Origin of the sequence: Brevundimonas sp. (genome assembly GCF_016742135.1) — a bacterium.
GTDB lineage: Bacteria > Pseudomonadota > Alphaproteobacteria > Caulobacterales > Caulobacteraceae > Brevundimonas.
In genome coordinates, this window is the sequence record NZ_JACVCG010000001.1 from 222,366 (window position 1) to 278,784 (window position 56,419).

The 56,419-nt window shown below is 67.2% G+C and carries 55 protein-coding genes (2 of these 55 only partly in view); 38 read left to right on the forward strand and 17 right to left on the reverse strand.

The annotated features are described in order from the left end of the window. The 15 genes from asnB to IBJ06_RS01195 all read left to right on the forward strand — a co-directional run. Window positions 1-1,260 carry the 3' portion of an asparagine synthase (glutamine-hydrolyzing) gene (gene asnB / locus IBJ06_RS01125; protein ID WP_292156677.1) on the forward strand. 507 nt of this gene lie to the left of the window's left edge, so the window shows 1,260 of its 1,767 coding nt (coding positions 508-1,767); its start codon lies beyond the left edge, outside the window; the stop codon is at window positions 1,258-1,260. Continuing rightward, window positions 1,257-2,774 carry an oligosaccharide flippase family protein gene (locus tag IBJ06_RS01130; protein ID WP_292156678.1) on the forward strand — a complete coding sequence of 506 codons (1,518 nt, stop codon included), beginning with the start codon at window positions 1,257-1,259 and terminating at the stop codon, window positions 2,772-2,774. The genes asnB and IBJ06_RS01130 overlap by 4 nt, the downstream gene beginning before the upstream one ends. Next, window positions 2,771-3,988 (forward strand): glycosyltransferase, encoded by a 1,218-nt coding sequence (locus tag IBJ06_RS01135; RefSeq protein ID WP_292156679.1) that lies wholly within the window; start codon window positions 2,771-2,773, stop codon window positions 3,986-3,988. Before IBJ06_RS01130 ends, IBJ06_RS01135 begins: the two co-directional genes overlap by 4 nt. Further along, a complete protein-coding gene (locus IBJ06_RS01140) occupies window positions 3,985-4,929 on the forward strand; it encodes an NAD-dependent epimerase/dehydratase family protein (protein WP_292156680.1) in 945 nt (314 codons plus the stop codon). Before IBJ06_RS01135 ends, IBJ06_RS01140 begins: the two co-directional genes overlap by 4 nt. Window positions 4,930-4,943: 14 nt before the next feature. Then, the gene (locus IBJ06_RS01145; protein ID WP_292156681.1) at window positions 4,944-5,978 is read left to right on the forward strand and encodes a polysaccharide biosynthesis protein; all 1,035 of its coding nucleotides are present in this window, start codon (window positions 4,944-4,946) and stop codon (window positions 5,976-5,978) included. A 1-nt stretch (window position 5,979) separates the two neighbouring features. Next, on the forward strand, window positions 5,980-7,086 hold the full coding sequence (locus IBJ06_RS01150; protein WP_292156682.1) for an NAD-dependent epimerase/dehydratase family protein: 1,107 nt from the start codon (window positions 5,980-5,982) through the stop codon (window positions 7,084-7,086). Continuing rightward, complete coding sequence (gene wecB, locus IBJ06_RS01155) at window positions 7,083-8,210, forward strand: UDP-N-acetylglucosamine 2-epimerase (non-hydrolyzing) (RefSeq protein ID WP_292156683.1); 1,128 nt, start codon at window positions 7,083-7,085, stop codon at window positions 8,208-8,210. Before IBJ06_RS01150 ends, wecB begins: the two co-directional genes overlap by 4 nt. A gap of 24 nt (window positions 8,211-8,234) precedes the next feature. Beyond that, window positions 8,235-9,512 carry a Vi polysaccharide biosynthesis UDP-N-acetylglucosamine C-6 dehydrogenase TviB gene (gene tviB / locus IBJ06_RS01160; RefSeq protein WP_292156684.1) on the forward strand — a complete coding sequence of 426 codons (1,278 nt, stop codon included), beginning with the start codon at window positions 8,235-8,237 and terminating at the stop codon, window positions 9,510-9,512. Between the two features lie 9 nt (window positions 9,513-9,521). Further along, a complete protein-coding gene (locus IBJ06_RS01165) occupies window positions 9,522-11,456 on the forward strand; it encodes an acyltransferase family protein (protein WP_292156685.1) in 1,935 nt (644 codons plus the stop codon). 100 nt (window positions 11,457-11,556) lie between these two features. Then, window positions 11,557-12,213, forward strand: coding sequence for a hypothetical protein (locus IBJ06_RS01170; protein ID WP_292156686.1), 657 nt, complete (start codon window positions 11,557-11,559; stop codon window positions 12,211-12,213). Between the two features lie 39 nt (window positions 12,214-12,252). Continuing rightward, the gene (locus IBJ06_RS01175) at window positions 12,253-13,395 is read left to right on the forward strand and encodes a glycosyltransferase family 4 protein (RefSeq protein WP_292156687.1); all 1,143 of its coding nucleotides are present in this window, start codon (window positions 12,253-12,255) and stop codon (window positions 13,393-13,395) included. Between the two features lie 107 nt (window positions 13,396-13,502). Then, window positions 13,503-14,501 carry an NAD-dependent epimerase/dehydratase family protein gene (locus tag IBJ06_RS01180; protein ID WP_292156688.1) on the forward strand — a complete coding sequence of 333 codons (999 nt, stop codon included), beginning with the start codon at window positions 13,503-13,505 and terminating at the stop codon, window positions 14,499-14,501. Beyond that, a complete protein-coding gene (locus IBJ06_RS01185; protein ID WP_292156689.1) occupies window positions 14,501-15,124 on the forward strand; it encodes a sugar transferase in 624 nt (207 codons plus the stop codon). The genes IBJ06_RS01180 and IBJ06_RS01185 overlap by 1 nt, the downstream gene beginning before the upstream one ends. Continuing rightward, complete coding sequence (locus tag IBJ06_RS01190; protein ID WP_292156690.1) at window positions 15,121-15,750, forward strand: acetyltransferase; 630 nt, start codon at window positions 15,121-15,123, stop codon at window positions 15,748-15,750. Before IBJ06_RS01185 ends, IBJ06_RS01190 begins: the two co-directional genes overlap by 4 nt. After that, window positions 15,750-16,925 carry a DegT/DnrJ/EryC1/StrS aminotransferase family protein gene (locus tag IBJ06_RS01195; RefSeq protein WP_292156691.1) on the forward strand — a complete coding sequence of 392 codons (1,176 nt, stop codon included), beginning with the start codon at window positions 15,750-15,752 and terminating at the stop codon, window positions 16,923-16,925. Before IBJ06_RS01190 ends, IBJ06_RS01195 begins: the two co-directional genes overlap by 1 nt. Here the strand turns inward: IBJ06_RS01195 and IBJ06_RS01200 are convergent. From IBJ06_RS01200 to IBJ06_RS01235, 8 genes are all read right to left on the reverse strand, one after another. Beyond that, window positions 16,922-17,290, reverse strand: a complete 369-nt coding sequence (locus tag IBJ06_RS01200; protein ID WP_292156692.1) for a VanZ family protein — start codon at window positions 17,288-17,290, stop codon at window positions 16,922-16,924. The two genes, IBJ06_RS01195 and IBJ06_RS01200, sit on opposite strands and share 4 nt — an antisense overlap. After that, window positions 17,283-18,293 carry a mannose-1-phosphate guanylyltransferase gene (locus IBJ06_RS01205; RefSeq protein ID WP_292156693.1) on the reverse strand — a complete coding sequence of 337 codons (1,011 nt, stop codon included), beginning with the start codon at window positions 18,291-18,293 and terminating at the stop codon, window positions 17,283-17,285. The genes IBJ06_RS01200 and IBJ06_RS01205 overlap by 8 nt, the downstream gene beginning before the upstream one ends. Continuing rightward, a complete protein-coding gene (acs, locus tag IBJ06_RS01210) occupies window positions 18,290-20,224 on the reverse strand; it encodes an acetate--CoA ligase (protein WP_292156694.1) in 1,935 nt (644 codons plus the stop codon). Before acs ends, IBJ06_RS01205 begins: the two co-directional genes overlap by 4 nt. A 77-nt stretch (window positions 20,225-20,301) precedes the next feature. Further along, complete coding sequence (locus tag IBJ06_RS01215) at window positions 20,302-21,396, reverse strand: sugar kinase (RefSeq protein ID WP_292156695.1); 1,095 nt, start codon at window positions 21,394-21,396, stop codon at window positions 20,302-20,304. After that, window positions 21,393-22,673 carry a TRAP transporter large permease gene (locus IBJ06_RS01220; protein WP_292156696.1) on the reverse strand — a complete coding sequence of 427 codons (1,281 nt, stop codon included), beginning with the start codon at window positions 22,671-22,673 and terminating at the stop codon, window positions 21,393-21,395. The genes IBJ06_RS01215 and IBJ06_RS01220 overlap by 4 nt, the downstream gene beginning before the upstream one ends. Window positions 22,674-22,675: 2 nt before the next feature. Continuing rightward, complete coding sequence (locus IBJ06_RS01225; RefSeq protein WP_292156697.1) at window positions 22,676-23,173, reverse strand: TRAP transporter small permease subunit; 498 nt, start codon at window positions 23,171-23,173, stop codon at window positions 22,676-22,678. A gap of 50 nt (window positions 23,174-23,223) precedes the next feature. Beyond that, window positions 23,224-24,231, reverse strand: coding sequence for a TRAP transporter substrate-binding protein (locus IBJ06_RS01230; protein ID WP_292156698.1), 1,008 nt, complete (start codon window positions 24,229-24,231; stop codon window positions 23,224-23,226). Further along, window positions 24,228-25,067 carry a 2-keto-4-pentenoate hydratase gene (locus IBJ06_RS01235; RefSeq protein ID WP_292156699.1) on the reverse strand — a complete coding sequence of 280 codons (840 nt, stop codon included), beginning with the start codon at window positions 25,065-25,067 and terminating at the stop codon, window positions 24,228-24,230. The genes IBJ06_RS01230 and IBJ06_RS01235 overlap by 4 nt, the downstream gene beginning before the upstream one ends. Before the next feature lie 184 nt (window positions 25,068-25,251). Between IBJ06_RS01235 and IBJ06_RS01240 the strand changes: the two genes are divergently transcribed. The 4 genes from IBJ06_RS01240 (at window position 25,252) to IBJ06_RS01255 (ending at window position 29,483) form a co-directional block, all read left to right on the forward strand. Then, a complete protein-coding gene (locus tag IBJ06_RS01240) occupies window positions 25,252-26,610 on the forward strand; it encodes a pectate lyase (RefSeq protein WP_292156700.1) in 1,359 nt (452 codons plus the stop codon). 75 nt (window positions 26,611-26,685) lie between these two features. Then, window positions 26,686-27,729 (forward strand): LacI family DNA-binding transcriptional regulator, encoded by a 1,044-nt coding sequence (locus IBJ06_RS01245; protein ID WP_292156701.1) that lies wholly within the window; start codon window positions 26,686-26,688, stop codon window positions 27,727-27,729. A 60-nt stretch (window positions 27,730-27,789) separates the two neighbouring features. Then, a complete protein-coding gene (locus IBJ06_RS01250) occupies window positions 27,790-28,491 on the forward strand; it encodes a hypothetical protein (protein ID WP_292156702.1) in 702 nt (233 codons plus the stop codon). Then, complete coding sequence (locus IBJ06_RS01255) at window positions 28,491-29,483, forward strand: hypothetical protein (protein ID WP_292156703.1); 993 nt, start codon at window positions 28,491-28,493, stop codon at window positions 29,481-29,483. The genes IBJ06_RS01250 and IBJ06_RS01255 overlap by 1 nt, the downstream gene beginning before the upstream one ends. An 87-nt stretch (window positions 29,484-29,570) precedes the next feature. Here the strand turns inward: IBJ06_RS01255 and IBJ06_RS01260 are convergent, their stop codons facing one another. Further along, entirely contained in the window at window positions 29,571-30,212 is a 642-nt protein-coding gene (locus IBJ06_RS01260; protein ID WP_292156704.1) for an RpiB/LacA/LacB family sugar-phosphate isomerase, read from the reverse strand. A 192-nt stretch (window positions 30,213-30,404) separates the two neighbouring features. Here IBJ06_RS01260 and kduD point away from each other — a divergent pair, with 192 nt between their 5' ends. Then, entirely contained in the window at window positions 30,405-31,163 is a 759-nt protein-coding gene (gene kduD / locus IBJ06_RS01265) for a 2-dehydro-3-deoxy-D-gluconate 5-dehydrogenase KduD (RefSeq protein ID WP_292156705.1), read from the forward strand. Here kduD and IBJ06_RS01270 read toward each other — a convergent pair. Continuing rightward, a complete protein-coding gene (locus tag IBJ06_RS01270; protein ID WP_292156706.1) occupies window positions 31,160-32,623 on the reverse strand; it encodes a pectate lyase in 1,464 nt (487 codons plus the stop codon). The genes kduD and IBJ06_RS01270 overlap by 4 nt on opposite strands. Before the next feature lie 112 nt (window positions 32,624-32,735). Here IBJ06_RS01270 and IBJ06_RS01275 point away from each other — a divergent pair, with 112 nt between their 5' ends. Then, complete coding sequence (locus IBJ06_RS01275; RefSeq protein ID WP_292156707.1) at window positions 32,736-35,702, forward strand: TonB-dependent receptor; 2,967 nt, start codon at window positions 32,736-32,738, stop codon at window positions 35,700-35,702. An 83-nt stretch (window positions 35,703-35,785) separates the two neighbouring features. Here IBJ06_RS01275 and IBJ06_RS01280 read toward each other — a convergent pair whose 3' ends face one another. From IBJ06_RS01280 to IBJ06_RS01290, 3 genes are read right to left on the reverse strand one after another with little or no spacing between them, the layout of a single operon-like run. Then, window positions 35,786-37,237 (reverse strand): TolC family protein, encoded by a 1,452-nt coding sequence (locus tag IBJ06_RS01280; RefSeq protein ID WP_292156708.1) that lies wholly within the window; start codon window positions 37,235-37,237, stop codon window positions 35,786-35,788. Next, on the reverse strand, window positions 37,234-40,452 hold the full coding sequence (locus tag IBJ06_RS01285; protein ID WP_292156709.1) for a multidrug efflux RND transporter permease subunit: 3,219 nt from the start codon (window positions 40,450-40,452) through the stop codon (window positions 37,234-37,236). Before IBJ06_RS01285 ends, IBJ06_RS01280 begins: the two co-directional genes overlap by 4 nt. Window positions 40,453-40,472: 20 nt before the next feature. Continuing rightward, the gene (locus IBJ06_RS01290) at window positions 40,473-41,675 is read right to left on the reverse strand and encodes an efflux RND transporter periplasmic adaptor subunit (RefSeq protein ID WP_292156710.1); all 1,203 of its coding nucleotides are present in this window, start codon (window positions 41,673-41,675) and stop codon (window positions 40,473-40,475) included. Between the two features lie 176 nt (window positions 41,676-41,851). Between IBJ06_RS01290 and IBJ06_RS01295 the strand changes: the two genes are divergently transcribed. The 12 genes from IBJ06_RS01295 to IBJ06_RS01350 all read left to right on the forward strand — a co-directional run bounded on the left by IBJ06_RS01295 (window position 41,852) and on the right by IBJ06_RS01350 (window position 48,437). Continuing rightward, on the forward strand, window positions 41,852-42,427 hold the full coding sequence (locus IBJ06_RS01295) for a TetR/AcrR family transcriptional regulator (RefSeq protein ID WP_292156711.1): 576 nt from the start codon (window positions 41,852-41,854) through the stop codon (window positions 42,425-42,427). 59 nt (window positions 42,428-42,486) lie between these two features. Then, on the forward strand, window positions 42,487-42,738 hold the full coding sequence (locus tag IBJ06_RS01300) for an aa3-type cytochrome c oxidase subunit IV (protein WP_292156712.1): 252 nt from the start codon (window positions 42,487-42,489) through the stop codon (window positions 42,736-42,738). A 119-nt stretch (window positions 42,739-42,857) separates the two neighbouring features. Continuing rightward, a complete protein-coding gene (locus IBJ06_RS01305; RefSeq protein WP_292156713.1) occupies window positions 42,858-43,991 on the forward strand; it encodes a Re/Si-specific NAD(P)(+) transhydrogenase subunit alpha in 1,134 nt (377 codons plus the stop codon). Then, window positions 43,991-44,329, forward strand: a complete 339-nt coding sequence (locus IBJ06_RS01310) for an NAD(P) transhydrogenase subunit alpha (RefSeq protein ID WP_292156714.1) — start codon at window positions 43,991-43,993, stop codon at window positions 44,327-44,329. The genes IBJ06_RS01305 and IBJ06_RS01310 overlap by 1 nt, the downstream gene beginning before the upstream one ends. A gap of 3 nt (window positions 44,330-44,332) precedes the next feature. Beyond that, window positions 44,333-44,617, forward strand: coding sequence for a hypothetical protein (locus IBJ06_RS01315; protein WP_292156715.1), 285 nt, complete (start codon window positions 44,333-44,335; stop codon window positions 44,615-44,617). Continuing rightward, window positions 44,614-44,949, forward strand: coding sequence for a nucleotidyltransferase domain-containing protein (locus IBJ06_RS01320; RefSeq protein WP_292156716.1), 336 nt, complete (start codon window positions 44,614-44,616; stop codon window positions 44,947-44,949). Before IBJ06_RS01315 ends, IBJ06_RS01320 begins: the two co-directional genes overlap by 4 nt. After that, entirely contained in the window at window positions 44,949-45,293 is a 345-nt protein-coding gene (locus IBJ06_RS01325) for a HepT-like ribonuclease domain-containing protein (protein WP_292156717.1), read from the forward strand. Before IBJ06_RS01320 ends, IBJ06_RS01325 begins: the two co-directional genes overlap by 1 nt. After that, window positions 45,290-46,705, forward strand: coding sequence for an NAD(P)(+) transhydrogenase (Re/Si-specific) subunit beta (locus IBJ06_RS01330; protein WP_292156718.1), 1,416 nt, complete (start codon window positions 45,290-45,292; stop codon window positions 46,703-46,705). Before IBJ06_RS01325 ends, IBJ06_RS01330 begins: the two co-directional genes overlap by 4 nt. A 2-nt stretch (window positions 46,706-46,707) precedes the next feature. Continuing rightward, window positions 46,708-47,154, forward strand: a complete 447-nt coding sequence (locus IBJ06_RS01335; protein ID WP_292156719.1) for a hypothetical protein — start codon at window positions 46,708-46,710, stop codon at window positions 47,152-47,154. 2 nt (window positions 47,155-47,156) lie between these two features. Beyond that, window positions 47,157-47,579 (forward strand): hypothetical protein, encoded by a 423-nt coding sequence (locus IBJ06_RS01340; protein ID WP_292156720.1) that lies wholly within the window; start codon window positions 47,157-47,159, stop codon window positions 47,577-47,579. Window positions 47,580-47,582: 3 nt separating this feature from the next. Continuing rightward, on the forward strand, window positions 47,583-47,996 hold the full coding sequence (locus IBJ06_RS01345) for a cupin domain-containing protein (protein ID WP_292156721.1): 414 nt from the start codon (window positions 47,583-47,585) through the stop codon (window positions 47,994-47,996). Between the two features lie 3 nt (window positions 47,997-47,999). Then, window positions 48,000-48,437, forward strand: a complete 438-nt coding sequence (locus IBJ06_RS01350; protein WP_292156722.1) for a DUF1801 domain-containing protein — start codon at window positions 48,000-48,002, stop codon at window positions 48,435-48,437. Window positions 48,438-48,545: 108 nt separating this feature from the next. Here the strand turns inward: IBJ06_RS01350 and IBJ06_RS01355 are convergent, their stop codons facing one another. Together IBJ06_RS01355 and IBJ06_RS01360 are read right to left on the reverse strand one after the other, a co-directional pair. Further along, window positions 48,546-50,039 carry a tetratricopeptide repeat-containing sulfotransferase family protein gene (locus IBJ06_RS01355; protein ID WP_292156723.1) on the reverse strand — a complete coding sequence of 498 codons (1,494 nt, stop codon included), beginning with the start codon at window positions 50,037-50,039 and terminating at the stop codon, window positions 48,546-48,548. A 69-nt stretch (window positions 50,040-50,108) separates the two neighbouring features. Beyond that, on the reverse strand, window positions 50,109-50,354 hold the full coding sequence (locus tag IBJ06_RS01360) for a hypothetical protein (RefSeq protein ID WP_292156724.1): 246 nt from the start codon (window positions 50,352-50,354) through the stop codon (window positions 50,109-50,111). 105 nt (window positions 50,355-50,459) lie between these two features. Here IBJ06_RS01360 and IBJ06_RS01365 point away from each other — a divergent pair, with 105 nt between their 5' ends. From IBJ06_RS01365 to IBJ06_RS01375, 3 genes are all read left to right on the forward strand, one after another. Continuing rightward, window positions 50,460-51,437 carry a WYL domain-containing protein gene (locus IBJ06_RS01365; protein ID WP_292156725.1) on the forward strand — a complete coding sequence of 326 codons (978 nt, stop codon included), beginning with the start codon at window positions 50,460-50,462 and terminating at the stop codon, window positions 51,435-51,437. Between the two features lie 92 nt (window positions 51,438-51,529). Beyond that, on the forward strand, window positions 51,530-51,907 hold the full coding sequence (locus IBJ06_RS01370; protein ID WP_292156726.1) for a hypothetical protein: 378 nt from the start codon (window positions 51,530-51,532) through the stop codon (window positions 51,905-51,907). Window positions 51,908-52,146: 239 nt separating this feature from the next. Next, window positions 52,147-52,755, forward strand: a complete 609-nt coding sequence (locus IBJ06_RS01375; RefSeq protein ID WP_292156727.1) for a hypothetical protein — start codon at window positions 52,147-52,149, stop codon at window positions 52,753-52,755. A gap of 3 nt (window positions 52,756-52,758) precedes the next feature. Here the strand turns inward: IBJ06_RS01375 and IBJ06_RS01380 are convergent, their stop codons facing one another. Next, window positions 52,759-53,409, reverse strand: coding sequence for a DUF1275 family protein (locus IBJ06_RS01380; protein ID WP_292156728.1), 651 nt, complete (start codon window positions 53,407-53,409; stop codon window positions 52,759-52,761). A 4-nt stretch (window positions 53,410-53,413) separates the two neighbouring features. Then, window positions 53,414-54,835 carry a helix-turn-helix transcriptional regulator gene (locus IBJ06_RS01385; RefSeq protein ID WP_292156729.1) on the reverse strand — a complete coding sequence of 474 codons (1,422 nt, stop codon included), beginning with the start codon at window positions 54,833-54,835 and terminating at the stop codon, window positions 53,414-53,416. 159 nt (window positions 54,836-54,994) lie between these two features. Between IBJ06_RS01385 and aceA the strand changes: the two genes are divergently transcribed. Further along, window positions 54,995-56,275 (forward strand): isocitrate lyase, encoded by a 1,281-nt coding sequence (gene aceA, locus IBJ06_RS01390; protein ID WP_292156730.1) that lies wholly within the window; start codon window positions 54,995-54,997, stop codon window positions 56,273-56,275. Window positions 56,276-56,289: 14 nt separating this feature from the next. Beyond that, window positions 56,290-56,419, forward strand: partial view of a hypothetical protein gene (locus tag IBJ06_RS01395; protein WP_209116798.1) — the 5' portion only. 80 nt of this gene lie beyond the right edge of the window; the window shows 130 of its 210 coding nt (coding positions 1-130); its start codon is at window positions 56,290-56,292; its stop codon lies beyond the right edge, outside the window.

Consider the following 56,419-nt stretch of genomic DNA (forward strand, 5'->3'; position numbering starts at 1 on the left):
GACGGCGGCGGGACGCTGAATGCCGAGGTGATCCGCCAGGTCCAGGCGCAGCGCTATTCCCTCACGGAATCCGACACCTATGTCGCCGAGATCCATAAGGTCATGCCGGGCCATGTCGCCCGTGTCGGCCGGCATCAGGACCTGACCCTCGAGCGCTGGTACCGGTGCAGGCCCGAGCCGACCTTCGAGGGCAGCTATGACGAAGCTGTTGAGCAGACGCGGAGCCTGTTGTTCCGGGCGGTGGAGCGGCGGCTGGAATCCGAGGTGCCGCTGGCCCTGCTGCTGAGCGCCGGCATCGACTCTTCGGCCATCGCCTGTATCGCCAGGGCGCTTGGACACCCGCTCAAGGTGTTCTCCGCCGGGTTCTCGGACCGGTCGACCCACGACGAGTCGTACGAGGCCGAACAGCTGGCCGGGCATCTCGGCCTCGATTTTACCCGCGTCGAGATCGATCAGTCGGACTTCAGAAACGAGCTCCCGACCATACTGTCCTATCTCGACGAGCCCAACGGCGACCCGTCCCAGTTCGCCCAGTGGTACCTCTACAAGGCCGTGCGACAGAGCGGCTACACGGTGCTGCTGAGCGGCATCGGGGGCGATGAAATCTTCTTCGGCTATCCGTCCGCCAATCGCGTGAAGACCGGCGCGGGGGCGGCTCAAGGCGGGCGGCTGCAGCGCCTGGCTGCGACCCTGTCTGCCAGCGATCTCGGAGCGCGGGTGGAGCTGTTGGCCTATCTGCTGCGCAAGACGATCTATCAGCGCTCGATCCGGAACCGGCCGATGCTGACCGAGGTCTCGGCGCTTGTCGAGCAGCAGGGGCGGCCCGCCCTGACCTGGTCCGAGCTTGAGGATCGGGACCTGAAGGACCCGCTGGATCGCAGGTACAGCCGCCTGCTGCGTGCCTATCTGCCGAACAATGGCTATTTCCTCGCCGACAAGCTGGGCATGGCCCATTCGCTGGAGGTGCGCTGTCCCCTCGCGGACCGGGACTTGCGCGCCTTTGTGGCGACCCTGCCGCTCTCCCACAAATTCCCGGACGACCGGGCCAAGGGCCTGCTGAAGGATGCCCTGCGGGGGGTGGTGCCGGATGCCGTACTGGATCGTCGCAAGACGGGCTTCACGCCGCCCTCGACCTATGTGCTGGAAGCCGTCAGGGCCTACCGCAACCGTTGCTTCACCTCCCGCCTGACAACGCTGGCCCAGGTCGCCACCGACTATTATTGCGCGGATCTGGCGGCGGCCGGGCACGACACGCCATGAGCCAGCGTCTGAACGCGGCCATGCTGTCCTACACCCAGGTGGCGGTGCGCATCGCCACGACGCTGGTGTTCACGCCGATCCTGGTCGGGGCGCTGGGGCAGGAGGGCTATGGCCTGTTCAGCATCGTCGGCGCGCTGGCGGCCTATTTCTACATGATCGACTTCGGGATGAATGACGGCGTGATGCGCTTCTTCGTCCGGCACGAGAACACCCCCGACGAGCGCCGCCGGTTCCTGAAACAGATGCTGGGATTCTATGCCGGGCTCGGCCTGCTGGTGGCGGGGGCGACCTATGCCGTCCACGGCCTCGCGCCCGCGCTGTTCGGAGCCAGTCTGACGGGGCCCCAGGTCGCCCTGCTTCAGGACATGATCATCGCGGTCGGTGCCGGGGCGGTGGTGATGGTCGCGTTCAATCCGCTGGGCGCCCTGTTGTCGGCCATGGAGCGCTTTGTCTTTCTGCGCCTGCTCGAGATTTTCACCGCCGTCACCTCGACCCTGCTGACGGTCGTGCTGCTGTGGCAGGGGTTCGGCGCCCTGATGGTGGTGATCGTCATGTCGGGTGCCCTGGTCTTCCAGGTCGCGGCGCGCCTGATCTATATTGTCCTTGTGCTGAGGATACCGGTCGGCTGGTCCTGGCCCGGCTGGTCGCGGCTCAAGCCCGTGGCCCTCTATGCCGCCCCGATCTTCGTCTCGGTGATGGTCGAGCAGATCTACTGGAAGCTGGACAATCTGATCATCGGGGCCGTGCTGGGTGCCGCGCCCGTGGCCCTCTATGCGATCGGGACCACCTTCAACAAACATCTGATGAGCTTCGGCACCGCCATTTCGCGGGTTATGGCGCCCGAGATCATCCGCCAGGCCGACTCCGGTGCCGATGCCCCGGCCCTCAACAGCCTGCTGATCCGGGTGTCGCGGCTTCAGGCCCTGTTCCTGCTGCTGGTCATCTCGGGGCTGGCCCTGTTCGGCGCGCGCTTCATCGACCTGTGGCTGGGGCCGGACTACGGGCTGGCCTACACCATCCTGCTGATCGTGCTGATCCCCTATACGCTGGAGCTGATCGGCAATGCCCGGAACATCCTGTTGCAGGTCAAGAGCCTGTACTGGCACCGCTCGTTGATGATCCTGGCGATTGCCTGTCTCAACATCCCCCTGACCATTGTGCTGCTCAATCTGTGGGGCGTGGTCGGGGCGGCGATCAGCACCGGCATCGGCCTGATGGTCGGCTATGTCGCGGTCGCCATCCTGCTGCAGGTCAAGCTGGGGCTCGACATGGGCCGCTATTTCCGTGAGCTGGCCCGGGGCCTGGGGCGGGTGCTGGCGGTCTGTGTGCCGGTGGGCCTGGCCCTCAATCACTGGATGATCGGCGGCTGGACGGGCCTGTTCCTGTGCGTGGCGATCTATACGCCCCTCTATGCCGGCCTGATGCTGGGGATCGGCATGAACCCCTATGAGAGGGGACTGGTCCGCCGTGTGCTGACCAAGGTCGCCCCGGGTGTCGCCGCGAGGTGGACATGAGCCGGTCTGCGCCCTTCGACCCCGCCCGGCCGTTCGTCGTCTATGTGGGTCCGTTCGCCTTCCCGGAGGGCGGGGCCGCGGCGCGGCGCATCCTCGGCAATGCGCAGAGCCTTGTGGCAGCCGGCTATCAGGTGCTGGTCCTGTCGGGACAGCAGGCTCCGGACGATGAGGTTCACAGCCTGGGTGACGGCATCTTTCTGGCCTCGACATCAGAGCGCGATGCCGAACACCTGCCCAACCTGCTGCGCCTGACCCGCTACGTCACCATGGGCGCGAAAAGCCGCCACTGGCTGGAACGGCTGGACGCCCGGCCGGCCGCCGTCATCCTCTACAGCGGCTATACCCCTTACATCCTGCAGCTGCGCGGATGGTGCCGCAGGGCCGGGGTGCCGCTGATCTTCGATGCGGTCGAATGGTATACGGCGGCGTCCCCGCTGGGCTTCGCCACCTCGCCCTATCTCTGGCAGACCGAGATCGCCATGCGCTGGCTGATCCCCGGGCTGGACGGTGTCCTCGCCATCAGCCGCTGGCTGGAGGATCACTACACCCGGGCCGGCCTGCCGGTCGTGCGCGTGCCGCCGACGGTGGACGTCAAGGCGACGCCGGTTGGGCAGGGGGGCGACGACGACCGGCTGAGCCTCGTCTATGCCGGGACGCCGGGCCGCAAGGACCTGCTGGGTGTTCTTCTGCAAGCCGTTGCCACGGTCGATCCGAACGACGAGCGGCTGCGTCTCGAGATCTATGGTCCGCGCCCGGACGACCTCAAGGCGTACGGCCTCGCCGACATTCCGCTGTCGGTGACGGCCCATGGTCCTGTGGCGCAGGCGACGGCTATGGCGGGGGTGGCCAGGGCTGATTTTTCCATATTGCTGCGCCGCCCGGACAAGGTCGCCACGGCAGGGTTTCCGACCAAGTTCGTCGAGAGTCTGGCGGTCGGCACGCCGGTCATCGCCACCCTGACCAGCGATCTCGCGGATCATCTGGTCGATGGCGAAAATGGCCTGATCTGCCGCGATGCTTCGCCCGAGACTGTGGCCCGGGTGCTGGAACGCGCCCTGACCCTGACCCCAAAGCAGAAATCGGCCCTGCGAAAGGCCGCCCGTCACACGGCTGAGACGGGATTCGACTATCGGCGGCACACTGACGGGTTGAGGCGTCTGGTCGAGGCGGTGACCTGTGCTAAGGACGCCCGCACACAAGGGACGGGGATATGAAGGCTCTGGTCACCGGCGGCGCCGGCTTCATCGGTTCGAACATTTGCGCGGCCCTGCTGCGCGATGGCGATCAGGTGCGCGTGGTCGACGATCTCAGCTCGGGCTATCGCAGCAACCTCGCCCCGCTGGACGGCGTCGAGCTGATCGAGGGCGATGTCCGCGACGCCGATCTGATGATGCGCGCGGCCGAAGGGTGCGAGGTCATCTTCCACCTGGCCGCCTCGGTCGGCAACAAGCGCTCGATCGACAATCCGGTCGAGGATGCCGAGATCAATGCGCTGGGCACCATGCGGGTGCTGGAAGCGGCCCGGGCGGCCGGTGCGCGCAAGGTCGTGGTGTCGTCCTCGGCCGGCATCTATGGCGAGCTGAAGACCCTGCCGATCGCCGAAGATCATCCGCTGGAGCCGCTGACCCCTTATGGCGTGTCCAAGCTGTTCTCGGAGAAGCAGGCCCTGGCCTATGCCCATGTGTATGGCATGGAGGCGATCTGCCTGCGCTATTTCAATGTCTATGGCCCGAACCAGCGGTTCGACGCCTATGGCAATGTCATCCCGATCTTTGCCTTCAACGCCCTGGGCGGCCGCCCCATCCACATCTTCGGCGATGGCCACCAGACGCGCGACTTCGTCAACGTCGCCGATGTGGTCCAGGCCAATCTGGCCGCGGCGCGCAATGTCGGCACCTCGGGCGCCTTCAACATCGCCAGCGGCACCCAGATCGAGATCGGTGACCTGGCCCGGCGTGTGGCAGCCTATGTCCCCGGTGAGGTGGTGATCGAGCATGTCGGCACCCGCCCTGGCGATGTCGCCCACAGCCTGGCCGACATCTCGGCGGCGCACGACGCGTTCGGCTATGCCCCGACCGTCGGCATCGAGGATGGACTGGACACCTATATGGCCTGGGCCAGGGGCGAAGCCGCTGCGCCCGCCACGCAGAACTGAGGAGAGCTGACCCCGTGCTTGATGACGTTTGCCTGATGATCACCGGCGGCACCGGCTCCTTCGGGAATGCCGTGCTGCGCCGCTTCCTCGAGACCGATGTGCGCGAGATCCGCATCTTCAGTCGCGACGAGAAGAAGCAGGACGACATGCGCAAGCAGTACGGCCAGGAGAAGCTGAAATTCTTCCTCGGCGATGTGCGCGACAAGGACAGCCTGCGCACCGCCATGGTCGGCGTCGACTATGTTTTCCACGCCGCCGCGCTGAAACAGGTACCGTCGTGTGAATTCTTCCCGATGGAAGCGGTCAAGACCAATGTCATGGGCACGGCGAATGTCATTGATGCCGCGGCCGAGGCCGGCGTGCGTCGCATGATCGGCCTCAGCACCGACAAGGCCTGTCACCCCGTCAATGCCATGGGTATCTCCAAGGCGATGATGGAGAAGGTGCTGGTCGCCCGCTCGCGGACGCTGGACCCCGACAGGATGACGCTGTGCGCCACGCGCTACGGCAATGTCATGGCCTCGCGCGGCTCGGTCATTCCGCTGTTCGTGCGCCAGATCGCGGCGGGCCAACCGATCACCGTCACCGATCCCGACATGACCCGCTTCATGATGACACTGGATCACGCCGTCGATCTGGTGCTGTTCGGCTATGAGAAGGGCCAGAACGGCGATATTCTGGTGCAGAAGGCTCCGGCGGCGACGCTGACGGTGCTGGCCCGGGCGCTCACCGAACTGATGGGCAAGCCGGACCATCCGATCCATGTCATGGGCACGCGCCACGGCGAGAAGAAGCACGAGACCCTGCTGTCCCGCGAGGAAATGGTCCATGCCGAGGAGATCGGCGACTATTATCGCGTGCCCGCCGACATGCGCGACCTCAACTATGGTGCCTATGTCGAGGAGGGCGAGGCCCGGCTGTCGAACGCCGAGGACTATACCTCCGAAAACACCACCCGGCTGGATGTCGAGGGTATGAAGGACCTGCTGCTGCAGCTGGACTGCATGCGCACCGTGCTGGACGGCGGACCGATCGAGGCGGGTGTCTGAGATGAAGGTCGTCGTCACTGGCGCAAACGGCTTTATCGGGCGCAACCTGCGTCTGCGCCTGTCCGAGATCGAGGGCATGGAGACGGTCGCCGTCAACCGCGAGACGACCCCGGATCAGGTGCGCACCGCTCTGGCAGAGGCGGATGCCGTCATCCATCTGGCGGGCGTCAACCGGCCCCGGGACCCGGCCGAGTTCACCACCGGCAATGCCGATCAGACGGCGGCCCTGGTTGAGGCGCTGGGCGAGCGGGCCATTCCGGTGATCTATTCGTCCTCGACCCAGGCCGAAGCCGACAATCCCTATGGCGCGTCCAAGCGGGCGGCCGAGGATCATCTGCGGGCCTATGCGAAGGCGACCGGCGCGCCGGTGGCGATCTACCGCCTTCCGAACGTGTTCGGGAAATGGGCGCGGCCCAACTACAACTCGGCCATTGCCACCTTCTGCCACAACATCGCGCGCGATCTTCCGATCACGATCAATGATCCGTCTGCGCCCCTGACGCTGGTGTATGTCGACGATGTGATCGAGGCCTTCCTCGGCTGGCTGAAGGCCCCCGAGGCCATAGAGGGCTTTGCCGAGGTGCCGGTCGTCTATCGCACCACGGTGGGCGAGGTCGCCGACCAGATCCGCGCCTTCCGGTCGATCCGCGAGACCCACACCGCCGGGCCTGTCGGCGTCGGCCTGACCCGCGCGCTCTATGCCACCTATGTCAGTGCCCTGCCGGTCGAGCATTTCGCCTATCCGCTGGTCCAGCACGGCGACCCGCGCGGCGTGTTCGTCGAAATGCTCAGGACGGAACAGTCGGGCCAGTTTTCCTATTTTACGGCCCACCCGGGCATCACCCGCGGCGGTCACTATCACCACACCAAGACCGAGAAATTCCTGGTGCTGAAGGGCCACGCCCGCTTCCGTTTCCGCCATATGGAAACCGGCGAGACCTATGCCGTCGAGACCGAGGGCGGCCAGCCCATGGTGGTCGAGACCATCCCCGGCTGGGCCCATGACATCACCAATGTCGGGGATGAGGAAATGATCGTCATGCTGTGGGCCAATGAGATCTTCGACCGGGCCCGCCCCGACACCATCGCCAACGGACTGACCGGATGAAAAAGCTAAAAGTCGTCACCATCGTCGGGACCCGGCCCGAACTGATCCGCCTGTCGCGGGTCATGGCGGCGCTGGACCGTCACTGCGACCATGTGATCGTGCACACGGGCCAGAACTACGACTACGAGCTGAACGGGATCTTCCTCGAGCAGCTGGGCATCCGCAAGCCGGACCACTTCCTCGAGGCCGCAGGCGCTACCGCGGCCGAGACTATCGGCAATGTCATTGCCGCCTCCAGCCGCATTCTGGCCGAGACCGCGCCCGACGCCATGCTGGTACTGGGCGACACCAACAGCTGCCTGGCGGTGATCGCGGCCAAGCGGCTCAAGATTCCGACCTTCCACATGGAAGCCGGCAACCGCTGTTTCGACATGCGCGTGCCCGAGGAGATCAACCGCCGGATCGTCGACCATGTGTCGGACATCAACCTGACCTACAGCGAGATCGCCCGCGAATATCTGCTGGCCGAGGGGCTGGACCCGCAGCGCGTGATCCGCACCGGCAGTCCCATGTATGAGGTGCTCAGCCACTATCGTCCGGGCATCGATGCCGCCGACCCTCTGCCGACGCTGGGCCTCAGGCCGCACGACTATTTCCTCGTCAGCGCGCACCGCGAGGAGAACATCGAGTCCGACGTCCAGTTCAATGGCCTGATCGAAATCCTGAACGGTCTGGCCGAGCGGTTCGACCGGCCGGTGGTGCTGTCGACCCACCCGCGGACCCGCAACAAGATCGAGGCCTCAGGCGCGAAGCTGGACGACCGGGTCATGCAGATGAAGCCGTTCGGCTTCCTAGACTATGTGCACCTGCAGATGAAGGCCCGCGCGGTCCTGTCGGACAGCGGCACCATCACCGAGGAGTCGTCGATCCTCAACTTCCCGGCGCTCAACATCCGCGAGACCCACGAGCGGCCCGAGGGCATGGAGGAGGGCGCCGTCATGATGGTCGGCATGAACCCCGACCGTGTCTTCCAGGGGCTGGAGATTCTCGAAAGCCAGCCGCGCGGCGACGATCGCCTTTTGCATGTCGTGCGCGACTATGACGTCGATAATGTTTCGGAAAAGGTCGTGCGCATCATCGTCAGCTATACCGACTTCGTGAACCGCGTCGTCTGGCGCAAATAGTTTTCTCTCCGGCCCGGACGTCTCATGATCACGCTCGACACCACACGCATCGCCATCATCGGCCTGGGCTATGTCGGCCTGCCGCTGGCGGTCGAATTCGGCAAACGCTTTCCGGTGGTCGGCTTTGACATCAATGCCGCCCGCATCGCCGAGCTGAAGGCCGGCCGCGACAGCACGCTCGAGGTCGAGCCCGAAGAGCTGGCCCAGGCGACCCACCTGACCTATGCGTCGGATGCCGCCGCCATGGCGGACTGCAACGTCTATATCGTCACCGTCCCGACCCCGATCACCGAGAGCAAACAGCCCGACATCACCCTGCTGAAAAAGGCGTCGGAGACCATCGGCCGGGTTCTGAAGCGCGGCGACATCGTCATCTATGAATCGACCGTCTATCCAGGCGCGACCGAGGAAGACTGCGTGCCGGTGCTCGAGGCCACCTCGGGCCTGACGTTCAATGTCGACTTCTTTGCCGGCTACAGCCCCGAGCGGATCAATCCGGGCGACAAGCAGCACCGCCTGCCCGACATCATGAAGGTCACCTCGGGCTCGACGCCCGCCGTGGCCGACTATGTCGATGCCCTCTATTCGACGATCATCACCGCCGGCACGCACAAGGCCTCCAGCATCCGCGTGGCCGAGGCCGCCAAGGTGATCGAGAACACCCAGCGCGACCTGAACGTCGCCCTGATCAATGAGCTGGCCATCATCTTCAACCGCATGGGCATCGACACCGAGGCGGTGCTGAAGGCGGCGGGCACCAAGTGGAATTTCCTGAACTTCCGCCCCGGTCTGGTGGGCGGCCACTGCATCGGCGTCGACCCCTATTATCTGACGCACAAGGCCGAGGCCGTCGGCCACCACCCCCAGATCATCCTGTCGGGCCGGCGCGTCAATGACGGCATGGGCCAGTATGTGGCCGACCGGATGATCAAGGCCCTGATCGACCGCCAGATCCACGCCCGGGGATCGCGGGTGCTGATCCTGGGCCTGACCTTCAAGGAAAACTGCCCCGATGTGCGCAACACCCGCGTGGTCGATGTGCGCAAGGCCCTGATCGACTGGGGCGCCGAGGTCGATGTCTGCGACCCCTGGGTCAATGCCGACGAGGTCCGCCACGAATACGGCTTTGACGTCATCACCGACCCGGCAGAGGGGGCCTATGACGGCATCATCCTGGCCGTCGCCCATGAAGATTTCCGCAAACAGGGCATCGCCGCGATCCGCAAGCTCGGCAAGTCTGAGCATGTTCTCTACGATTTGAAGTATCTGTTCGACGCCGACCAGACCGACGCGCGGCTGTAGGGGACAGCAATGGGGGGGCGTCAGGATCGTTTCGACATTCAGGTGATGCGCGGCGTGGCCGTGCTGGCCGTGGTGCTGTTCCACGCCTTTCCGGACGCGTTCGGCTCGGGCTTCCTCGGCGTCGATGTGTTCTTTGTGGTGTCGGGCTTCCTGATCACCGGCATCATCCTGCGCGGACTTGAGGTTGCGGGGGGGGGGGGCACAACCTTCGGCTTCAAGGCCTTCTACATTCGCCGGGCCAAGCGGCTGCTGCCCGCCAGCCTGACGACGCTGGCCGTCACGACGGCGCTGGCAACGGTGTTTCTGACCCGCTCCCAGATGGCCGACTATGCCGCGCAGCTGCTGGGCTCGCTGGCCTTCGTCGCCAACTTCGTGCTGGCCAGCCAGACCGGCTATTTCGAGGGCGCGGCCGAGACCAAGCCCCTGCTGCACATCTGGTCCCTGTCGCTGGAGGAGCAGTTCTATTTCATCGCCCCCTTCCTGCTGTGGCTGACGCCGCTGCGGGCGCGGCCGTGGCTGTTGATCACGGGCATGGTGGCCAGTTTCGCCCTGTGCATGGTGCTGATGACCGGACCGTCTTGGCTGCCGTTCAGCGCCAAGGGCGCGCAGAAGCTGGCCTTCTTCATGCTGCCGACGCGCGCATGGGAACTGCTGTTCGGGGCGGTCTGTGCCTGGGTGATGATCCGGCGGCCTGACCTGACGGTGCCGGGCTGGGCCAAGCTGGCGGCGCTGGCCGCGATCATTGTCACCTGTGCCATAGGGTTCGATCCGGTGCATCCGCGCTGGGACGCGGTGATCGTGGTGGTGGCCACGGGCCTGATCCTGCTGGGCAAGGACGGCTGGCTGCCCCGGACCCCGCTGTTGCCGGTCAAGATCGTCGGGGACTGGTCGTATAGCCTGTATCTGATCCACTGGCCGCTGTTCTCCTTCGCCTATATCGCGTGGGGCCAGCACCCGCCGATGGCGGTGATGATCGGGCTGGCCCTGCTGGCCACCGGCCTGGCGTGGCTGCAATACCGGTTTGTGGAGCAGGCCTTCCGGGGCGACTGGTCGCGGTTTCGGATCAGCCCGGCATGGGGGATCGGCGCGGCGTCGGCGGCCGTCGTGGCGTTCGCCGTGCCGTCGCTGGGCGTGACCAGTCCGACCGCCGAGGTGTTGAAGCCAAATCAGGGCCTGGCTGCCGCTTGTGAGCAGGAGACCGCCGAGTGGGTGGACAAGCCCGAGTGCCGGACGTCGGACGCGCCGACCGTGGCCGTCTGGGGCGACAGCTATGCCATGCACTGGCTGGCCGGGCTGGAGGGCCTGCCGGTCGTCCAGATGACCAAGAGCGCCTGCGCTCCGGTCGAGGGGCTGGCGCATACGTCGGACCGCTATACCGCCGCCTGGTCGCGGGAATGCGTGGCCTTCAATGACAGTGTGCTGGCCGCGATCGAGGCCATGCCCTCGGTGCGCTATGTGCTGATCAGTTCGCCGTTCGGCCAGGTCATGATCGAGGACGGGCAGCGCCTGTTCATCGACGGCCGGGTGCAGCCGTTCAGCGATGCCGGGCAGGCGGCTTTCGTGCGAGGGCTGGAGCGGTTGAAGGCGGCCGGCAAGGTGCCGATTATCCTGGCCCCGACCCCGCGCGCGCCGTTCGACGCCGGGCGCTGTAACGAGCGGGCGATGGAAGGCCGGATCGTGGCCGGGCAGGCGGGCTGCGACATACCCCTGTCCGTGGCTGTATTCGAGGGGCAGGGCATCGGCCCGCTGATCGAGCGCCTGGGCGCGCGGTCCGGGGTTGAGGTGCTTTCTCCGGCCACGGTGCTGTGTGATGCCGAGGTCTGCCGGACACGGGCTGGGCACACGATCCTGTACCTCGACAACGGCCACCTGACGCGCGACGGCGCCCGCTATGTTGTCGAGCGTCTGGGTCTGCTGGATCGGCTGACGTCGACGACACGCTGAGCGGGTAGCCCGTCAACGCCGCAAGAAAAAGTATAGCCAGAGTTCGACGCGCCCGTGCATGATGGGAAGGACATCTGACCAGCGAGGGACGAGTGCCGACATGCGGGTTTCGGAAGCTAAGTGGATCAGAGGTGCGCTAAAGGGAATCGATGGTCCGATCCTGAACCTGGGCTCTTCAACGAAGACATTCCGGGAAGACCTCAAACCTCATATTGACCGCGAGGTCTTTTCGCCGCTTCGCGCGGATGGGGTCGAAGTGGTCCATGCCGACATGAAGCAGGCACCGGGTGTGGACCTAGTCGGGGACATCACCGATCCGGTCTATCAGGAACAACTGGTGGCCAGGCATTTCCGCGCCATCCTGGTCTCCAATCTTCTGGAGCACGTCCGAGACCCCGGGATTGTGGCCGACGCCTGCCGCCGTATCCTGCCCGAAGGCGGATTGATCTGCGTCACCGGTCCCTACAGATATCCGTACCATGCCGATCCGATCGACACGATGTATCGCCCGACTCCCGAAGAATTCGCGTCCCTTTTCAAGGGCGAACTGGTCGTTGGCGAGATCATAGACGGCGGCACCCTGCGGGACGATGTCCGGTCCCTCCCGCACTATCTGGCTCAATCGGGCTGGCGAATTCTGAACTGGCCACGAAGACCGAAGGCAGCGAGAGCCCGAGCAAGTGCCCTGACCTATCTGTTTCGTCCTTTTGAAATCAGCTGCGCCGTGATCAGGATCGGAACTTCAGGCGTAAGTTAAAGTAGGAAAATCTGCAGTAGCTGACGTAAGAGGCACGCCATGGTCGCCGTCGCATCTGCCCCTCTTCACGTCCTTGTCCTTGCCTCGCACGCGCCGTCGCTGGTCAATTTCCGGGGGCCGTTGATTGCCGAGATGGTGCGGCGGGGCTGGCGGGTGACGGCGGCGGCGCCGGACTTTGACACCGGCACCCACGCCGCGCTGGTGGCGCTTGGTGCCCGCCCGGTGGATGTGCCCATGGCGCGCACGGGCATGAACCCTCTGGCGGATCTGGCCTATCGCAAGAGCCTGATCGCCCTGTTCCGGCGCGAGCGGCCGGATGTGCTGCTGGCCTATACGATCAAGCCGGTCATCTGGGGTCTGCTGGCCGCGCGGGCGGCGGGGGTGGGGCGGTCGGTCGCCCTGATCACCGGGCTCGGCTATGCCTTCACCGACGGGACGGGCGGCGGGCTTAAGCGTCTGCTCGCGGGCGTCATGGCCGCCAGCCTCTATCGGCTGGCGCTGGGCGGGGCCGACCGGGTGCTGTTCCAGAATCCGGATGACCGCGACCTGTTTCTGGGGCGGGGCCTGCTCCGGGATCAGGGCCAGATCGGCGTGGTCGACGGCTCGGGCGTCGATCTGGACCACTACCGCCCCACCCCCCTGCCGGACGCGCCCGTCTTCCTGATGATCGGGCGGCTGCTGGGGGCCAAGGGCGTGCGCGAATATGCGACGGCGGCCCTGGCGCTCAAGGCTCGCCACCCGCACGCCCGCTTTCAGCTGGTCGGCTGGCGCGACCCGGGCCCGGACACGGTCGGCGAGGATGAGCTTCAGGGCTGGATCGACGGGGGCATCGAACATCTGGGCCGGCTGGACGATGTACGCCCGGCCATCGCGGCGGCCCGCGTCTATGTGCTGCCGTCCTACCGCGAGGGCACGCCCCGCTCCGTGCTGGAGGCCATGGCCATGGGCCGTCCGGTCATCACCACCGACGCCCCGGGCTGCCGCGAGACGGTGGTGGACGGGCTGAATGGCCTCAGGGTGCCGCCGCGCGATGCCGGGGCGCTGGAAGCGGCCATGGAACGGCTGATCCTGCATCCGGCGCTGGCGGCAGAGATGGGCGAGGCGTCGCTGGAGCGGGTGCGCGCCCGCTATGACGTCCACCGCGTCAATGCCCAGATCCTGTCGGCCGTGGCGGACGGATGACACCGCCGGTTTAGCGGGTGGCGGCACTGGTCCCGGACAGGGGGCTTTGGTAAGCACGGGCCGACGTTCGCCCGCCCGATCGGGGCAGGGCCCAAGAGGACGACTTCATGCGATTTCTGATCACGGGCACCGCCGGCTTCATCGGCTTTCATCTGGCGCGCCGCCTGCTGGAAGACGGCCATGAGGTCGTGGGCGTGGACAATTTCTCGGACTATTACGACATCACCCTGAAGGATGGGCGAAATGCCATCCTCGAAGGCTATGAGGGCTTTCGCGTCGAGCGCGTCGCGCTGGAGGATGCCGAGGCCCTCAATGCCGTCTGGGAGAAGGCCCGGCCCGAGGTCGTGATCCACCTGGCCGCTCAGGCGGGCGTTCGCTACAGCATCGACCATCCCGAGGTCTATGTGGCCTCAAACCTGGTCGGCACCTTCAATGTGCTGGAGGCCGCGCGCCGCTATCCGGTCAAACACCTGCTGGCCGCCTCGACCAGTTCGGCCTATGGCGCCAATACCGAAATGCCCTTCCGTGAGACGGACAAGGCGGTCCACCCCATGACCCTCTATGCGGCGACCAAGAGTGCGACCGAGCTGATGGGCCACTCCTATGCGCACCTGTTCGGCACGCCGACCACCTTCTTCCGCTTCTTCACCGTCTATGGCCCCTGGGGCCGCCCCGACATGGCGCTGTTCAAATTCGCCAAGCTGATGCTCGAGGGCAAGCCGATCGAGGTCTATGGCGAGGGCAGGATGTCCCGCGACTTCACCTTCGTCGACGATCTGGTCGAGGCGATCGTGCGGCTGGTCCATGTGGTGCCCGGCACCGCCCCGCCGGTCGAGGGTGACACCCTGTCCCACGCCGCGCCCTTCCGGCTGGTCAATATCGGCGGCGGCAAGCCCAGCCCGCTGATGGACTATATCGCCGAGCTGGAAAAGGCGCTGGGCAAGCAGGCTGACAAGCAGTTCCTGCCCATGCAGGACGGCGACGTGCCCGACACCACCGCCTCGCCCGAGCTGCTGGAGCGCCTGACCGGCTACAAGCCCGAAACCCCGATCAGCGTCGGCGTGCCCGCCTTCGTCGGCTGGTTCCGCCAGCGCTATAATCTGTGATGCCCCGGGCGGCCGACCGGCCGGTGCGTCCGGCCCCGCTCAAGCGGCTGATCGACGTCGTCGCCTCCGCCGCGGGACTGGTGGTCCTGTCGCCGGTGCTCATCGTGCTGTGGATTCTGGTGCGCCGTCGCATGGGCAGCCCGGCCCTGTTCCGGCAGGTTCGGCCCGGCCTGCATGGCCGTCCGTTCGAGATGATCAAATTCCGCACCATGCGCGATGCGATGGGTCCGGACGGCCGGCCCCTGCCGGACGCCGAGCGCCTGACCGACTTCGGCCGCTGGCTGCGCGCCACCAGCCTGGATGAACTGCCCGAGCTGTGGAATGTGCTGAAGGGCCAGATGAGTCTGGTCGGTCCGCGTCCCCTGCTGATGGAATATCTGCCGCTCTACACCCCGGAACAGGCGCGTCGGCACGATGTCCGTCCCGGCATCACCGGCTGGGCCCAGATCAATGGCCGCAACGCCGTCGGCTGGGACCAGAAATTCGCCCTCGATACCTGGTATGTCGACCGACACACTCTGTGGCTGGATGTGAAGATCATTGCCCTCACACTTCGGCGTATAGTCCGGCGCGACGGCATCTCGGCACCGGGTTCGGCGACCATGGAGAAGTTTCAGGGATGAACGGGCGGCTGGCCATACTGGGCGCGGGGGGGCACGGGCGTGTCATCGCCGACTGCGCCGAGAGTCTGGGCTGGTCGCGCATCGTTTTCTTCGATGACAATCCGAACGCGGAAAAGCCCGGGCCGTGGGAACTGGCCGGAACCGGCGCGGACCTGCTGGCCTCGGTCGCGGAGTTCGACGGCTTCGTCGTCGGTATCGGCATCAATCGCATCCGGCTGGAGCGCCAGCAGGCCCTGCGGGCGGCGGGCGGAACGCCGGCGACCCTGATCCACCCGGCGGCGACCGTCAGCCGCCATGCCGAGGTCGGCTCGGGCTCGGTGGTCTTTGCGGGGGCTGTGGTCAACGCCGGGGCCCGGGTCGATCAGGCGGTCATTCTCAACACCGGCTGCGGCATCGATCATGACGACCGGCTGGCCGATGGCGTCCATGTGTCGCCGGGCGCGCACCTTGGCGGCGGCGTTTCGGTTGGCGAGGCCAGCTGGATCGGCCTGGGCGCCTCGGTGCGCGAGGGCATTTCCATCGGCCGGGACGTCCGGGTCGGTGCCGGCGCCGTGGTGGTCGCCGATGTGTCTGATGGCCTTACCGTGGTCGGCAATCCGGCCCGGGACATGAATCGGAAATCCTGATGCTGAACACCCCCTTTTCGCCCTGGCCCAGCTTCAGCCCCGAGGAGGTCCAGGCCGTCGCCGATGTCGTGGCATCGAACCGCGTCAACTACTGGACCGGTGACCGCTGTCGGGCCTTCGAGAAGCGATTCGCCGAGTGGACGGGATCGAAACACGCGGTGGCCCTGGCCAACGGCACGGTGGCGCTGGATGTGGCCCTGAAGGCGCTGGGCATCGGGCCGGGCGATGAGGTCATCACCACGCCGCGCACCTTCCTCGCCTCCGCCTCCTGCATCGTCACGGCGGGCGCTGTCCCTGTCTTTGCCGACGTCGACCCCGACAGCCAGAACATCACCGCCGACACCATCCGGGCCGTGATGACCGACCGGACCCGGGCCGTCATCTGCGTGCATCTGGGCGGCATGCCCTGCGACATGGATCCGATCATGGCCCTCGCCGAGGAGCGCGGCCTCAAGGTCATCGAGGACTGTGCCCAGGCCCACGGCGCCCGCTATCGGGGCCGCAGCATCGGCTCTATCGGCCATATCGGCGCCTGGTCCTTCTGTCAGGACAAGATCATGACCACCGGCGGCGAAGGCGGGATGGTGACCACGGACGATCCCGCCCTGTGGGACTTCATGTGGTCGTACAAGGATCACGGCAAGAGCTGGCAGGGGGTCTATGAGCGCTCGCACCCGCCGGGCCCGCGACTGGTCCACGACAGCTTCGGCACCAACTGGCGCATGATCGAGATGCAGGCCGCCATCGGCCTGATCCAGCTGGACCGCATGGCCGGCTGGACCGCGCGGCGCACCGAAATCGCGCTGAAGCTGGCGGAGGCCTGCGCGCCCTTCTCCGTCGTGCGGGTGCCCCTGCCGCCCGAACATATCACCCACGCCTGGTACCGCTTCTATGCCTTTGTGCAGCCGGACCGTCTGACCGAGGGCTGGACGCGCGACCGTCTCATCGAAGAGATCAATGCGCTGGGCGTGCCCTGTTTCCACGGCTCGGCGTCAGAGGTCTATCTGGAGGCGGCCTTTGACGGCACCGGATGGCGGCCGCCGCAACGCCTGCCGGTCGCGCGGCAGCTCGGCGAGACCAGCATCGCCTTCCTGACCCATCCGACGCTCACGGACGATGAGGTGGCAAAGAGCTGTGACGCGATCCGGACCGTGCTGGACCGGGCGTCGGCCTAGACTCTCATCCGGCGGCGCAGGGCCTCGAGCCAGACGGGCAGGATTGCACAGGCGATGCCGGCGATGTCGGCCAGCCAGTCCAGCCCATCGGCTTCGCGCCCGACCTGCCCCTGCACGATCTCGATCACGCCGCCCGCCACGACCAGCAGGGCGACGATGGCCCATCGCGGCGCGCGTGGCGCGGCCAGCAGATACAGGAGGGTCAGGACATAGAAGCTGAGGAAATGCCCGGCCTTGTCCCACGGGATCAGCCCTGGCCCGTCGCCCGGCGGCTCGAAGGCCAGCCATAGAGTCGCGACTGTCGCCAGGGCGGCCGCCAGTCGGGCGAACCACAGCAGGGATCGTCCGTAGACGGACTCACTCACGGGTCAGCAGCCGCTTCACGTCTTGGGCCCGCGACAGCTCGCAGACCAGAACCGCGTCGCGCTCGACGATCACGGCCAGACCCGAGACCCCCAGCGTCGCCACCGTCACCCCGTCGGGCGCGCGGATCAGGCAGCCGGCGCTGTCGAGGCTGAGGTGGGCGGTGCCCTCACCGTCGCTCACCGTGGCGACCGCGTCCCAGGCCCCCAAGTCGGACCAGGCCAGGGTCAGCGGCAGGACGGAGGCCCGGTCGGTCTTCTCCATCACCGCATAGTCGAACGACAGGCGCGGCGCGCTGCGGAAGCCTTCGCCTAGCAGCCCCCCGTCCGCCCGTATGGCCCCTGAGACCGCCCGCCAGATCTGCGGCGCATGGCGCTCCAGCTCTTCACGCAGGGTCCGCGCGGTGGCGATGAAGGCGCCGCTGTTCCACAGACAGCCCTCGAGGATCAGTTGCGCCGCCCGATGCGGATCGGGCTTCTCGATAAATTCCTGAACCGGAGCCAGACCGGCGTGCCCGGGCCGGATATAGCCGTAGGCGGACGACGGTTGGGTCGGGGCCACGCCCAGGGTCACGATCCGCCCGCTATCGCCGGCTGCGTCTGCCGCTGTGATCAGGGCGTGGCGGTATCCGGCCTCATCCGGGATGTGGTGGTCGGAGGCGAGGACCATCACCCGTCCGTCCGGATCGCGGGCCTCGACCCAGGCCGCCGCCGCCGCGACCGCCGCCGCGGAATCCCGACCCTCGGGCTCCAGCAGGACGGTGGCCCCGGCCCCCAGCGCTGCCAGTTGGTCCGTGATCAGTTTGCCGTGGGCCTCCGCCCCGACGATCAGCAGCCGCCCCCCGTCCGCGACCAGCGGCATGACCCGCCGCACCGCCAGCTGGAACAGCGACAGCGGCCCGGTCAGGTCCAGAAACGGCTTGGGCCGGTCCGGACGCGACGCCGGCCACAGCCGGGTCCCGGCCCCACCGCACAGGATGACGGGATAGAGCTGACCCTGGCTCAAGCGGGCCGCCCCTTGACCAGATCATCGACCACCCCGGGATCGGCCAGGGTCGAGGTATCGCCCAGCGCGCCCAGCTCACTCTCGGCAATCTTCCTGAGGATGCGCCGCATGATCTTGCCCGAGCGCGTCTTGGGCAGGCCCGGCGCCCACTGGATGACATCGGGCGCGGCGATCGGCCCGATCTCGGCCCGGACGTGCTTGATCAACTCCGCCCGCAAGGCGTCGTCCGGCTCCACACCTGCCGTCAAGGTCACATAGGCCCAGATGCCCTGACCCTTGATGTCATGGGGATAGCCGACGACGGCGGCCTCGGCGACCGAGGGGTGCAGCACCAGGGCGCTCTCGATCTCGGCCGTGCCCATGCGGTGGCCCGAGACGTTCAACACATCGTCGACCCGGCCGGTGATCCAGTAATCGCCGTCGGCGTCGCGCCGGCATCCGTCGCCGGTGAAATAGCGCCCGGGATAGGTCGAGAAATAGGTGTCGAAGAAGCGCTTCGGGTCGCCATAGACACCCCGCATCTGCCCCGGCCAGCTGTCGGTGAGGCACAGATTGCCCTCGGCCGGGCCGGTCAGCTCATGGCCCTCGGCATCGACCACCTGCAGGTGGATGCCGGGGAGGGGCCTCGTGGCCGACCCGGGCTTGAGGTCCGTCGCCCCGGGCAAGGGCGTGATCAGATGGCCGCCGGTTTCCGTCTGCCACCAGGTGTCCACGATGGGGCAGCGGCCCTCGCCGACCACCTCATGATACCAGCGCCAGGCCTCGGGATTGATCGGCTCGCCCACCGTGCCCAGCAGCCGCAGCGAGGCCCGCGATGTGGCCTTCACCGGCCCGTCGCCCTCGCGCATCAGGGCCCGGAGCGCCGTCGGCGCCGTATAGAAGATCTCGACCTGATGCTTGTCGACCACCTGCCAGAAACGGCTGTGATCCGGATAGTTGGGCACGCCTTCGAACATCACCGTGGTCGCGGCATTGGCCAGCGGGCCATAGACCAGATAGCTGTGACCCGTGACCCAGCCGACATCGGCCGTGCACCAGAAGACCTGGCCGGGGCGATAGTCGAACGTCAGCTCGTGCGTCCAGGCGGCCCAGACCAGATAGCCGCCCGTGGTGTGCAGCACCCCCTTGGGTTTGCCGGTCGAACCCGAGGTGTAGAGGATGAACAGCGGGTCCTCGGCGTCCATGGGCTCGGGCGGACAGTCGGCCTCGACCGAGGCGGCCTCGGACCCGTAATCGAGGTCTCGCCCGTCCACCCAGGCCACATCCGCCCCCGTGCGCCGCACGACCAGCACGTTCCGGACACGGACTTTCTCAAGCGCCGCATCGACATTGGCCTTCAATGGAATGGTTTTGCCGCCGCGCAGGCCCTCGTCCGCCGTGATGACGAAATCCGAGCCGCAGTCCTCGATCCGGCCCGCCAGACTGTCGGGTGAAAAGCCGCCGAACACAACGGAGTGGATCGCCCCGATCCGTGCGCAGGCCAGCATGGCATAGGCGGCCTCCGGGATCATCGGCATATACAGGGTCACCCGGTCGCCGCGCTTCACCCCGTGCTTCTTCAGCACATTGGCCATCCGGCACACCGCCTCATGAAGCTCGCCATAGGTGACGGACGCGCTCTCGGCCGGGTCGTCGCCCTCCCAGATGATCGCCACATCATCGCGCCGTTCGGGCAGGTGCCGGTCGATGCAGTTGACCGAGGCGTTCAGGATTCCGTCCTCGAACCAGCGGATGCGGAAGTCGGCCTTATCGAAACTGACGTCCTTGACCCGGGTGGGGAAGGCCATCCACTCCAGCCGTTCGGCCACCCCGCGCCAGAAGCCGATCGGATCGGTCTCAGCCGCCCTGCAGGCATTCTCATAGCGCGCGCGGTTCATGTGGGCCGTGCGGGCCCACGCTTCGGGAACAGGATAGATCGACGGTTCGCTCATGCCTCACCTCATCTTGAGGCGGCATCCAACAGCATGCGGTCGCGGGTTTCCAGCGCCGCCGGAAAATCCCGGTTCGCTCAGCGGCGCGCGGCGGCGCTTCCGCCCCGGGCCAGCGCCTCTACCTCGTCCAGGCTGGTCATGGCGTTGTCGCCCGGCGTGGTCATGGCCAGGGCCCCGTGGGTGACGCCCAGGGCCAGGGCCTCGTCCAGCGACCGGTTGTCCATCAGGCCAAAGGCGAGGCCCGAGACAAAGCCGTCGCCGCCCCCCACCCGATCCAGAATCGCCACCTCGACCGGTGCCCGCACCGTCAGGGCACCGTTCGCCCAAGCACAGGCCCCCCAGCGGTTCATCGACGCCGTCACCGGATCGCGCAGGGGCGAGGCCAGCAGGCGCAGGTTCGGCAGCTGGCCCATCAGCCGTTCGGCAGCGGCCGCGAACGGGGCCGGATCACAGGGGTTGCTGCGCCGCTCCGGCGTCTCGATGCCCAGACAGGCGGCGAGGCTGTATTCGTCGCCGATCAGCACATCGACCTGTTCGGCGATGGCGCGGTTGACCCGGCGGCCGGCTTCGGGGTCCGGGTGGGCGGCCCACAGGCTGGCGCGATAGTTGAGGTCATAGCTGACGATCGTGCCGTGGCGCCGCGCCGCCGTGACCGCCGCCAGCGCCGTCTCCGCCGTCGATTCCGACAGGGCCGAAAAGATCCCGCCGGTGTGGAACCAGCGCACGCCTTCTTCGCCGAAAAGGGCGTCCCAGTCGACCTCGTCCGGCCGCAGGGCCGAGGCCGCCGAATGCGCCCGGTCCGAGACGCCCAGCGCCCCGCGCGGCCCGAAACCCCGCTCGGTGAAGTTCAGCCCCACCCGGTTGTCGCGCCCGACCGGATCGGCCTCGCGCCACAGGATATGGGCGTCCGACACCCCGCCCTGCAGGATCAGCTCATGCACCAGGGCGCCGAGGTCGTTGCGAGGCAGGGCGGTGACTACGGCGCTGCGCAGGCCAAAGGTCTTGGCCAGACCACGCGCGACATTGTATTCGCCGCCGCCCTCCCACACCTGGAACTGGCGGGCGGTGCGGATGCGCCCCTCGCCGGGGTCCAGCCGCAGCATGACCTCGCCCAGCGCCACCGCATCCCAGCGGCAGTTGTCCTTTGACTTCAGACGGGGCAGCAGGGTCATTTCATCAGCGAGGGCAACCACAGCGACAGCGCCGGGATGAAGGTCACCATCATCAGCACGACCATGCAAGCGATGTAAAAGGGCCAGATCGACCGCAGCGACTGTGTCATGGGAATCTTCGCAATCGCACTGCCGACGAACAGCACCGACCCCACCGGCGGCGTGATCAGTCCGATGCCGCAGGCCATCAGCAGGATCACCCCGAACTGTACCGGGTCGACGCCGAACGCCTTGGCCACGGGCAGGAAGATCGGCGTGACGATGATGATCAGCGGCGCCATATCCATGAAGGTGCCGAGGAACAGCAGGCAGGCGATGATCATCAGCATGATCAGGACCGGGTTGTCGGTCAGGCCGTTCAGCACCTCAATCATCATGCCGGGCACTTGCAGATAGGCCATCAGCCAGCCGAACGCCCCGGCACAGCCGATGATGAACAGCACCGCGCCCGAGGTCCGGGCCGCGCCGATGCAGGCCTCCTTGAAGGCCGCCCAGCGCATGTGCCGATAGACGATGCCGGTGACGATGATGGCATAGACGACGGCGATCGAGGCAGACTCGACGGCGGTAAAGATGCCGGCGCGGATACCGCCAAAGATGATCACCACCAGCAGCAGGCCGGGGATGGCGGCGATCAGCCGGGTCAGGACGGTGCCGAAGCCGGGGAAGACATCGGCAGGATAGCCGCGCCTGCGCGCGACCCAATAGGCGGTGACCATCAGGGCGGCGGCCAGCAACAGGGCCGGTACGATACCGCCCGCGAACAGGTCCGAGATCGACACCCCGCCCCCGGCCGAGGCCGAATACAGGATCATATTGTGCGAGGGCGGCACCAGCAGCGCCACCAGCGCCGCGGAAATGGTGACGTTGACCGCATAGTCGCTCTCATAGCCGCGCTTCTGCATCTGCGGGATCATGGTGCCGCCGATGGCCGAGACGTCGGCGATGGCCGAGCCGGACACGCCGCCGAACAGGGTCGAGCCGACCACCGTCACCTGGCCCAGACCGCCGCGCACATGGCCGACCAGCGACGAGGCCAGCGCGATCATCCGGTCGGACAGCCCGCCCTTCATCATCAGCTCGCCGGTGAAGATGAACAGGGGAATGGCCAACAGGGCGACCGAGGCCATGTCCGACCCCATCTGCTGGAAGACCACGATCGGCGGCAGCGCCAGATACAGCACCGTGGCCAGCGTCGCGCCCATCAGACAGAAGGCAACCGGCACACCGAGGATCAGCAACAGGGCCAGAACCCCGAACAGGATGATGAATTCCATGCTCAGTCCTCCTGCACGGTCCCGGGCGCACCGGTAAACAGGCGCTCCAGGGCAAAGATCAGGATCAGCACGCCGCCCAGCGCCAGACCCAGGAATTTCAGGCCGGAAGGCAGGGGGGCACCGGCCAGCGGCACGGTCCAGTCATCCAGCATCAGATAGCCGCCCATGGTCGCCAGTCCGAGGCCGGTCGCCGCCGCGATCACCCGCGACAGGGACGCCAGCCCCGACCGGATCGGTCCCGGCATGGAGTGGGCGATCGTCTGAAAGGCGAAATGGGTCTCGTAGCGCACGCCGACGGCGGCCCCGAACATGACCGCCACACTCATCAGGATCAGCGCCACCGGCTCGGTCCAGCCGGGCGAGTCGTTCAGCACATAGCGGGCGAACACCTGCCAGGCCTGCACCAGGGCCATGGCCAGCAGGGCGGCCCCCGCCAGTCCCAGCACGATCCGGGACAGATGGTCCAGCAACCCCCGACGTGGCGCTTCAGATGATGTCATCGGTTCCTCCCCCGAGAGGCCACTGCCCGGGCCGTTGGAATTCGGGCCGTTCAGCCGGCCGCTGTGATCTGTTCGTAGAGGGGCTTCAGGCCGGCCCCCGTCGTGTATTTGGCATTCACCGGTTCGACCGCGCGAGCGAACGCCGCCATGTCGACCTCATTCACCTGCGTTCCGGCTTCGATGACCGCCGCCCGGGCATCGGCTTCGCGCTTGTCCCATTCGACCCGCATCAGCGGCACCGAGCGTCGCGCCACGTCGCGCACCAGATCGCGGTCGGCGGGCGTCAGGGCATCCATCGACGCCTTCGAAATCAGCAGGGCGTCGGGCGAATACAGGTGGCGGGTGTCGCTCCAGTAGCGGGCCACCTCGAACTGGCGGCTGGACTGATAGCTGGGCCAGTTGTTTTCGGCCCCGTCGATCAGATGGGTCTGCAGCGACGAGAACACGGCCCCGAACGTCAGCGGCGTCGGATTGGCGCCCATGGCCCGGACCGTGTCGAGGAAGATGTCCGACTGGGGCGCGCGGATCTTCAGCCCCCGCATGTCGGTGGGCTCATACACCGGACGGCGGACATTATAGACGCTGCGCGGGGCGGCGTCGTAATAGGCCAGCCCGACCAGCCCCCGGCCTTCGAATACGTTCAGCAGCCGCGTGCCGATCTCGCCGTCGACCACGGCCCGCATGTGCTCGACCGAGCGAAACACATAGGGCAGGCACAACAGGCTGGTCTCGGGAAAGGCATTGTTCAGCGCGGCGGCCGCCACCCGGCAGATGTCGATGGCCTGAAAGCGGGCCAGACCGATGGAATCGTCCTCATTGCCCAGCTGGCCCGAGGGAAAGGAGCGGATGCCCAGCCGTCCGTCCGTCAGCCGGCCCAGTTCCTCGCCCATCCATTTGACCGCGTGGACGGTCGGATAGTCGGCCGGGTGCACATCGGCGGCATGCAGCAGGCGCGGCCCGCCGGAGCCCGGCCAGGTCGCGGTGCCACAGCCCGACAGGGCAGCCGCGCCGGCCCCGATCAGGCCCGTGTGCAAAAGGTGTCTGCGTGTCGGGGTCATGGGGTCCCTCCCTCGGCGCGGATGGCCCGGCAGGCAATGATACCATGGGGCCCGAAATCGGCTTCGGCGGTCTGGCCGATGGCGATGCGATGCACCCCCGTGGCCGCGCCGGTTGAAATCCATTGGCCCGCCTGTGGCCGCAGGCCCCGCTGGCCGAGGGCGTTCAGCAGGAAGGCCAGGGAGTCGAACGGGCCTCCGGGAATGGACGTCGCGCCGCCGGTGCCGACCGTCTCTCCGTCGATACGCATGGTGCACGTGAGATCGTCCAGCGCACGGGGATCGCCGTCCCAGTCGCGCGCGACCTCGGCCCCCAGGATCAGCCCGGCATTGTTGCCAAAGTCCGAGGCCGTGACCGCCGGTCCATGGTCATTGATGCCGGGAAAGGGGCTGCCGGCGATCTCGACGCCGACGCGGATCTGGCTGACCAGCCGGGTCGCCTCGGCCACGGTCCAGCCCTCTCTCAGCGGCGGGGTCTCGGCCATCAGCAGCAGATACTCCGCCTCTACCGCGCCAAAGCCGCCCTCGATCAGCGCAAAGTCGGTGACGCCTTCGGCAGGGCGGACGCTGGCGGCAAAGATCGGCCCGGCCAGTCGCCCCGCGCCAAATTGCGCGTCCAGAGGCGGCGGGATCCGACCCAGCTTCCAGCCGAGGACCGCGTCCGGCATCAGGGCGATGGCGGCGTCCTGGATGGCGTAGGCGGCCTCCAGAGTGGCGGGCGGCGTCCCCGGATAGGTCGGCAGGGCACGGCCTGACCGGCGCGCCTCGACAAAGGCGCGCGCAATGGCCTGGCCATCCTCGGACAGGACAGCGGCATGAGGCATAGCATGGGCCGTCATGACGTCGACTCGGGTGAGGCACGCATACAAGCCTCTGAATTTGTTAGGGACAGGCGCACGCGTCCTCCGTTTTTCTTTTGACATTGCGCAGGAAGGAAACCGGTGTCAATTTGAATCGGGACAAAGGGCGTCACAGCGGGCCAAGGCTCGTGGCAAGATGACGACCGAACCGGGAAGGAAGCCGATGAACCATCGACACACTCTGATCTCCGCCTGTCTGGGCCTGTTCGCCACCCTCGCACTCAGCCTCGCAGCGCCCGCGCCCTCACAGGCCCAGTCCGGGCCGCTGGCCTTCCCCGGCGCCCTCGGCTGGGCCTCGGCCACGCCCGGTGGACGGGGTGGACAGATCATCCGCGTCACCAATCTGAACAACGAGGGTCCCGGCTCGCTCCGGGCCGCGATCGAGGCCGACGGCCCCCGCATCGTGGTGTTCGAGGTCGGCGGCGTCATCGATCTGGAGATGAAGACCCTGCGGCTGCGCAATCCCTTCATCACCATCGCGGGCCAGACGGCGCCCTCGCCCGGCATCACCCTGATCCGGGGCGGTATGGACATCAGCGCGCACGATGTGATCGTCCAGCATATCCGCATCCGCCCCGGCTCGGCCGATCAGGGCTGGATGAGCGGCTGGGACGAGGACGGCATCGCCACCGTCGGCGCCTGGAATGTCATCATCGACCACTGCAGCCTGACCTGGGCGACCGACGAGAACCTGTCCGCCTCCGGGCCCCGCTTCACCGGCTCGACGCCCGAGGAATGGCGGCGCGGCACCAGCCACAACATCACCTTTTCGAACAACATCATCGGCGAGAGCCTGGCCTACTCCAGCCACTCCAAGGGCGAGCACTCCAAGGGATCGCTGATCCACGACAACGTCACCGGCCTGCTGATCATCGGCAATCTCTATGCCCACAACTATGAGCGCAGCCCCCTGTTCAAGGGCGGGGTGCACGGCGTCATCGTCAACAACCTGATCTACAACCCCGGGCCGCGCGCCATCCACTACAACCTGGCCCCCGAGGAGTGGGGGGATGTGCCGTTCGAGGTCGGCAAGATGACGGCCATCGGCAATGTGCTGCGCGCCGGCCCGTCGACCCCGACCGAGCGCCTGGCCTTCCTTATGATCGGGGGCGCCGGCGACCTTGAATATTATGGCCGCGACAACATCGCCGTCGATCAGGTCGGTGAGCCGATCCGCATGTTCGGACGCTATACCACCAGCCCGGCCCGCATCATCGAGGTGTCCCGCCCGCCCGTCTGGTGGGAAGGCCTGACCCCCATGCCCGCCGTCGATGTGCAGCGCTCGGTGCTGTCCACCGTCGGTGCCCGTCCGTGGGACCGCGACATGCGCGACGTCCTGCTGATCGCCGAGGTGGCCGAGGGCCGGGGCGAGATCATCGACCATGAGCGTCAGGTCGGCGGCTATCCCGCCGTGGGCGAGCCGACCCGCAAGGCCTTCAATCCCGACGACTGGAACCTGCACGACATGACGCCGAAGCGCGACGATGTTCTGGATCGGCCCGCCAACCGCCGGGGGACCTGAGGTTCCTGAACATCGGTATGCAGGCCGGGACGAATTGGCCTATTACGGACGGATTACCTCAGCAGGAATTCTGGCGTGACGGATAACAGGCGGACAGGCGGCAAGCCCGTAACCATCAACGATGTCGCGCGTCTGGCCGGGGTGTCGAAGAAGACGGTCTCGCGCGTCATCAACAACTCGCCCCTGCTCCGGGCCGAGACGCGCGAAAAGGTGCAAAAGGTCATCGCCGAATCCGGCTTTGCCCCCGATCCCCAGGCGCGCGGGCTGGCCTTCCGCCGGTCGTTCCTGGTCGGCATGATCTACGACAACCCCAGCCCCAACTATGTGGTCAACATGCAGCAGGGGGTGCTGGACGCCGTGCGCGGCTCAGGGCTCGAGCTGGTGGTCCACCCCTGCAACCGCGCCAGTGACACCTTCCTGTCCGATGTGCGCGGCTTCATCGTCCGGCAAAAGCTGTTCGGCGTGGTCATGCCGCCTTCGGTGTCCGAGGACGAACGGGTCGTCGCCATCCTGAAAGAGGCCGAATGTCCCTATGTCCGGATCGCCTCGGTGTCCCTGGACGAGCCCCGGCACATGGTGGTGACCAACGACAGCTCGGGCGCGGCGGAAGCGGCCCGCCATCTGGCGGCCCTGGGTCACCGGCGCATCGCCTTCATCTCGGGCCCCGACAGCTTCCGCTCCTCGCACGAGCGGCGCCGGGGCTTTGCCGAGGGGCTGGCCGAGCACGGCCTGACGCTGGATCCCGCCTACACGCGCGTCGGCGCCTATACGTTCGAGTCGGGTGTGGAGGCCGCCCGCGACCTGCTGGCCATGGCCGACCGGCCGACGGCCATCTTCGCCGGCAATGATGAAATGGCCATCGGCGTCATGAAGGCCGCGCGTGACGCCGGCCTCGACGTGCCGTTTGATCTGTCGATCTGCGGGTTTGACGACCTGCCCATGGCCTCGCGCGTCTGGCCGAACCTGACCACCGTCCGCCTGCCGATCCGCGACATGGGCCGCATGGCCGCCGAAAAGCTGACCGCCTCGATCCGCGGCCTCGACGCCGCCACCCTCACCCAGCCCGAAGTCCGACCGTCGCTGGTCGTGCGAGACTCGACGGCACCGCTTCAGGGGTGAGGCCGCCCGGCCACAGGTCGTGTGCTAGGGTTCCCTGAACCAGAGGGGGAGGGGACCACCATGCTGGGACTGCTCAAGCTTGTCCGGCGGACGATCGAGGGGTCGGTCTTGTCGATCGTGCTGCTGGCCATCGTTGCCGCCCTGGGCGTCTCCAGCACGGTCAATTTGCTGGTCCGGGAGCCTTCGGCGGCATCGCTGCTGTTCCTGCTGGTGCTGGCCATCGTACTGGCCGACCTGATCGGCAAATTCCTGTCGATCCTGTCGACGACCTTTCCGGACCTGATCCCGGCCTTCGACGACGAGGACCTGAAGCGCGCCTCCCTGATCCAGCGCCTGCGCCCCGGCCAGACCGTCGCCCTGTTGTCCGGTGCCTATGCGGCGCGACTGGTCATGTTCCTCGTCATCTTCGCCCTGCTGGGTGCCAGCTACGCCTGGGCGCCATCGGCCGTGCAGGACACCCTGGTCGGTCCGCTCGGCACGATGGAGGCGATCACTGTCTTCATCCGCGAGGGCATCGCCGGCTCGATCGGCTATTTCCTGTTCTTCCTCGGGCCGGACAACCTTGCGCCCGTCACCCGCGCCATCCTCGACCAGCCGCTGACCCCCGCCACGCCCAGCGGCGACGCCTTCCTCGTCGGCATCCGCATCTATGGCCTGGCCTTCATGTTCTCGATCCTGCGGACGCTGGCCACGCCCATCACCTACTGGCGCGCCCGCAGACGAGCCCGGAAGCTGGCGAAGGTGGAAGGAGCGACGGCCTGATGCGGGCTCGTTCGGCGCCGACAGGCTGGGGTGTTCTGGGGGCCCTCCTGCTCACATTCGGGGCATCGGCCTGCAAATCGGACCGGCTGGATCAGTCCGATGTCGACCGCTTTGAAGCCAACGTCAGGCTACCAGCCGGCGCCTACCGGCTGGAATCCTACGCCCGCTTTTACGCGCAGCCCCGGGTCCATACGCTGGACGAACTGCCGTTCACCACGATACTGGACCCGGCCCCGGGCTGGCCTGAGCCCCGCAGTAAGCCTGTCGTCGCCGCAGTCTTTGTCCAAGCGGACGGCCTGTTCGGAGAAGATTGGCCGACGGCGCATATCGTTGAAGAATCCCGGTTGCCGAGTGAGGTGCATGGCGGCTGCGGCGTCATCAACCTGATCCTTGATCCGGCCACGGGCGAAACTCTCGAGTCTTGGTGCAACGCCCGCGACCCATCGGTCAGCAAATGGCCCGCATGGGATGAAGCCGCTCCGCCCCTGACGGCCACTGCCCGGGACTGCGAACTGTTGCGGGTGGTCGTGAGAGAAGAGGGCCTCGATCTCAGCAGCAGTGACTTCATGTACATCGACCCTGAGGGATGGGTGCGCCCCTACAGCACGGACCGGCACGGGCGACGGTCGGTCATCACGCCCGACGACTTGCGCTCGACGGTTCCGGGGCTTGATGTCGAGGCGGCTACCCTGTTTTCCGCCTATTTCGACGTCGGTCCCCGTTACGCGCCGAACTGTGACTGGCAGGACCTGCCGGTCGAGACCGCCCGATCATCCTTTGTCGACCAGCCGCCGGACCGCAGCGCCCATCAATATCCCCGCATCGGCCTGACCGAGCCGTGGTTCTCCGCGGACGGCCAGTGGGCCGTCGTGAGCTATTACTGGCACGCCGTCCCGGCTTATGGCTTTAACGATACCTGCTTTTACCGTCGCGCGCGTGGTCACTGGACGGCGGTACAATGTGTCCTGCATCCTCGTGATGGCACGGGGTAGCTGCTGTGATCGTCTCTGAGGGCGTCACCCGACCATGGGGTAAGGCCGAATGCCAAGCCGTGCTCAGTCGGCCGAAGCCTGAGGGGCCTAACCCTCAACCACCCCCCTGATGTAGTCCTTGATCGCCTCGTCCGTGGCATTGGCGAAGAACAGGTCCTGGAACCGCTCACCGGCGACGGCGGCTTTCAGCAGGTCCTGATCTACAGTCTTCAGGACCGTCAGCATGTCGTGGCAGGTGACGGCCTTCAGGTCCTTCAGGATGCCACGGTTCCTGCGCATGATCTCGGCCCGCTCCTTGGGATAGCCCAGACCGCGTTCGCCCTCGAACAGCTTGCGATAGCAGTCCTGCAGGTTCAGCTCGGCCGCCCAGCCAAAGCCCTTGGCATAGGGCATGGCGATGGCGTTGCCGTCATTGATCTGGCCGAACAGGAAGGCGTCGGTGGGGTCGATGATCAGGCCACAGAACACGCCCGGCATGGCATTGGCGGCCAGCATGGAGCCCGTGCCCGTGCCACACCCCGTGACCACGAAATCCGCCGCGCCGGAGTTCAGCAGCAGGCCGGTCAGCAGCCCGTTCATCACATAGGTCAGCGAGGCCTTATCCTCGGGCGTATACATGCCATAGTGGAACACCTCATGGCCCAACGGTTCAGCCACGGCGGTCAGGGCCGAGTGCACGATCTCGCTCTTGGCGGCCTGGCTGTTCTCGATGATCAGGGCGATTTTCATGGTATTCCTCAGGGTCGCGAGCGGGCAGGGCGAAAGGGGTATCCCGATGTCCGGATGTCATATTCGGGAAGGACGACGAAAGGGCAGCATCGCCCCTTCCTCGTTTGCATGGAACTATGACACCGGTTACCGGTATGTTCAATCTGAAGCCTTCAATCCGCCCCCTCATAACTCATTCCAAGGCCACCCCGCATGACCCCGTCATTTGATCTTTCCGGTCGCACCGCCCTTGTCACCGGGGCCAATACGGGCCTCGGCCAGGCCATCGCCGTGGGGCTGGCCGGGGCGGGGGCCGACATCGTCGCCGTGGGGCGCTCGGCGCCCACCGAGACAGCGGAAAAGGTCGCGGCCCTGGGCCGGGCCCTGCATGCCATCCCGGCGGACCTGTCGACCACGGCACCGCTCGCCGATGTGGTCGCCAGGGCCCGCGATGCGGTCGGTGACATCGACATTCTGGTCAACAATGCCGGCATCATCCGCCGCGCCGACAGCCTCGACTTCTCCGAGGATGACTGGGACGCCGTCATCGACACCAACCTCAAGACCGCCTTCTTCCTCAGCCAGGCCGTGGCCCGCACCTGGGTCGGGGCCGGCCGCGGCGGCAAGATCCTGAATATCTGTTCGATGCTGAGCTTTCAGGGGGGCATCCGCGTGCCCTCCTATACGGCCTCCAAGAGCGGACTTGCGGGCCTGACGCGGCTGCTGGCCTGCGAATGGGCGGCAAAGGGCATCAACGTCAACGGAATCGCGCCCGGCTATTTCGCCACCAACAACACCGAGGCCCTGCGCGCCGACGAACAGCGCAACCGCGACATCCTGGGCCGTATTCCCGCCGGTCGCTGGGGCGACCCGTCGGACCTCGCCGGGGCCGCCGTGTTTCTGGCCTCGGATGCCTCGGCCTATGTGCACGGCACCATCCTGACCGTCGACGGCGGCTGGATGGCGCGCTAGCAGCCGCTACTCCCCGCCGCCAGGGCGTTCAGCCAGTCTTCCAGAAGGGTGTATCCGTCTCCGTCCGGGTCGGTCGCCCCGTCGGCGGGGTTGGAGGGGTCCGAGCCATGCGCGACCTCCCAGTCGTCGGGCAGGCCGTCGCCGTCGCGATCGACCCAGGGCACGCCGGCCTCGATCTCACCCAGCCCGCCGACCTCTTCGGGGCTGTCGATGATCCGGCCCGTCCGGTCGCGGACGCCTGCGACGATCCGGGCATCCACTGCGTCGCGGGGCAGGGAGGCCCCCGCCGTCGCCAGGACCTGTTCCTGCCACAGCTGCGGATCCTCCGGCGGGGCACCGGCCCAGTCGGGCCGCGCCGTCAGTCGCGTGCCGGGGCCGCCGTCGTCCTTCACCAGGCTCCACGGATCAGGGGGCAGGGCGCCGTCCATGCGGTTGGCCTCGAACCACGCCGCGGCCAGCGGGTCGGAGTCCTCGAACGCCCAGTGCCCGGTCGTATCGGGCCCGGGCAAATAGGCATTGCCGATGAAGGCATAGGTCGAGACGCTGCGGGTATCGGCATTATACCCCGCCTGCTCCCCGCCCCAGTTGTAGAAGACATTGCCCCGGAACTCGAAATAGGGGCCCTCGGGATCGACCTCCGGCGGATTGTAGTTGCCCGGTCTGGGCATGCGGGCCCGGTGGCTGGCCCACAGATTGCCGATGAAGCTGATCCGCGCGCCGTATCCGCCCCGCACCAGCGAGCCATAGCCGTGATCCCCCTTGGCATGGGCCGAGGCGTTCAGCGATTCGGCGATCACCGAGTTCTGCACGGTCACATCATAGATGCCGCGTTCAGGCGGATCATATCGGCTGCCGACCGACAGGGTCTCATCCACCGACCAGGACGCCGAGACATGATCCAGAATGATGCGTCGACCGCGCGTGATCGAGATGGCGTCCTCCTCGACCGCCTGTTCCGTACCCAGCCGCGAGCGGATATGGCGCACGATCACATCGTCGGCCGAGACGATCAGGGGCTGACCGATCAGGGTGATTCCCCCGCCAGGCGCGGTCTGGCCCGCCACGGTCACGCGGCCCCGGCGAATGACCAGCGGGCTCTCCAGGCGGATGACGCCCCCGGTGTCGAAAACAATGGTCCGGGGGCCCTCGGACTCGACGGCGGCGCGCAGGCTGCCCGGGCCCGAATCGCCCGTATGTGTGACCCGCAGCACACGCCCGCCGCGTCCGCCGAGGGCATGGCGGCCCGCGCCCTCCGCCCCCGGAAAGGCCAGTACCGGGGTCGGCGTCTCCTGGGCGAAGGCCGAGTCTGCCGGGCCCACCGCGCCCGCAAGCGCCAGCAGGGCGGCGAGCGCTGCCCCGCACGATGAGGCGATAGCGGCCCATGACCTGCGCTGCGACTTGGGGCTTGCCATTTCGACGATCATCGGGTTACGCTGGCCATTGATACCGGTGTCATTCACTTTGCGCATCTAGTCATGACACCGGTGTCAAAGCAAGGTTCAGGATTGAACCTCAATAAAAGATCGACCGGGGCTAACCTCCGGCGTCCTGTATGTCCTTGGGAGGAGGCATATGTCACACGTTCAAAAATCGGGCGCGTCCCTGCGCCGTTATCTGTTCGCCGGTGGATCGGGGATGGCGCTCGCGCTGTGCCTGGGTGTCGGAGGTGTCGCCGCCCAGAACGCGGGTGAGCCCACGACCGAGGTCGATGAGATCATCGTCACCGGCTATCGCGGCAGCCTCGCCGCCGCCCTGGACATCAAGCGCAACGAGGCCGGAATCGTCGATGTCATCCTGGCCGAGGACATCGCCGACTTCCCGGACACCAATCTGGCCGAGGCCATCCAGCGTATTCCGGGCGTCTCGATCGACCGCGATGCCGGCGAGGGCCGCCAGCTGACCGTTCGCGGCCTAAGCTCGGACTTCACCCGCACCCGCATCAACGGCATGGAGGCCCAGGCCACCACGGGCGGCACCGACTCCTCGGGCGGGGCGAACCGCGGGCGCGGCTTCGACTTCAACGTCTTCGCCTCCGAACTCTTCAACTCGATCAAGGTCCGCAAGACCGCGGCCGCCGAGACCGAGGAAGGCTCCCTGGGCGCCACCATCGATCTGCAGTCGGCCCGCCCGTTCGACTTCCGGGGCCCGCGCATGGCCTTCTCGGTCCAGGCCGGCTACAACGACCTGTCCGAAAACTGGAACCCGCGCGCGGCCTTCCTGGTCAGCAATACCTTCGGTGACCGCGACCAGTTCGGGGCCCTCTTGTCGGTGGCCTACAGCGAAAAGGACTCCTTCGAGGAAGGCTTCAGCTCGGTGCGCTGGGCCCCCGCCGTCGGCACCAACAGCTCGGGCGGTTTCTGTTCCCCGCTCGGCTTCACCCCGCAGAACCCGGGCAACAGCGGCGCCAATGGTTCAAACGCGGCCAACTGCGCCACCGGCCTGCCGCGTCCGGCCAATACACCGGCCAATGTCACCGCCTATCAGACCGCCAACCAGGCCAATGTCTTCATTCCCCGCCTGCCCCGCTACGGTCGCCTGACCCACCATCAGGAGCGTCTGGGCCTGACCGGCGCGCTGCAGTGGCGTCCGGCGGACTCCACGACCATCAGCCTGGACGTGCTGTACTCCCAGCTCGACTCGACCCGGAAGGAAGACTTCCTCCAGGCCATGTCCTTCAGCCGCAATGCCGCGGCCGGTGGCCAGACCCAGGTGATCGTCCGCGACGCGGTCGTCGAGAACAACACCCTGGTCTATGGTCTGTTCGACAACGTCGATGTCCGCTCCGAGTCCCGCTACGACCAGCTGGAGACCCAATTCCTGCAGGTCGGGCTCACCGTCGAGCATGACTTCTCGGACAATGTCCGGGGTCGGTTCTTCGCGGGCCGGGCCGAGTCCAACTACGAAAACCCCTATCAGACGACCGTTACCCTCGATCGTCAGAATACCGCCGGCTATTCGTTTGATTTCCGGGGCAATCCCAATACGCCGCTGATCAACTACGGATTTGACGTGGCGAATCCGGCGGCCTGGGGCTGGCTGCCGATCGGCTCCAGCGTTCCGCGCTCCGAAATCCGCATCCGGCCCCAGGGCGTGGACACCATCTTCGAGTCCCTGCAGGCGGATCTGGAGTTCGACGTCACCCCGTTCGTGACCCTGCGCACCGGCGTCAACTGGAAGACCTTCTCGTCGGAATCCTACGAGTTCCGCCGCACGGACGAGACGGTCGTTCCGGCCCTGCCGGGCGGCGTCACCATGGCGGACATCACCATCCTGCTGACCGGCTTCGGCAATGGTTTCGCTCCGAACGGCTCGCCGACCAGCTGGGTCATCCCTGACCTGAATGCCCTGGCCGACCTGTTCAACATCTACTGCAACTGCAATACCGGCCTGCCCGGCGGGGACTTTACCCTCGGCAGCATCACGGTCGGCAACGCCCGGGGCGGCAACCGCTTCCTCGAGGAAGAAGACTTCGCCATCTACGCCCAGGCGGACTTCAATGCCGATGTCTTCGGGCGTCCGTTCCGCGGCAATGTCGGCCTCCGCCACGTGTGGACCAGCCTCTATGCCGAGGGCTACAGCTCTACGGGCGGCGGCACCCTGGTGTTCGACACCCATGAGTATCAGGACAGCCTGCCGTCGCTGAACCTGACCTATGAGCCGATCGACGATGTCCTGGTGCGCTTCGGTGCCGCCAAGGTCATGGCCCGGCCCCAGATCAACAACTCCATGTCCGGGGCCAACTATCTGGTGCCGACCACGTCGCTGAACGCCACGGGTCCGAACTATACCGCCACCATCGGCAATGTGGAGCTGGAGCCCTTCCGCGCCACCTCCTACGACTTCGCCGTCGAGTGGTACTTCGCGCCGGAAAGCCTGATCTCCTTCGCCTACTTCTACAAGGACATCGACACCTACATCCAGGTGATCCGTCAGGACCTGCCGTATTCGGCCCTGACCGCCCTCAACCCGTCGGCGTTCGACCCCAGCTTCTGCTTCGGCACCTGCTCGTCCAGCACCATCTTCCAGCTGACCAGCGCGGTGAATACGGATGGCGGACCGCTCAAGGGGTATGAGATCAGCTTCCAGACGCCGTTCAGCTTCCTGCCGGGGCCGTTCTCGAACCTCGGGATCCAGCTGAACTACACGAAGGTCGAGTCCGAGATCGATTACTGCACCAATGCCCTGTGCACGACCTTCGTGACCGACGACCTCGCGCAGCTGTCGCCCACGGCCTACAACGGCACCCTCTACTATGAGGACAGCCGCTTCTCGGCCCGGGTCTCGGCCTCCTACCGGGATGCCTATCTGCAGAACGTCCCGGGCCGCAACGGCAACGCCCTGGAAGGCAAGCAGGACACGCTGAACATCGACTTCTCGTCGTCGTTCAGGCTGAATGACAATGTCCGGCTGACCTTCGAAGGTATCAACTTGACCGACGAGGAAAACCACCAGTGGGTCGGCGACGAGGACCGCCAGTCGACCTCCGTCTATCATCACACGGGACGGCAGTTCTTCATCGGGGCCCGCTACACCTTCTGACGAAGACCTGATCCCCAACCGAACGTCCGCTCCTGGACGCGACTTCCAAGGCCGCCGGTTCATCCCGGCGGCCTCTTCTTTTGTCAGTTCTGCAGGTCTACCGGGGCCCAGCCACCCGCCAGCGCCTTGAACAGCTGGATCTGCAGGTCCGCCACCTCGGCCTCGGCCTGGGCCAGGGCGGCGTCGGTCTGGGCCAGGGTGCGCTCGGCGTCCAGTACGCTGAGGAAGCTGTCGGCCCCGGCGTCGAACCGGGCCCGGGCCAGCCGCGCCGCCTCGGCCGCCGCATCGCGCGAGGTCATAAGGGCCTGCCGACGATCCAGCGCATGGCCATAGGCCGACAGCGCCGTCTCGGTCTCCTGCAGGGCGACCAGCACCGCCTGGTCGAACCGCGCCAGCGCCGCCTGGGCCAGGCCGCCCGCCGCCTCGATCCGCGACCGGGCCACCGCCACATTGGGAAAGGACCAGCTGATCAACGGGCCGACGCTGAAGCGCAACGCGCCATCGTCACCCAGTTCGCCCAGGTCCAGCGCCGTCGCCCCAACCGACCCGCCCAGACGGATGCTGGGATAGAGGCTCGCGGTCGCCACATCGACGCGGGCTGTGGCGGCGGCCAGATTGCGCTCGGCCTGACGCACATCGGGGCGACGGGCCAGCAGGGCGGCCCCGTCCCCCACCGGGATGGGCTGGCTGAGAAGCGGCGGGGCGGCACAGTCCACGACCGCCTGTGACACCTCGCGCGGGGTCACCCCCGTCAGGGTCGCCAGCCGGAACACGGCAGCGTCCTTGCGGGCCCGCAGCGGCGGCAGGGCCGCCTGGCTCGAGGCGACGGCCGAACGCGCGCGGGCGACATCCAGTCCTGTGCCCGATCCCGCGCCCAGCAGCCGCTCGGTCAGCTCCAGCGTCCGCGACTGCAGGTCGATGGTCTGTTCGGCCACGGCGATCTGCACATTGGCGGAACAGATCTCGGTATAGGCCCGGGCGGTTTCGGCCGCGACGCTCACACGCACCACGTTCAGCGCCGCCTCGGCGGCATCAGCATCGGCGCGCGCGGCGGCGATGGTCGAGCCGACCCGGCCGAACAGGTCGACCTCATAGGCGACGTCCAGCCCGATGTCGTACGTCTCGGACTCGTCCAGCGGCTGACCGCCCGAGCCCGGTACTGTGGTCGCGGCGACCCGGCCATAGCTTCCGGCGCCGGTCACCGTCGTCGACGGCAGGCGCCCGGCCCGGGCTTCACCCAGCGACGCACGGACGACACGCAGATTGGCGACGGCGGCCTCCAGCTCCTTGTTGTTGCCCAGCGCCTGCAGCACCAGGGCATCCAGCATTGGATCGTCGTACAGCCGCCACCAGTCGTCGCGCGCAGGGGCGCTGACCGTGCCCTGACCCCTGTCGGCGATAAAGCCGCCGGCGGTCGCTTCGGGCAGGATCTGCGGGGTGCCGACCGGCGCGGTGGCGCAGGCCGAGACCGTCAGCCCCAGCGCCAGCGCCGAGGCCGCGACGCGTCCCTTCAGCAGGAAGGACAGGCGGATCATGCGATTTCTCCCTGGGCGGTCGCCGGGGTTTGGGGTTCAGGCGTGGCCCTGGTTCGGGCACCGGGCAGCCTTGACGCCACCCACCGCATGAAGACGTAAAAGGCCGGGGTGAAGATCAGGCCGAAGAAGGTCACCCCGATCATGCCGGACACCACCGCGGTTCCCAGCGACTGGCGCATCTCGGCCCCCGGACCCGTCGCCAGCATCAGCGGCAGCACGCCGAAGATGAAGGCGAACGAGGTCATCAGGATCGGACGCAGGCGGGTCCGCGCGGCGCGCACGGCGGCGTCCCAGCGATTCAGCCCCTCGTCCTCGGCCTGTTTGGCGAACTCCACGATCAGGATGGCGTTCTTGGCCGCCAGCGCGATCAGGACCACCAGCCCCACCTGAACCAGGATGTTGTTGTCCAGCCCCGCCAGATTGACCCCGACCATGGCGGCCAGAATGCACATCGGCACGATCAGCACGACCGCCAGCGGCAGGGTGAAGGCCTCATATTGCGCCGCCAGCACCAGGAAGACGAACACCACGGCCATGATGAACACCAGCGTGGCCCCGCCCGACGACTGCTTCTCCTGCAGCGCCAGCCCGGTCCATTCGTACGAGAAACCGGGCGGCAGGGTGGCTTCTGCCAGCGCCTCCATCCGTGCGATGGCCTCCCCCGACGACACGCCCGGGGCCGCCTGTCCCTGCAGCTCGGCGGCCGGGAACAGGTTGTAGCGCACGATCCGCGACGGGCCGGATTCCTCGCGCAGGGTGGCGATCGATCCGATGGGCACCATGGCGCCCGAGGTCGACCGGGTCTGCAGCGCGGCGATGTCGGCGATGTCGTCCCGGGCCGAGGGCTCCGCCTGTGCCGTCACCCGGAAGGTGCGGCCCAGATAGTTGAAGTCATTGACATAGGACGAGCCCAGATAGACCCCCAGCGTATTGAAGACGTCGCCGGGCTGGACCCCCATCATCAGCGCCCGGTCGCGATCGACGTCGGCGGCGATGCGGGGCGAGCCGGTGTTGTAGGTCGAGAAGACCTGATTGACGGCATCGGGGGCCTGTGCCGCAGCCCCCATCATGGCGAAGGTCGCGCCCTCCAGCGGCACATAGCCCGCGCCGGAGCGATCCTGCACCATCATCTGGAAGCCGTTGCCGTTGCCGAGGCCCTGTACGGCCGGCGGGGCGATGACAAAGATGTTGGCGTCCTGGATGCCCATGGTCGCGCCGGTGATGGCTCCGGCCAGCGCTGCCGCCGCCTGTTCGGCCGACTTGCGTTCCTCAAAGGCATCGAGACGCACAAAGATGGTCGCGGCATTGGACCCGAACGAGAAGCTCGTCCCGTCCAGCCCGGCGAAGGAGACGACGCCGTCCACGCCTTCGGTATCGCGGATAATCTGCGAGGCGCGGGCCATGACCTCCTGCGTCCGGTCCAGCGAGGCCCCGGGCGGCAGTTGCACCACTCCGATCAGAAAGCCCTGATCCTGCTCCGGGATAAAGCCGGACGGCGTGTTGAACAGGGTGAAGCCCGTACCCACCAGCAGCAAGGCATAGACGCTGAACACCAGAACCAGCTTGCGGATCAGTCGCGCCGTCAGCCGCCCGTAGCGGTCAGACAGCCAGTCAAAGCCCTCGTTGAACTTGCGGCCGGCAAAGCCGAGGTAGTGGAAGGCACTGCCCAGCACCCCGGGCTTGCGCGCATGGGCGTCGTGCGCCTGGTGCGGCTTCAGCAGCATGGCGGCCATGGCCGGCGACAGCGTCAGCGACACCAGCAGCGACACGACCGAGGCCGTGGTGATGACGATGGCGAACTCGCGATAGAAGATGCCGGGAATACCGGGCACGAACATGGTCGGCACGAACACCGAGACCAGCACCAGCCCGATCGAGATCAGGGCACCCGACACCTCCTGCATGGAGCGATAGGCCGCCTCCTTGGGCGCCAGACCCTCGCGGATATAGCGTTCGACATTCTCGACGACGACGATGGCGTCGTCGACCACGATGCCGACCGCCAGCACCAGGGCGAACAGGCTCAGCGAGTTGATTGAATAGCCCAGCATCAGCTGCACGGCGAAGGTCGCCACCAGCGCCACGGGGATGGCCACGATCGGGATGATCGCCGCCCGCCAGGTCTGCAGGAACACGACCACCACCAGCACCACCAGCAGGATGGCTTCCATCAGGGTGTGCTGCACCGCCTCGACCGAGGCGGCGACGAATTCCGTCGGATTATAGGGGATGGAGACGTCCATGCCGGCCGGCAGCTCGGCCCGGATGGCCTCGACCTCGGCCATGACCCGATCCGCCGTGCCCAGCGCATTGGCGCCCGGCTGCTGGATGATGGCCATGCCGACGCCGCGCTCGCCGTCGAAAAAGCCCCGGATGCCGTAATCCTGCGCCCCCAGCTCGACGCGGGCGACGTCGCGGATGCGGGTCACCCGGCCCTCGGCGTCGGTCTTGATGACGATGTTCGAGAATTGGTCGGGATCGGTCAGGCGGCCCTCGACCTGCACCGGCAGCTGGAAGGCCGCGGCATTGGTGTCGAACGGCGGCTGGCCGATGGCCCCGGCGGCGGCCTGGACGTTCTGGGCGCGCAGGGCGGCGACGATGTCCGGTCCGGTCAGGCCGCGCTGGGCGGCCTTGGCCGGGTCGATCCAGACCCGCATTGAATAGTTGCCGCCGCCGAAGATCTGGACGGCACCGACGCCCTCGATCCGCAGCAGCCGGTCGCGCAGCGTCGAGTTGGCATAGTTGCCGACATAGTCGTTATCCAGCGACTGGTCCGGGGACGTCAGCCCCAGGATCATCAGAAAGCCGCTCTCCTGCTTGTTCACCGTCACGCCAATCTGGCGCACCTGTTCGGGCAGGCGCGGCTCGGCCAGCGCCACCCGGTTCTGGACCAGTACCTGGGCGGCATCCAGGTCCGTGCCGGGATTGAAGGTGACGGTGATCGCCACCGTCCCGTCCGAGGTCGAGGACGACGAGATGTAGAGCATCCCCTCGACGCCGTTGACCTCCTGTTCGATCGGGGCGGCGACCGTCTCGGCCACCGTTTCGGCCGAGGCCCCCGGATAGGCGGTGTTGATGGTGATCGTCGGCGGGGCGATCTCCGGATACTGCGACAGCGGCAGCAACGGATAGGCGAAGGCGCCCATCAGGGTGATGAACACGGCGATCACGGTGGCGAAGATCGGCCGGTCGATGAAGAAGCGAGAGATGTTCATGGCTGGGCCGGGTCTTTCGCTTAGCGGCTCTGCGACAGGGCGCCCGCCGAGGTGGCGGTGGCGGCGGGCGGGGCGCGGGTCACCGGCGCCTGGCTATCGGTGGGGGTACGGGCGATCTCGACCGTCTTCGGCGTCACCGGCTGACCGGGACGGGCGCGCAGCTGGCCGTTGACGATCACCCGGTCGGTCGGCTCGATCCCCGAGCGGATGACGCGCAGGCCGTCGGACAGCGGTCCCAGTTCGACCGGACGGGCGACGACCGTATTGTCGGCATCGACCACATAGACGACGCGGCGGGCCTGATCTGTGGCGACGGCGGCGTCGGGCACCAGCAGAGCCTGATAGGGGGCGGCCCCCGCGACACGCGCCTGACCGAACAGGCCGGGCTTCAGGAAGCCGTCGCCGTTCTGCACCACGGCGCGCAGGCGGATGGTGCCCGAGGCGGGGTCCACCACATTGTCGGAAAAGTCGACCGTGCCGCTCCAGCGGAAGCCGGTCTCGTCCTGCAGGCGGATGCGGATCGGCGCCGAGGTGCCGTCGCGGGCATCGCGCTGATAGCGCAGCATCACCGATTCAGAGGCCTCGAATACGAAGTGAATGGGGCTGGAGGCGACGATGGTGGTCAGCACATCGGCGGCCGACGATCCCCCTCCGACCAGATTGCCGGCATCCACCCGGCGGTCCGAGACGCGGCCGGAGATGGGGGCGGTGACGCGGGTAAACTCCACGTCCAGTTCCCGTCCGCGCACGGCGGCCCGGGCCGCGGCGACGGCGGCCTCGGCGGTCTGGACGGCGGCGCGCTTCTGGTCGACCTCGGCGCGGGACACGGCCTGGATTTCCAGCAGGGATTCGACGCGGGCCAGCTCACTGCGCGCCAGGGCGACCTGGGCTTCCGCCTGGGCCGCCTGGGCCCGGGCCGAGGCCAGCGCCGCCTGGGCCGGACGCGGGTCCAGGGTGAACAGCAGCTGCCCCTTCCTCACATACTGTCCGTCGCGGAAATGGACCGCCTGGATGTAGCCGCCGACCCGGGCGCGCACGTCCACGCTCTGCGGTGCTTCGAACCGGCCGGTGAACTCGTCCCAGTCGACGACCTGATCGACCAGCGGCGTGGCCACCGACACCTCGGGCGCCGGGGGCGGGCTCTCCGCTTCGCTCGAGGCGGTGCAGCCGTACAGCAGGCTGGTGATCAGCACGGCCACGGTCATGATCTTGAAATGGCGCATCTGCGCAGTCTCCGGGGAGCCGGGCGGGCCGGCTGGATCAGATGGAAAGCGGCACGGCGCGAACGGGGAGGAAGCGCAGTGTCAACGACGGGTGACTTAATGGTGATATCGGTTTCGCTTGTCAACAGCTGATGACAAAGCCATATAGGTCGTGGGGACATTAACCGGAGATCCGATTGGCCTTCCCGACCTGCGGACCACGCCCACGCAATGCCGCCGCCACCCGCGCCTCGATCCTCGAGGCCGCGCAAAGTCGTTTCTCGCGCGAGAGTTACGATGACGTCGGCATGCGCGACATCGCGGGGGACGCGGGCGTCGACCCGGCCCTGATCGTGCGCTACTTCGGCTCGAAGGAGGGCCTGTTCCGCGCGGCCCTGGATCACTGTCACGAGGGGTCGACCCTGCTCGAGGGGGATCGCGCCACCTTCGGCACCCGAATCGCCCACGAGATCGTCTACGGCACCAAGAGCCCCAAAAAGATGCAGGGCCTGCAGATCATCCTGCGCTCGGCCTCGTCGGCCAAGGCCATGGAGGTCATTCAGCAACAGTCGTGCGAGCAGTTCATGAACCCGCTCACCGCCTGGATCGGGGGCGATCACGGCGCCGTCAGCGCCCGCATGGCGGCGGCCCTGATGATGGGCATGACGGTCTCAAAGGAGATCACGGGCGGCCTTGCCCTCAGCGAGGCGGAATGTCGCTCCCTGGAACAACGACTGGCCCGCATCCTTCAGGATATCATCGACGGCGCTTGAGCCCGACGGCCCTGTCGGTATAAGGGCCGCACACCAGACCTTCCGACCGGATGATCCGCATGGCCACCCCCGAGACCGAAACCGCCCACGGTGACTATCAAAAGGGCACCCAGCCGATTCACGAGCAGCAGGCGACCTATGACCTGTTCATGAAGCTGTCGAAATGGGGCTCGCTGGTCCTGGCGGTGATCATCACCTTCTTCGTGCTGTGGCTGCAGCCGGGCGGCAGCATCGTCTTCGGCTTCTTCGCCGCCGTGGCCCTGGCCGTGATCGGCTACTTCGCGCTCAAGTCAAAGCCCGCGAAGCACTGACCCGGAAGCATTGAGAGGGGGCCGTTTTCGCGGCCCTTCCACACAAAACCAGCGCTTTACCGTGGGGGACCTGACGGCCTAGGCTGTCGCATAACAGTCCACCCCACGGAGGGATTCGCTTGGCCGTCACTATCGCCGTGACCCGCGAACGCCGAGATGGCGAGACGCGCACTGCCCTGACCCCTGACACGGTCAAGAAGCTGGTCGGCATGGGCGCCGCCGTGGTCGTCGAGACCGGCAGCGGTCTGGGCTCCTCAATTCCCGATACGGCCTATGCCGAGGCCGGGGCGACGGTCGCCCGTGATCTGAAAACCGCGCTGGCGGGTGCCGACATCCTGATGAAAGTGCGCGGCCCGACCGCTTCCGAGATCAGCGCGCTTCGGCCCGGCGCGGTGGTGGTCGCCCTGCTGGATGCCTGGCGCGAGAAGGAAACCGTCACGGCCCTCGCCGGCGCGGGCGTCACATCCTTCGCCATGGAGTTCGTGCCCCGCATCACCCGGGCCCAGGTCATGGACGCCCTGTCGTCCCAGGCCAACCTCGCCGGCTACCGCGCGGTCATCGAGGCGGCGGCTGCCTATGGTCGTGGCTTTCCCATGATGATGACGGCGGCGGGCACGGTGGCTGCGGCCAAGGTGTTCGTCATGGGCGCGGGCGTCGCGGGGCTGCAGGCCATCGCCACCGCCCGGCGTCTGGGCGCCGTCGTCACCGCTACCGACGTCCGCCCCGCCGCCAAGGAACAGGTCGAGTCGCTCGGCGCCAAATTCGTCGCCGTCGAGGACGAGGAGTTCAAGGCCGCCGAGACCTCGGGCGGCTATGCCAAGGCGATGTCTGATGAGTATCAGGCCAAACAGGCCGCCCTGACTGCCAGCCACATCGTCAAACAGGATGTGGTCATCACCACCGCCCTGATCCCGGGCCGTCCGGCCCCGCGTCTGGTCACCGCCGCCCACGTCGCCTCGATGAAGCCGGGCTCGGTCATCGTCGACCTGGCCGTCGACAACGGCGGCAATGTCGAGGGCATCAAGGCGGGCGAACTCGCCACCACCGCAAACGGCGTCACCCTGGTCGGCTGGACCAATATGGCGGGCCGCATCGCGTCGGACGCCTCCAGCCTCTACGCCCGCAACCTCGTCGCCTTCGTCGCCCTGATGCTCAAGGACGGCACCCTCGCCGTCGACCTCGACGACGAAATCCTCAAGGCCGCCGCCGTGACCCACGGCGGGGCCATTGTCCATGAAGGAGTGAAGGGCTGATGGAACACGTCGACCCCACCGTCTTTCGTCTGGCCATCTTCGTGCTGGCCATCTTCGTCGGCTATTATGTGGTCTGGAGCGTCACGCCCGCCCTGCACACACCGCTGATGGCGGTGACCAATGCTATCTCCAGCGTCATCATCGTCGGCGGCCTGATTGCAGCCGCCGCCGTGTCCGAGGCCTCGGGCCTGAACGGCTGGATCGCCAAGGGGGCCGGGGTCGCCGCCGTGACCCTTGCCAGCGTCAACATCTTCGGCGGCTTCATGGTCACCCGCCGCATGCTGGCCATGTACCGCAAGAAGGAACGCCCCGCCGCCGCTCCGAAACCGGCCGCCTGACGCATGATGCAGCCCGACCCCGTCCGCATTGCCGAAGTCGGCGCCTGGATCGCCACCGGGCTGGGCGCGGGCATGTGGATCTGGATGTTCGTCAAGGAACGCGACCCGATCCGCCGCGTGCGCCTGAATGACTGCGGCGTGGTGCTGATATTTTCCGCAATCCTGACGCGGGTGGTCATCGACGGCAGTCCGCTGGACCCGATCGACTGGGCCCTGCTGATCCTCAGCCCCCTGTTCATCGCCGCCGCCCTGTGGCGCCTCGCCCGCACCCAGGGGATGGGGCGGTGACCGGCCCCGGCGTTCAGGAGGGAGCGGCGGCCTTCGAGGGTGCGCCCCTTCTGGATCAGGTGCTTGCTGTGCTGCGCGATTATCAGGCTGCGGCCCATGCGGCGGGGGCCGAATTTGTGGGCGTCGTCGGCTCGGTCGCGCGCGGCGAGGCAACCGCCGAAAGCGATGTCGATGTGGTCTTCGACGTAGTAGGTCAGCTGGACTATTGGCGGCTCGGCGGCCTTCAGCAGGATTTGCAGGACGCGGTCGGCCGCAAGGTCGATCTTGTGGACCGCGCGATGATGGTTCCTGAGCGATGGGCCTGGATGTCCCGGGACCTGGTATCGCTGTGATGAACCCCGCAGTCCGTTTCCTGCTTGAAGATATCGTCGCTTACGGCAGCGAGGCGCTCGATTTTGTCGGCGAACGCGACGCCGAGGCCATTCTCGCGGACCGCCTTCGCGAGCATGCGGTGTTGCGAACGGTCCAGATTGTAGGTGAGGCGGCCGCCCAGGTCCTGAAGATACAACCTGAAAGGATCGCGGCTCTCGAACTGCGAGATGCTGCCGGCTTCAGAAATGTCCTTGTTCATGGCTACGCAAAGGTCCGCATGGAGCGCGTGGTCGACATTGTTCGGCGATCGCTACCGCCACTGATCGCGGGTGCTCGCACCGTTCTGGGGGAAGAAATCGAATGACCGCATCCCTTGCCGCCTTGGCCTATCTGGTCTCCGGTGTCCTGTTCATCCTGTCCTTGCGCGGTCTCTCCAGTCCCGAGACCAGCCGGCGGGGCAACACCTTCGGCATGGTCGGCATGGGCCTCGCCATCGCCGTGACCCTCGCGACGCTGGGCATCACCGGCGCGCTCGATCCGCTGACCCTCGGCCTGATCGCGGGCGGGGTGATCGTCGGTGGCGGGGCAGGGGCCCTGATCGCCGCGCGGGTGCAGATGACCCAGATGCCCCAGCTGGTCGCCGCCTTCCACAGCCTGGTCGGGATGGCCGCCTGTCTGGTCGCCGTGGGTGCCGTCTATGCGCCGGTCTCGTTCGGCATCGCCACGCCCGACGGCGGCATCAAGATGCTGTCGATCATCGAGCTGGGCCTCGGCCTCGCCATCGGCGCCATCACCTTCACCGGCTCGGTGATCGCGTTCGCCAAGCTGAACGGCAATATGTCGGGCGCGCCGATCCTGCTGCCCGCCCGTCACCTGATCAACATAGGACTGGCGCTGGGGCTGGTGTTCCTGATCGGCATACTGATCGGCACCGGCGGCACGGCCACCTGGGCCTTCTGGGGTGTCTTCCTGATCGCCCTGATCCTTGGCGCCACCCTGATCATCCCCATCGGCGGGGCCGACATGCCGGTCGTGGTGTCGATGCTCAACAGCTATTCCGGCTGGGCCGCGGCCGCCCTCGGTTTCACGCTCGAGAACATCGCCCTGATCATCACCGGGGCTCTGGTCGGCAGCTCCGGCGCCATCCTCAGCTACATCATGTGCAAGGGCATGAACCGCAGCTTCATCTCGGTCATCCTGGGCGGCTTTGGCGGCGACAGCGGCCCGGCGGGCACAGGCGTCGCCGAGACACGCCCCGTCAAACAGGGCTCGGCCGAGGACGCCGCCTTCATCATGAAGAATGCGTCGAAGGTCATCATCGTCCCCGGCTATGGCATGGCCGTCGCCCAGGCTCAGCACGCCCTTCGCGAAATGGCCGACAAGCTCAAGGAGGAAGGCGTCGAGGTGAAATACGCCATCCACCCCGTCGCCGGTCGCATGCCCGGCCACATGAACGTCCTCCTGGCCGAGGCCAATGTGCCGTACGATGAGGTCTTCGAGCTGGAGGACATCAACGCCGAGTTCGCCTCCTGCGACGTCGCCTTCGTCATCGGCGCCAACGACGTCACCAACCCCGCAGCCAAGACTGACCCCCAGTCGCCCATCTACGGCATGCCCATCCTCGACGTCGAAAAGGCCGGCACCGTCCTGTTCATCAAGCGCGGCATGGCGGCCGGCTATGCGGGCGTCGAGAACGAACTCTTCTTCCGCGACAACACCATGATGCTGTTCGCCGACGCCAAGAAGATGGTCGAAGGGATCGTGAAGGGGCTGTGAGGGTGCCGAACCCACTGCGCACATGGGCGGTCGGATTGCTGGCGCTGCTGACGGCGGGGTGTTCGGAAAGCCGTCATGTCCGGATCACGGGCGATCTCGACCGGCCGACCGTTTCAGTGCGCCGCACGGATGCGGGCGGGGCCGTGCGGGCCTGCGTCGACTGGATTGCCGTGTTCGACAGTGCGCGGGGGAACGGTCTGGACGGCGCGGTATGGCGGGTGCGCAGTGCCGATGGTCGATGTGTCGATCTGGAGTCGATCACCTATGGTCAGACTCCGGATGGCTTCGTGGTCGATACACCGCCCCAGACGCTTCGCGCAGACGTGATCTATGAAGCGGGCGGCCACGGGTGGACCGGCGGCTTTGCCTCAGTGCCTTGGTACGGCGGCGGGAGGTACATTTTCACGGATGGCACCTGGCAACCGGCGGCGGGTTCGTCCCGGCCCTGAGGATGCCGCTCCTCACCGACACCTACGTCCGCTTTGTCTGCTTTGAGACGGTCGAGCGACAGCGCAACCGGCTGGGCGTGTTTCAGGCGCTGGAGATCGCCGAGCAGAGCGAAGTTGCCGAGGACTGGGCGCTTAAGGAGTTGGCCGCTCTTGATCGCTGGTTCACCACTCACTTGGCGCGCCCCGAAAAATTCGCCTCGGGACGCGCGCGCCTTCATGGTGGCGAGTACGTTGTGGAGGGTCAGACCGGCCTCTCCTGGTTCAAGCCCGGGGCCACCGAACACATTCGCCGCATGCACCGGCTCAAGGCCGCGCTGGAGGCCTGCGGCATCCACGTCGACATCCTGACCACCCGCGACCCCGGCCGCATCATCTGGCAGGATGACCACCAGATCGTCGCCGAGCCCGGCCACCGCAGGTTCTGAACCATGACCCCCGCCGACATCATCGCCCTGCTGGACCTCGCCCCGCACCCCGAGGGCGGGCATTACCGCGAGACCTTTCGCGATCCGCGCATGGTCGACGGGCGCTCGGTCGGCACGGCCATCTACTTCCTGCTGACGGCGGGCGAGCGGTCGAAATGGCACCGCGTCGACGCCACCGAGATCTGGCACCACTATGTCGGTGCCCCGCTGGCGCTCGACATCGACGGTATCGGCCGCCTGATCCTCGGCCCGGATATCGGGGCGGGCCAGCAGCCCCAGATCATCGTCCCGACCGGCAAATGGCAGGCCGCCGAAAGCCTCGGCGACTGGTCCCTCGTCGGCTGCACCGTCGCCCCGGGATTCGAGTTTGCCGGATTCGAAATGGCGGAGGATGATGCGCCGCAGGGGAGGGCCTGACCCATGTCCGAGCTGAAGACGCTGCCGAACGATGCTTCGGTCGAGGAATTCCTCGCCGCCGTGCCCCATGCGGGCCGGCGCGCGGACAGTATCGAGTTGGACGCCCTGCTGCGCGCGCGCACCGGCTGCGACCCGGTCATGTGGGGCCCGTCGATCGTCGGTTATGACCGCTATACCTATGTCAACACGACCAAAAAGCCCGCCGACTGGCCGATCATCGGCTTTTCGCCGAGGAAGGCGAACCTCACGCTCTACATCATGCCGGGCTTTGCCGAGCGGCCCGATCTGATGGAGGGGCTGGGCAAGTGCAAGACGAGCGTCTCCTGCCTCTATCTCAACCGGCTGGCCGATGTGGACCGCGAAAAGCTGACCGCCCTGATCGACTGGTCCATCAAGACGATGCGCGAACGTTACGGCGTGTCCCAGAGCCTGATCGGTTGAGGTGGAATCGCTTCGCGATTCCGCCGAAGCCGTGAATCAGGCTCTCGAATAACACTGGACCGAAATCTGAGCCCAGTCAGACATGCGTCCAACTGAACCGATTTCGGTCTAGTCCACACCCGGCCCGTAATAGGTGTCGAAGAACGGCTTCATGTGCGTCTCATACCGCTTCCACGCAGCTTTCGATGAGGCGTAGAGCGGCTGGCGCACCTGGGCGAAGCTGGCGGTGGTCACGGCCCGGTCGGTGGCGTGGAAGTCGCGCACCTGATCTTCCCAGTCCAGTCCGGCATGATCCAGAATCCGCCGCATCCAGGTGTCGGGATCATCGACCAACTGCTCATAGGGCACGGTCAGCAGGGTCTCGGGCGGCAGCACCTTCGTCCAGTGCTCATGCAGCCGGTCCTCGCCCTTGAAGTGCCGGGCGATGTCGGTCAGCGACCGGGTCCAGTCGGCCCCCTTGACGAACCGGGTACGAAAGCATGACCAGGCGATCCCCGCCGGATGGCGCCTCAGCCAGATGAATTTCGCATTCGGCAGGCACTGGTGGATCAGGCCCAGAAACCGCGTCTGGTTGAGCGTCTTGTCGATCACCCGGCCGTAGGGGCCGAAGCGCTCGTCCATCAGGTGCAGATAGGCCCGGCCGATCCGCGTGGCCAAAGTCTCTCCGCCCGGCTGGGCAAAGGCGGCACGCACGGCGTCGGGCGTATAACCCTGCACCGACATGGCCGCATGGCGGAACAGATTGACCTCGGCCCCGTCATGGACCGCCGAATGGCTGACCAGAATCTGCTCGACCAGGGTCGTGCCCGAACGCGGCAGGCCCAGGATGAAGATCGGCCGGTCGCTGTCGACCTCGCTCTTCGGCAGGCTGTCGATGAAGGCGCGATCATAGCCCTTGACCACCTGATCCACGAACAGGTCGGATTGGTCGGCGTTGAAGGTGCTGTCCGGCATCTGCAGGCGCCCGGCCTCGGCAAAGGCGGCGAACGCCTTGTCCGTCTGGCCGGTGTCGTCATACGCCTTGCCCAGCGCATACAGCAGCACCACCCGGTTCAGGCGGCGCTCCGGCGCATGGCCGATGCGAACGGCCAGGGCCTCCATCGCCGGAATGTCGGGATCGTCCGCCGTGAACTTCTTGATGCCGGCCAGCACCGCCCAGGCGTTCTCGGCCCCCAGCGCCACGGTCGGCAGGTCGAGGATCCGCCGCAGATTGGCAATCGCCGCGTCATTGTCCCCGAACTGCACCTGACAGGTGGCCAGAAAATGCAGCGCCGCCGGATCATTGGGCCGTTCGCGCACCAGCGCCTGGGCCTCGCGCAGGGCCTCTTCCGAGCGTCCGTTCTGGCTCAGCAGATTGGCATAGGCCTGCCGCGACTCCGCCGTCGGCGCCGCAGCGATGTTCCGCCGCGCGGCGGCCAGCGCGATCGACACCTCGCCCATGGTCGCCGCCAGTCGCGAGACCGACGCCCATTTCGTGCCGATCGGCGGATCGGCCTTGATCGCCCGGGCCAGCTTGTCGGCCGTGGTGTCGCGGTCGCGGGCCTTAAAGGCCTCCACCGCCTCATTGATCAGGCGCGCGCCGTCCTGGTGGGCCGTCGTCATACAGGTCTGTCCTCCGTAAGCCGACGAGGGCTAGCGGCCCCGGCCCCGGATCGCAAGCGCGCTCGCGGATCAGGCGGCCATGGCCGGGATCCAGCTGTCCTGATCGCTGATGCCGGGGGTCCAGCGCGCCTCGTCCCACAGCTGGTCCTCGACCGTATAGCCCGCGGTCGCCGACAGGTGGATCACATCGACCACCTGTTCCTCCAGCCGGTCCCAGATGACGGCCAGATCGCTGCAACCATCGGCGTCGCACGGCACGGTCAGATAGCGGTCGGCCAGGCGGGTCGGGCGAGGGGCGGGGGCGGTGTGGAACATGGGTCTGATCCTCGTTTGGCGGGGCCGGATCGCTCCGGCGCTTGATGACAAGGATAGAATGGCGCACACATACGTCAGAAACGGTCGTAGGCATCCGGAGCCCCCATGCGTCACGACAAGGCCGCGATGATTCTGGACCTGGCCCGCCGTCTGGCGGCCAGCTCCGAAGGCCTGTCGCTGGACGACATGGCCCGCGACCTCGCCGTCAGCCGCCGCACGGCCGAGCGCATGCGCGACGCCGTCCTGATGATGTTTCCGGCGGCCGAGGAGGTCTCCGATCCGCCGCACAAGCGCTGGCGCATCCGCGGTGGCCTGTCCGCCTTTGAACAGGCGCCGACCGCCGCCGAACTGGTCGAACTGGCCAAGGCCGCCTCGGCGCTCCGCCTGTCGGGCGAGCCATCCCGAGCCACTGCGCTGGAGTCGCTGGAGCGAAAGATCAAATCGGCCATGCGCTCGACCACCCTCAACCGTCTGGCCCCGGATCTCGAGGCCCTCGTCCGGGCCGAGACCATCGCCGTCCAGGCCGGCCCGCGCCCCACGGCGGACGAGGCCGAGCTGACCCCCATCCGTCACGCCGTCCTGGCCGAGCGTCCGCTGGGTTTTGTCTACAGCCGCCCCGGCGCCCCCTCGCGCCGGCGGATCGTCACCCCCTGCGGCCTGATGTTCGGCCGGGCCAACTATCTGGTCGCCGCCGACCGCGATAGCGGCCGCATCCAGACCTTCCGCCTCGACCGGATGAGCGCCATCACGGTGGAAGAGGGCACCGCCCGCCCGCCCGAAGGCTTTGACCTCCAGGCCTTCGCCTCCCGCTCCTTCGGCATCTATCAGGACGAGGTCGAGAACGTGGAATTGCTGATCACGCCCGAGGGCGCGGACGAGGCCCGGGCCTGGCGCTGGCACCCCACCCAGTCGCTCGAGGACCTGCCCGACGGCTCGGTGCGCGTGCGCTTTACCGCCTCGGGCATGCGCGAACTGGCCTGGCATTTGTTCACCTGGGGCCATCAGGTCCGCATCCTCGCCCCCGACCGCCTCAAGACCGCCATGGCCGAGGCGCTGGACGCGGCGAGGGGGGCGTTGAGCTAGGCTTTCCCATTGCAGACCCGGGCCCGGCCACTACTGTTGGATCAAGGACCATGCGGGATTCGAGTCTCCGCGACGGATGTCAGGGGAATCCCATGTCGATCTCCTTCGAATTGGATCAGGCGCGTCGCAGGGCCATCGCCACCGTGCCGCCGGGGACTTCCTGGATCAAATTCGAAAAGGCGGTCCTCGCTGCCGTGGCCGGCGACCCCGACCTGACCGACTGGAACTGGATCATCGATGATCAGGGCCCGATCGACGATGTCGACGTGGGTGGCATGGTGCGCATCGGCGAGACCTTCTGCCGACTGGCCAGCGCTGCCGGTCGCAACACCTACACCGTTGTCGTCACCACGGACCGCTTCTTCGATACATGGGCCCGTGTGATCGATCTGAACTACGGGGAACGCAGGCACCACGGGGCTCCGACCCTTGCGGCCGCCATCGCCCTGCTGGACAGGCTGGAGACGTGAGGCTGACATCGCCGCCCCCTCCGTCACGACGCTTGCGCGTCGCGCCACCTCCCCATGACATGGGGAGGAGATAAAAAAGGGCGGCCCGGGCCCTTGAGCCCCCGCCGTTGACCCCCGCACCCCCTCGCTGTGGTCTTTGTGGCTTCTCTTCGCTGTGGTCTCTGTGAAGAACCCCTGACGGTCAGCCCCCTACCACCCCCCGTCCGTTTCTGACGCACCCGCGTGCCAGCCTCCCTGGCATGACCCACGCCGCCCCATCCCCATCCCCCGCCCCCGACGACGTCTGGACGGTCGCGCGCGAGGCCTATCTGGCGGGGTCGACCGCCGCCATGGTCTGTCGCGAGCTGGCACTGTCGCCGTCCACCTTCTGGCAACGCGCCGCGCGTGAAGGGTGGTTGCGCCGCGACCATCCGCGCCGGGCCGACACCCTGCCGCCCCTCGCGCCGGTCAATCTGGATGACCCCGTCGATGATCTGTGGACCGCGCTCGACAAGGTCTGGCACCGCATCTGCGCTGCGCTGGATGCCGGGGATGCGGCCGGGGCCGTGCGCTGGACGCGGGTCCATGCCCAGCTGAAGGCCACGGCCACCGCCGAGAACCAGGCCCGGGCCGCCGAGCGCCGCCGCGCCGCCCATCAGCAAAGCCTCGATGCGCTGCGCGAAAGCGAGGCCATCGTCCGCGCCGCCGAGGCCCAGCTGGCCGCCCTCCACGCCCAGCAGGCCGTCTCGGAAGTGGAGAAAGTGGAGTCTGTTTTGCGGGACTCCACTCCACCCCCGGCGCAACAGCCCCAACCACCCCTCAACCGCGCCCAGCGCCGCCGCCTGCAGAAGCGGGGGAGCGGCCCCTGAGCCTTAAACGCCGCCGGACTGCCCTTGCGGGCCCGTCACGGATACCAGCGTCAGTCCCAGCATGGCCCCCACCGCCGCGATCAGCGCATTGGCGCCGAACAGCGCGAATCCGGCCGCGCCCATCACGGCCCCCGCCAGAAGCCCCAGCCACAGCAGCAGGAACGGCACCCATCCGAACCGCTCCCCGCCCCACAGCGCCACGGTGATCCGCTTGCCCAGCTTCACCAGGGTGCCGGTCATATAGGTCAGGCCGACCCGGACCTCGCCATTCTCGGCAAAGACGGTGTTCTGCGCCCCCATCGCCAGCGCCAGCGGGATCGCCGCCAGAACCCCGAGGTCCAGCCAGTGCGCCACCAGCGACAACGCCAGAAGGCCGGTCACCAGTCCCAGGATCGCCGACTCCTTGGACGCCCGGGCCAGCCGGCCGACGCTGGCGCCCACGACCACCCCGATCACAAAGGCCAGGATCAACCCGCCCGCGACGACAGCGGTCCAGTTCCCGCCCGCCAGGCCGACCCCCAACCGCGTCGAATTTCCACTCATGAACGACACGAAAAACCCGCCCGTCATCAGAAATCCAATGACATCGACAAACCCGGCCACCGCCGAAAAGGCGGCCGCCAACAGCTTGGCGCGCGGGTCGAGCTGCAGCATGGGGCTACCCCGCCTCAAACGGATAAGGACTGACCGACTTGGCCCAGTCGTCTACGGCCAGCGGCCGGTCCAGCGGCGGGGCGGCGCGCTCGGCGCAGGGGTGGCGGTGGCACAGCCGGCAGGCCGGGCCGATCGGCGTGACCTCCGGCGCGGTCAGGTCCAGCCCCCGGCTGTAGACCAGCCGGGGCGCATGCTTCAGCTCGCACCCCAGACCGATGGCCAGATCCTGCCCATCCTCGGCCCCGTCGCCCTGCCGCCCGACCGTGCGCGCCAGGGTGAACCAGCGCCCGCCCTCCGGCGTCTCGATGATCTGGGTGACGATCCGCCCGGGCGTCCGGAAGGCCGCATGCAGCCGCCAGCGCGGGCACGCCCCGCCGAACCGCGAGAACGGAAACGCGCCCGAGGCATAGCGTTTGGAGATATTGCCCGCCTGATCGACCCGCATCAGGAAGAAGGGCACCCCCCGCGCCGTGGGCCGGGACAGGGTGGTCAGCCGGTGTGCCGCCTGCTCGAACGAGACGCCGAACCGCGCCGTCAGTCGCCCGAGGTCATAGGCTGTGTCCTCAGCGGTTGCCTGAAACGGGCTGTAGGGCATCAGGGTCGCGGCCGCGAGCGTATTGGTCAGCGACACCTTCAGCAGCCGCCGGGTCGCCTCATCCGGGGGCCGGGCCGCCCCGGTCATCGCCTCCAGCTCGGCCCCGTGCTCGCTCAAGGCCAGCTGATAGGCGACGGCAAAGGCCCGCGACGACGGCCCCAGCGTCTCGGACAGCAGCAACCGTCGCCGGTGCGGATCGAACCGCCGCGTCCACTCGACCATCACCTCGGCCGGCATCACCTTGACGGTCAGGTGGTGGCGGCTGACCAGTCGCGCCCGCGCCGCAGCCTCGAAGCTGTCGTGCACCCCGCCCGCCGGGTCGAACAGGGCGGCATGAAGCGCCTCGCCCAGCGTATCCAGCTCGGCGAAATGGTTGTTCCGCGACTGGATGTGGTCGCGCACCCAATCCGAAGGCGTGCCGGTCTCGACCCCGCCGTGCTCGGCCTCGATCCGGCTGCGGCTGCGCTGTTCGGCCAGCGACCGGTAAAGGCGGATCAGGGCCTCGGCCGCCCCCGGCAGGTCCTCGCCCAGCTGCAGGATTTCATGGCGCGGCACGCTGATGCCGGAAAACAGGGGGTCGGCGAACACCTCGGTCAGCTCGGCCTCGCCCACCCCGCCCTGGTTCAGGGCGCGCAGATCGACGTCATAGGTCTCGGCCAGCCGCAGCAGCAGCTGCGCCGTCACCGGCCGCTGGTTGCGTTCTATGTGATTGAGATAGCTGGGGGAAACCCCCAGGTCGGCGGCCATGGCCGTCTGCGTCAGGTCCAGCTCACGCCGCAGCCGCTTCAGCCGCCCCCCCAGAAACAGCTTGCGATCCGGCGCCTGATCCATGGTCGCACTCTGTCATATTGTGACGGGCTTGCAAGTGTCATGATGTGACTAACTGTCAGGATTACGGCCTGTCCCTGTGTATCAATCGTGACTGTCGCGTGTTTCCTTCCTCGCAACCGGTGGCCGCGCGCCGCCTGCATCCAAGACGAGGGACTACCCATGACCACTTTCGCCGATCTGGTGCCGTCGCCCAAGGGCCGCTTCGACGGGATCGAACGCCCCTACACGCCGGAAGACGTCCTGCGTCTGCGCGGTTCGGTGCCGATCACCCACACCCTGGCCGAGCGCGGCGCCAATCGCCTCTGGGAACTGCTGCACAGCGAGCCTTACATCAATGCCCTGGGCGCCGTGACCGGCAACCAGGCCATGCAGATGGTCCGCGCGGGCCTGAAGGCCATCTATCTGTCCGGCTGGCAGGTCGCCGCCGACGCCAATACCGCCGGGGCCATGTACCCGGACCAGTCGCTCTACCCGGCCAATGCCGCGCCGGAACTGTGCCGCCGCATCAACCGCACCCTGCAGCGCGCCGACCAGATCGAGCATGCCGAAGGCGGGGCGAAACGCGACTGGTTCGCCCCGATCGTCGCCGACGCCGAGGCCGGCTTCGGCGGGCCGCTGAACAGCTTCGAGATCATGAAGGCCTTCATCGAGGCGGGCGCTGCCGGTGTCCACTTCGAGGACCAGCTGGCCAGTGAGAAGAAGTGCGGCCACCTCGGCGGCAAGGTGCTGATCCCGACCCAGGCGCATGAGCGCAATCTGGTCGCCGCCCGTCTGGCCGCCGATGTTATGGGCACGCCGACGATCACCGTTGCCCGCACCGATGCCGAGTCGGCCCAGCTGATCACCTCGGACATCGACGAGCGCGACCACCCCTTCATCAACCGCGAGGACCGCACGCCCGAGGGCTTCTTCCGCCTCAAGCCCGGCACCGGCCTTGACCACTGCATCGCCCGCGGCCTAGCCTATGCCAACATCGCCGACCTTTTGTGGTGGGAGACCTCCCACCCCGACCTCGACGATGCAAAGAAGTTCGCCGAGGCCATCCAGAAGGAGCACCCCGGCAAGCTGATGGCCTACAACTGCTCGCCCTCCTTCAACTGGGAGGCCAGGCTGGACAAGGAGACCATCGCGAAGTTCCAGCGCGAGCTGGGCGCCATGGGCTACAAGTTCCAGTTCGTGACCCTGGCGGGCTTCCACAGCCTGAATAACGGCATGTTCGAGCTGGCCTCCGGCTACCGCGACCGCGGCATGGCGGCCTACTCCGAGCTGCAACAGCGCGAGTTCGCCAACGAGGCCGCCGGCTACACCGCCACCCGCCACCAGCGCGAGGTCGGCACCGGCTATTTCGACCAGGTCGCCACCGTCATCTCGAACGGCCAGTCCTCGACCACGGCGCTCAAGGACTCGACCGAAACCGCCCAGTTCGTCGCTGCCGAATAGGAAAGGACCCCACCATGGAACCCATCAAATCCACCGACGGCATCATCGACTTCTGCCTCGCCCCGCTCAGCCTCGACACGGGCTCCGAGGCCGAACGCGAGGTCCGCCGCCGCATGACCCACGTCATCCGCACGCTTCAGGCCA

Bases quoted from the DNA above. Each gene is read 5' to 3' on its own strand.
- IBJ06_RS01260 (WP_292156704.1), bottom strand. From the start codon at position 30,212: ATGAAAATCGCCCTGATCATCGAGAACAGCCAGGCCGCCAAGAGCGAG.
- IBJ06_RS01215 (WP_292156695.1), bottom strand. From the start codon at position 21,396: ATGACCCTGCTGCCCCGTCTGAAGTCAAAGGACAACTGCCGCTGGGAT.
- IBJ06_RS01235 (WP_292156699.1), bottom strand. From the start codon at position 25,067: ATGACGGCCCATGCTATGCCTCATGCCGCTGTCCTGTCCGAGGATGGC.
- acs (WP_292156694.1), bottom strand. From the start codon at position 20,224: ATGAGCGAACCGTCGATCTATCCTGTTCCCGAAGCGTGGGCCCGCACG.
- IBJ06_RS01165 (WP_292156685.1), top strand. From the start codon at position 9,522: ATGGGGGGGCGTCAGGATCGTTTCGACATTCAGGTGATGCGCGGCGTG.
- IBJ06_RS01360 (WP_292156724.1), bottom strand. From the start codon at position 50,354: ATGTTCCACACCGCCCCCGCCCCTCGCCCGACCCGCCTGGCCGACCGC.
- IBJ06_RS01170 (WP_292156686.1), top strand. From the start codon at position 11,557: ATGCGGGTTTCGGAAGCTAAGTGGATCAGAGGTGCGCTAAAGGGAATC.
- IBJ06_RS01190 (WP_292156690.1), top strand. From the start codon at position 15,121: ATGAACGGGCGGCTGGCCATACTGGGCGCGGGGGGGCACGGGCGTGTC.
- IBJ06_RS01180 (WP_292156688.1), top strand. From the start codon at position 13,503: ATGCGATTTCTGATCACGGGCACCGCCGGCTTCATCGGCTTTCATCTG.
- IBJ06_RS01300 (WP_292156712.1), top strand. From the start codon at position 42,487: ATGGCCACCCCCGAGACCGAAACCGCCCACGGTGACTATCAAAAGGGC.
- IBJ06_RS01370 (WP_292156726.1), top strand. From the start codon at position 51,530: ATGTCGATCTCCTTCGAATTGGATCAGGCGCGTCGCAGGGCCATCGCC.
- IBJ06_RS01375 (WP_292156727.1), top strand. From the start codon at position 52,147: ATGACCCACGCCGCCCCATCCCCATCCCCCGCCCCCGACGACGTCTGG.
- IBJ06_RS01240 (WP_292156700.1), top strand. From the start codon at position 25,252: ATGAACCATCGACACACTCTGATCTCCGCCTGTCTGGGCCTGTTCGCC.
- IBJ06_RS01225 (WP_292156697.1), bottom strand. From the start codon at position 23,173: ATGACATCATCTGAAGCGCCACGTCGGGGGTTGCTGGACCATCTGTCC.
- IBJ06_RS01385 (WP_292156729.1), bottom strand. From the start codon at position 54,835: ATGGATCAGGCGCCGGATCGCAAGCTGTTTCTGGGGGGGCGGCTGAAG.
- IBJ06_RS01325 (WP_292156717.1), top strand. From the start codon at position 44,949: ATGAACCCCGCAGTCCGTTTCCTGCTTGAAGATATCGTCGCTTACGGC.
- IBJ06_RS01280 (WP_292156708.1), bottom strand. From the start codon at position 37,237: ATGATCCGCCTGTCCTTCCTGCTGAAGGGACGCGTCGCGGCCTCGGCG.
- IBJ06_RS01135 (WP_292156679.1), top strand. From the start codon at position 2,771: ATGAGCCGGTCTGCGCCCTTCGACCCCGCCCGGCCGTTCGTCGTCTAT.
- kduD (WP_292156705.1), top strand. From the start codon at position 30,405: ATGACCCCGTCATTTGATCTTTCCGGTCGCACCGCCCTTGTCACCGGG.
- wecB (WP_292156683.1), top strand. From the start codon at position 7,083: ATGAAAAAGCTAAAAGTCGTCACCATCGTCGGGACCCGGCCCGAACTG.
- IBJ06_RS01355 (WP_292156723.1), bottom strand. From the start codon at position 50,039: ATGACGACGGCCCACCAGGACGGCGCGCGCCTGATCAATGAGGCGGTG.
- IBJ06_RS01250 (WP_292156702.1), top strand. From the start codon at position 27,790: ATGCTGGGACTGCTCAAGCTTGTCCGGCGGACGATCGAGGGGTCGGTC.
- IBJ06_RS01345 (WP_292156721.1), top strand. From the start codon at position 47,583: ATGACCCCCGCCGACATCATCGCCCTGCTGGACCTCGCCCCGCACCCC.
- IBJ06_RS01150 (WP_292156682.1), top strand. From the start codon at position 5,980: ATGAAGGTCGTCGTCACTGGCGCAAACGGCTTTATCGGGCGCAACCTG.
- IBJ06_RS01255 (WP_292156703.1), top strand. From the start codon at position 28,491: ATGCGGGCTCGTTCGGCGCCGACAGGCTGGGGTGTTCTGGGGGCCCTC.
- IBJ06_RS01310 (WP_292156714.1), top strand. From the start codon at position 43,991: ATGGAACACGTCGACCCCACCGTCTTTCGTCTGGCCATCTTCGTGCTG.
- IBJ06_RS01285 (WP_292156709.1), bottom strand. From the start codon at position 40,452: ATGAACATCTCTCGCTTCTTCATCGACCGGCCGATCTTCGCCACCGTG.
- IBJ06_RS01315 (WP_292156715.1), top strand. From the start codon at position 44,333: ATGATGCAGCCCGACCCCGTCCGCATTGCCGAAGTCGGCGCCTGGATC.
- IBJ06_RS01350 (WP_292156722.1), top strand. From the start codon at position 48,000: ATGTCCGAGCTGAAGACGCTGCCGAACGATGCTTCGGTCGAGGAATTC.
- IBJ06_RS01220 (WP_292156696.1), bottom strand. From the start codon at position 22,673: ATGGAATTCATCATCCTGTTCGGGGTTCTGGCCCTGTTGCTGATCCTC.
- IBJ06_RS01195 (WP_292156691.1), top strand. From the start codon at position 15,750: ATGCTGAACACCCCCTTTTCGCCCTGGCCCAGCTTCAGCCCCGAGGAG.
- IBJ06_RS01140 (WP_292156680.1), top strand. From the start codon at position 3,985: ATGAAGGCTCTGGTCACCGGCGGCGCCGGCTTCATCGGTTCGAACATT.
- IBJ06_RS01330 (WP_292156718.1), top strand. From the start codon at position 45,290: ATGACCGCATCCCTTGCCGCCTTGGCCTATCTGGTCTCCGGTGTCCTG.
- aceA (WP_292156730.1), top strand. From the start codon at position 54,995: ATGACCACTTTCGCCGATCTGGTGCCGTCGCCCAAGGGCCGCTTCGAC.
- tviB (WP_292156684.1), top strand. From the start codon at position 8,235: ATGATCACGCTCGACACCACACGCATCGCCATCATCGGCCTGGGCTAT.
- IBJ06_RS01175 (WP_292156687.1), top strand. From the start codon at position 12,253: ATGGTCGCCGTCGCATCTGCCCCTCTTCACGTCCTTGTCCTTGCCTCG.
- IBJ06_RS01340 (WP_292156720.1), top strand. From the start codon at position 47,157: ATGCCGCTCCTCACCGACACCTACGTCCGCTTTGTCTGCTTTGAGACG.
- IBJ06_RS01185 (WP_292156689.1), top strand. From the start codon at position 14,501: ATGCCCCGGGCGGCCGACCGGCCGGTGCGTCCGGCCCCGCTCAAGCGG.
- IBJ06_RS01380 (WP_292156728.1), bottom strand. From the start codon at position 53,409: ATGCTGCAGCTCGACCCGCGCGCCAAGCTGTTGGCGGCCGCCTTTTCG.
- IBJ06_RS01230 (WP_292156698.1), bottom strand. From the start codon at position 24,231: ATGACCCCGACACGCAGACACCTTTTGCACACGGGCCTGATCGGGGCC.
- IBJ06_RS01275 (WP_292156707.1), top strand. From the start codon at position 32,736: ATGTCACACGTTCAAAAATCGGGCGCGTCCCTGCGCCGTTATCTGTTC.
- IBJ06_RS01130 (WP_292156678.1), top strand. From the start codon at position 1,257: ATGAGCCAGCGTCTGAACGCGGCCATGCTGTCCTACACCCAGGTGGCG.
- IBJ06_RS01365 (WP_292156725.1), top strand. From the start codon at position 50,460: ATGCGTCACGACAAGGCCGCGATGATTCTGGACCTGGCCCGCCGTCTG.
- IBJ06_RS01290 (WP_292156710.1), bottom strand. From the start codon at position 41,675: ATGCGCCATTTCAAGATCATGACCGTGGCCGTGCTGATCACCAGCCTG.